This window comes from Streptomyces sp. NBC_00316, from assembly GCF_036158715.1.
Taxonomy (GTDB): Bacteria; Actinomycetota; Actinomycetes; order Streptomycetales; family Streptomycetaceae; genus Streptomyces.
Genome location: NZ_CP108024.1, coordinates 1 through 57,671, shown reverse-complemented (window position 1 = coordinate 57,671; position 57,671 = coordinate 1). Strand labels below are relative to the sequence as shown.

At 68.0% G+C, this 57,671-nt stretch carries 42 protein-coding genes and 9 pseudogenes (1 of these 51 running past the window's edge); 22 read left to right on the top strand and 29 right to left on the bottom strand.

Translation table 11 applies throughout. The features are described from left to right. Window positions 1-254, bottom strand: a pseudogene (locus OG878_RS39550) (LysR substrate-binding domain-containing protein) (its annotated part extends 156 nt beyond the left edge of the window); the annotation flags it as partial. On the opposite strand from OG878_RS39550, the gene OG878_RS39545 reads away from it, so the two are divergent. The 6 genes and pseudogenes from OG878_RS39545 to OG878_RS39520 all read left to right on the top strand — a co-directional run bounded on the left by OG878_RS39545 (window position 242) and on the right by OG878_RS39520 (window position 7,500). Continuing rightward, entirely contained in the window at window positions 242-2,857 is a 2,616-nt protein-coding gene (locus OG878_RS39545; RefSeq protein ID WP_328891580.1) for a family 20 glycosylhydrolase, read from the top strand. The pseudogene OG878_RS39550 and the gene OG878_RS39545 sit on opposite strands and share 13 nt — an antisense overlap. Window positions 2,858-2,928: 71 nt before the next feature. Then, entirely contained in the window at window positions 2,929-5,625 is a 2,697-nt protein-coding gene (locus OG878_RS39540) for a galactose-binding domain-containing protein (RefSeq protein WP_328891579.1), read from the top strand. Between the two features lie 186 nt (window positions 5,626-5,811). Then, window positions 5,812-6,171 (top strand): annotated as a pseudogene (locus OG878_RS39535) (SOS response-associated peptidase); the annotation flags it as partial. A 224-nt stretch (window positions 6,172-6,395) separates the two neighbouring features. Continuing rightward, complete coding sequence (locus tag OG878_RS39530; protein ID WP_328891578.1) at window positions 6,396-6,899, top strand: hypothetical protein; 504 nt, start codon at window positions 6,396-6,398, stop codon at window positions 6,897-6,899. Next, window positions 6,887-7,126, top strand: coding sequence for a hypothetical protein (locus tag OG878_RS39525; RefSeq protein ID WP_328891577.1), 240 nt, complete (start codon window positions 6,887-6,889; stop codon window positions 7,124-7,126). The genes OG878_RS39530 and OG878_RS39525 overlap by 13 nt, the downstream gene beginning before the upstream one ends. After that, window positions 7,126-7,500, top strand: coding sequence for a toxin Doc (locus OG878_RS39520; protein WP_328891576.1), 375 nt, complete (start codon window positions 7,126-7,128; stop codon window positions 7,498-7,500). Before OG878_RS39525 ends, OG878_RS39520 begins: the two co-directional genes overlap by 1 nt. Before the next feature lie 530 nt (window positions 7,501-8,030). Here OG878_RS39520 and OG878_RS39515 read toward each other — a convergent pair. Then, window positions 8,031-8,252: a hypothetical protein gene (locus OG878_RS39515; protein WP_328891575.1), complete on the bottom strand. Its 222-nt coding sequence runs from the start codon at window positions 8,250-8,252 to the stop codon at window positions 8,031-8,033. Window positions 8,253-8,522: 270 nt separating this feature from the next. Between OG878_RS39515 and OG878_RS39510 the strand changes: the two genes are divergently transcribed. The 3 genes and pseudogenes from OG878_RS39510 (at window position 8,523) to OG878_RS39500 (ending at window position 11,962) form a co-directional block, all read left to right on the top strand. Continuing rightward, window positions 8,523-9,331, top strand: a protein-coding gene (locus tag OG878_RS39510) for an IS5 family transposase (protein WP_328891574.1) whose coding sequence is annotated in 2 segments (ribosomal slippage) — window positions 8,523-8,871 and window positions 8,871-9,331 — 810 coding nt in all. Because the reading frame shifts where the segments join, the coding sequence is not laid out codon by codon here. 197 nt (window positions 9,332-9,528) lie between these two features. Next, window positions 9,529-9,768 (top strand): annotated as a pseudogene (locus OG878_RS39505) (DEAD/DEAH box helicase family protein); the annotation flags it as partial. Window positions 9,769-9,907: 139 nt separating this feature from the next. After that, a complete protein-coding gene (locus tag OG878_RS39500; protein WP_328891573.1) occupies window positions 9,908-11,962 on the top strand; it encodes a DEAD/DEAH box helicase in 2,055 nt (684 codons plus the stop codon). A gap of 338 nt (window positions 11,963-12,300) precedes the next feature. On the opposite strand, the gene OG878_RS39495 is transcribed toward OG878_RS39500, so the two are convergent. From OG878_RS39495 to OG878_RS39475, 5 genes are all read right to left on the bottom strand, one after another. Continuing rightward, entirely contained in the window at window positions 12,301-13,074 is a 774-nt protein-coding gene (locus tag OG878_RS39495) for an 8-oxoguanine DNA glycosylase OGG fold protein (protein ID WP_328891970.1), read from the bottom strand. A gap of 106 nt (window positions 13,075-13,180) precedes the next feature. Next, a complete protein-coding gene (locus tag OG878_RS39490; RefSeq protein ID WP_328891572.1) occupies window positions 13,181-13,312 on the bottom strand; it encodes a hypothetical protein in 132 nt (43 codons plus the stop codon). Between the two features lie 278 nt (window positions 13,313-13,590). Then, window positions 13,591-14,679: a hypothetical protein gene (locus tag OG878_RS39485; protein WP_328891571.1), complete on the bottom strand. Its 1,089-nt coding sequence runs from the start codon at window positions 14,677-14,679 to the stop codon at window positions 13,591-13,593. After that, entirely contained in the window at window positions 14,676-15,104 is a 429-nt protein-coding gene (locus OG878_RS39480; protein ID WP_328891570.1) for a protein kinase domain-containing protein, read from the bottom strand. The genes OG878_RS39485 and OG878_RS39480 overlap by 4 nt, the downstream gene beginning before the upstream one ends. Before the next feature lie 516 nt (window positions 15,105-15,620). Then, window positions 15,621-16,409 (bottom strand): SDR family oxidoreductase, encoded by a 789-nt coding sequence (locus OG878_RS39475; RefSeq protein ID WP_328891569.1) that lies wholly within the window; start codon window positions 16,407-16,409, stop codon window positions 15,621-15,623. A gap of 189 nt (window positions 16,410-16,598) precedes the next feature. On the opposite strand from OG878_RS39475, the gene OG878_RS39470 reads away from it, so the two are divergent. Beyond that, window positions 16,599-17,477: a helix-turn-helix transcriptional regulator gene (locus OG878_RS39470; RefSeq protein ID WP_328891568.1), complete on the top strand. Its 879-nt coding sequence runs from the start codon at window positions 16,599-16,601 to the stop codon at window positions 17,475-17,477. A 369-nt stretch (window positions 17,478-17,846) separates the two neighbouring features. Here OG878_RS39470 and OG878_RS39465 read toward each other — a convergent pair whose 3' ends face one another. After that, entirely contained in the window at window positions 17,847-18,431 is a 585-nt protein-coding gene (locus tag OG878_RS39465; RefSeq protein WP_328891567.1) for a TetR/AcrR family transcriptional regulator, read from the bottom strand. A gap of 173 nt (window positions 18,432-18,604) precedes the next feature. On the opposite strand from OG878_RS39465, the gene OG878_RS39460 reads away from it, so the two are divergent. Together OG878_RS39460 and OG878_RS39455 are read left to right on the top strand one after the other, a co-directional pair. After that, window positions 18,605-19,546: an SDR family NAD(P)-dependent oxidoreductase gene (locus OG878_RS39460; protein ID WP_328891566.1), complete on the top strand. Its 942-nt coding sequence runs from the start codon at window positions 18,605-18,607 to the stop codon at window positions 19,544-19,546. A gap of 363 nt (window positions 19,547-19,909) precedes the next feature. After that, window positions 19,910-21,078, top strand: a protein-coding gene (locus OG878_RS39455; protein WP_328891565.1) for an IS3 family transposase whose coding sequence is annotated in 2 segments (ribosomal slippage) — window positions 19,910-20,162 and window positions 20,162-21,078 — 1,170 coding nt in all. Because the reading frame shifts where the segments join, the coding sequence is not laid out codon by codon here. Between the two features lie 171 nt (window positions 21,079-21,249). On the opposite strand, the gene OG878_RS39450 is transcribed toward OG878_RS39455, so the two are convergent. After that, complete coding sequence (locus OG878_RS39450; protein ID WP_328891969.1) at window positions 21,250-22,140, bottom strand: aminoglycoside phosphotransferase family protein; 891 nt, start codon at window positions 22,138-22,140, stop codon at window positions 21,250-21,252. Between the two features lie 344 nt (window positions 22,141-22,484). Here OG878_RS39450 and OG878_RS39445 point away from each other — a divergent pair, with 344 nt between their 5' ends. Then, window positions 22,485-23,423 carry a MerR family transcriptional regulator gene (locus OG878_RS39445; RefSeq protein WP_328891564.1) on the top strand — a complete coding sequence of 313 codons (939 nt, stop codon included), beginning with the start codon at window positions 22,485-22,487 and terminating at the stop codon, window positions 23,421-23,423. A gap of 39 nt (window positions 23,424-23,462) precedes the next feature. Here the strand turns inward: OG878_RS39445 and OG878_RS39440 are convergent, their stop codons facing one another. The 3 genes and pseudogenes from OG878_RS39440 to OG878_RS39430 all read right to left on the bottom strand — a co-directional run. Further along, complete coding sequence (locus OG878_RS39440; protein WP_443049296.1) at window positions 23,463-24,713, bottom strand: IS256 family transposase; 1,251 nt, start codon at window positions 24,711-24,713, stop codon at window positions 23,463-23,465. 188 nt (window positions 24,714-24,901) lie between these two features. Continuing rightward, window positions 24,902-28,615: a S8 family serine peptidase gene (locus tag OG878_RS39435; protein WP_328891563.1), complete on the bottom strand. Its 3,714-nt coding sequence runs from the start codon at window positions 28,613-28,615 to the stop codon at window positions 24,902-24,904. A gap of 349 nt (window positions 28,616-28,964) precedes the next feature. Next, window positions 28,965-29,127 (bottom strand): annotated as a pseudogene (locus tag OG878_RS39430) (MarR family transcriptional regulator); the annotation flags it as partial. Window positions 29,128-29,339: 212 nt separating this feature from the next. Here OG878_RS39430 and OG878_RS39425 point away from each other — a divergent pair. The 3 genes and pseudogenes from OG878_RS39425 to OG878_RS39415 form a co-directional block, all read left to right on the top strand. Next, window positions 29,340-30,011 (top strand): DUF4097 family beta strand repeat-containing protein, encoded by a 672-nt coding sequence (locus OG878_RS39425; protein ID WP_328891562.1) that lies wholly within the window; start codon window positions 29,340-29,342, stop codon window positions 30,009-30,011. Window positions 30,012-30,376: 365 nt separating this feature from the next. After that, window positions 30,377-31,915: a pentapeptide repeat-containing protein gene (locus OG878_RS39420; protein WP_328891561.1), complete on the top strand. Its 1,539-nt coding sequence runs from the start codon at window positions 30,377-30,379 to the stop codon at window positions 31,913-31,915. Window positions 31,916-32,331: 416 nt separating this feature from the next. Continuing rightward, a pseudogene (locus tag OG878_RS39415) lies at window positions 32,332-32,763 on the top strand (NUDIX hydrolase); the annotation flags it as partial. A gap of 213 nt (window positions 32,764-32,976) precedes the next feature. Here the strand turns inward: OG878_RS39415 and OG878_RS39410 are convergent. Both OG878_RS39410 and OG878_RS39405 read right to left on the bottom strand, forming a co-directional pair. Next, complete coding sequence (locus OG878_RS39410; RefSeq protein WP_328891968.1) at window positions 32,977-33,282, bottom strand: barstar family protein; 306 nt, start codon at window positions 33,280-33,282, stop codon at window positions 32,977-32,979. A 552-nt stretch (window positions 33,283-33,834) separates the two neighbouring features. Then, a complete protein-coding gene (locus OG878_RS39405; protein ID WP_328891560.1) occupies window positions 33,835-34,314 on the bottom strand; it encodes a WapI family immunity protein in 480 nt (159 codons plus the stop codon). A gap of 85 nt (window positions 34,315-34,399) precedes the next feature. Between OG878_RS39405 and OG878_RS39400 the strand changes: the two genes are divergently transcribed. From OG878_RS39400 to OG878_RS39390, 3 genes and pseudogenes are all read left to right on the top strand, one after another. After that, complete coding sequence (locus OG878_RS39400; RefSeq protein ID WP_328891559.1) at window positions 34,400-34,825, top strand: hypothetical protein; 426 nt, start codon at window positions 34,400-34,402, stop codon at window positions 34,823-34,825. Window positions 34,826-35,104: 279 nt separating this feature from the next. Further along, window positions 35,105-36,222, top strand: a pseudogene (locus OG878_RS39395) (NADAR family protein). A 266-nt stretch (window positions 36,223-36,488) separates the two neighbouring features. Then, window positions 36,489-36,642: pseudogene (locus OG878_RS39390) on the top strand (IS110 family transposase); the annotation flags it as partial. 351 nt (window positions 36,643-36,993) lie between these two features. On the opposite strand, the gene OG878_RS39385 reads toward OG878_RS39390, so the two are convergent. Both OG878_RS39385 and OG878_RS39380 read right to left on the bottom strand, forming a co-directional pair. Further along, window positions 36,994-37,401 carry a DUF2267 domain-containing protein gene (locus OG878_RS39385; RefSeq protein WP_328891557.1) on the bottom strand — a complete coding sequence of 136 codons (408 nt, stop codon included), beginning with the start codon at window positions 37,399-37,401 and terminating at the stop codon, window positions 36,994-36,996. A 111-nt stretch (window positions 37,402-37,512) separates the two neighbouring features. Continuing rightward, window positions 37,513-37,947: an Hsp20/alpha crystallin family protein gene (locus tag OG878_RS39380; protein WP_328891556.1), complete on the bottom strand. Its 435-nt coding sequence runs from the start codon at window positions 37,945-37,947 to the stop codon at window positions 37,513-37,515. Between the two features lie 131 nt (window positions 37,948-38,078). Between OG878_RS39380 and OG878_RS39375 the strand changes: the two genes are divergently transcribed. Then, window positions 38,079-38,744 carry a type III effector protein gene (locus tag OG878_RS39375; RefSeq protein WP_328891555.1) on the top strand — a complete coding sequence of 222 codons (666 nt, stop codon included), beginning with the start codon at window positions 38,079-38,081 and terminating at the stop codon, window positions 38,742-38,744. Window positions 38,745-38,912: 168 nt separating this feature from the next. Here the strand turns inward: OG878_RS39375 and OG878_RS42500 are convergent, their stop codons facing one another. From OG878_RS42500 to OG878_RS39330, 10 genes are all read right to left on the bottom strand, one after another. Beyond that, a complete protein-coding gene (locus OG878_RS42500; protein WP_443049313.1) occupies window positions 38,913-39,389 on the bottom strand; it encodes an IS3 family transposase in 477 nt (158 codons plus the stop codon). A gap of 41 nt (window positions 39,390-39,430) precedes the next feature. Further along, window positions 39,431-39,730 carry a transposase gene (locus OG878_RS42495; RefSeq protein ID WP_443049295.1) on the bottom strand — a complete coding sequence of 100 codons (300 nt, stop codon included), beginning with the start codon at window positions 39,728-39,730 and terminating at the stop codon, window positions 39,431-39,433. Window positions 39,731-40,356: 626 nt separating this feature from the next. After that, window positions 40,357-40,701, bottom strand: coding sequence for a VOC family protein (locus OG878_RS39365; RefSeq protein WP_328891554.1), 345 nt, complete (start codon window positions 40,699-40,701; stop codon window positions 40,357-40,359). A gap of 373 nt (window positions 40,702-41,074) precedes the next feature. Continuing rightward, on the bottom strand, window positions 41,075-41,836 hold the full coding sequence (locus OG878_RS39360) for a pirin family protein (RefSeq protein WP_328891553.1): 762 nt from the start codon (window positions 41,834-41,836) through the stop codon (window positions 41,075-41,077). A gap of 476 nt (window positions 41,837-42,312) precedes the next feature. Then, window positions 42,313-43,284, bottom strand: a complete 972-nt coding sequence (locus OG878_RS39355; RefSeq protein ID WP_328891552.1) for a TDT family transporter — start codon at window positions 43,282-43,284, stop codon at window positions 42,313-42,315. Between the two features lie 451 nt (window positions 43,285-43,735). After that, window positions 43,736-45,181, bottom strand: a complete 1,446-nt coding sequence (locus OG878_RS39350; RefSeq protein WP_328891551.1) for an aldehyde dehydrogenase family protein — start codon at window positions 45,179-45,181, stop codon at window positions 43,736-43,738. A gap of 459 nt (window positions 45,182-45,640) precedes the next feature. Continuing rightward, the gene (locus OG878_RS39345) at window positions 45,641-47,131 is read right to left on the bottom strand and encodes an FAD-dependent monooxygenase (protein WP_328891550.1); all 1,491 of its coding nucleotides are present in this window, start codon (window positions 47,129-47,131) and stop codon (window positions 45,641-45,643) included. A 131-nt stretch (window positions 47,132-47,262) separates the two neighbouring features. Next, window positions 47,263-47,559: an isochorismatase family protein gene (locus OG878_RS39340; protein WP_328891549.1), complete on the bottom strand. Its 297-nt coding sequence runs from the start codon at window positions 47,557-47,559 to the stop codon at window positions 47,263-47,265. A 571-nt stretch (window positions 47,560-48,130) separates the two neighbouring features. Then, window positions 48,131-48,958 carry an alpha/beta fold hydrolase gene (locus tag OG878_RS39335; protein WP_328891548.1) on the bottom strand — a complete coding sequence of 276 codons (828 nt, stop codon included), beginning with the start codon at window positions 48,956-48,958 and terminating at the stop codon, window positions 48,131-48,133. Window positions 48,959-49,215: 257 nt separating this feature from the next. Next, the gene (locus OG878_RS39330) at window positions 49,216-49,968 is read right to left on the bottom strand and encodes an SDR family oxidoreductase (protein WP_328891547.1); all 753 of its coding nucleotides are present in this window, start codon (window positions 49,966-49,968) and stop codon (window positions 49,216-49,218) included. A gap of 90 nt (window positions 49,969-50,058) precedes the next feature. On the opposite strand from OG878_RS39330, the gene OG878_RS39325 reads away from it, so the two are divergent. Then, window positions 50,059-50,655 (top strand): TetR/AcrR family transcriptional regulator, encoded by a 597-nt coding sequence (locus OG878_RS39325; protein WP_328891546.1) that lies wholly within the window; start codon window positions 50,059-50,061, stop codon window positions 50,653-50,655. A gap of 294 nt (window positions 50,656-50,949) precedes the next feature. On the opposite strand, the pseudogene OG878_RS42490 reads toward OG878_RS39325, so the two are convergent. Next, window positions 50,950-52,020, bottom strand: a pseudogene (locus tag OG878_RS42490) (IS630 family transposase). Between the two features lie 289 nt (window positions 52,021-52,309). On the opposite strand from OG878_RS42490, the gene OG878_RS39310 reads away from it, so the two are divergent. Next, a complete protein-coding gene (locus OG878_RS39310; protein WP_443049033.1) occupies window positions 52,310-53,515 on the top strand; it encodes an IS110 family transposase in 1,206 nt (401 codons plus the stop codon). A 91-nt stretch (window positions 53,516-53,606) separates the two neighbouring features. On the opposite strand, the pseudogene OG878_RS39305 reads toward OG878_RS39310, so the two are convergent. Together OG878_RS39305 and OG878_RS39295 are read right to left on the bottom strand one after the other, a co-directional pair. Further along, window positions 53,607-56,269: pseudogene (locus OG878_RS39305) on the bottom strand (Helicase associated domain protein). Window positions 56,270-56,306: 37 nt separating this feature from the next. Further along, window positions 56,307-56,951, bottom strand: coding sequence for a hypothetical protein (locus tag OG878_RS39295; RefSeq protein ID WP_328884794.1), 645 nt, complete (start codon window positions 56,949-56,951; stop codon window positions 56,307-56,309). Between the last annotated feature and the right edge of the window lie 720 nt (window positions 56,952-57,671).

Sequence of the window (57,671 nt, the reverse complement as noted above, 5' to 3'; positions counted from 1 at the left end):
GCCCAGCGCTCCTGGAGTTCGCATACCTCCAGGCTCTGTCGGGGGTCGATGGCCCGGCGCGGGACGACTGCGAGTCCGGCGCCGGCTGCGGCCAGGGAGATGAGGACGCCGAGGTCGGTGACGGTGGTGCGGTGGCGCACCACGGGGGCGTGGGGTCCCAGGTGCTTTTCGATCCAGCGGCGCAGCGAGGAGTCGGCGTCGAGGCCGACGAGCGGGTGTTCGGCGGCCTCGCGGTAGGTGAGTGCGGTCCGCCCTCGGCGGTGAGACGCTGCCCGTCGTCCTGGGAAGCGCCCCCAAGCCCGGCGACATTTTCGTCACGGCGGACGGCGACGGCGCGGGCGAAGGCTTCCGGATCGACGTGACCGAGCAGTCGATCGCGCTCAGCGGCGACGGGCCGACCGGCACGTTCTATGCGGAGCAGTCGGTCGAACAGATCCTGAAGACCGCCCCGGACCACGCTTCCGTCCCGGTCGGCAACAGCGAGGACGCCCCGGCGCAGCGCGAACGCGGCCTGATGATCGACACCGCGCGCAAGTACTGGTCGATTGCGTCCATCAAGCAACTGATCCGCCAGCTGGCCTGGACGAAGCTCAACACCCTCCACTGGCACTTCACCGACGCGGAGTTCTTCCGGCTGGACCTCCCGGGCTACCCCGGACTCGCGGCAGACAAGTCCTACTCGCCTGACGATGTGCGCGCTGTTCAGGACTACGCGGCCCGCTACCACGTCACCATCCTTCCCGAGTTCGACATTCCTGCGCATGCCACGGCGATGACCGACTACCGGCCGAGCCTGCGCTGGGACTGCCCGTCGATGAACTCGATGATTAGCCCCGGACGGATCGATCCCGGCTTCACAGTCGACATCACCAAGCCGGCGAACGTCGCCTGGCTCGACGGCCTGGTCGAGAACATCACGAAGCTGTTCGACTCACCGGTCATCCATCTCGGCGGCGACGAGACGCCGCAGACCGCCCTCCAGGAGCAGTGCCCCGAGCTGGCCGACTACGCCGCGACCCGCGGCTTCCAGAAGACCGAGGACGTCTTCCTCGCCTACGCGAACCACCTCGACGACCTGCTTGCCCGGCACGGCAAGCGGATGCAGATCTGGGGCTGGTGGCCACAGGCCGGCGGCAGCGGTTCCGTAACGGTCAACAAGGACGTACGCATCCAAGCCTGGCTCGGCGATGAGGACTACTTCATCGACCAGGGCTACGACGTGGTCGTCAGCAACGAACACTCCCGGCTGTACGTCGTCCCCTCGTACGCCCCGGGCACGGCGAACGGCACCTACATCCCGGACGACAACGCCCTCTACTCCGCGTACACCCTCCCGGAATCCGATCGCGTGCGTGGCGTCGAAATGGCCCAGTGGGGCGACCGCGCTTACACCATGACCGACGCGTACATGCTCTCCTACCTCCGGCGACCACTTCAGGTCCTCGCCTCCACCGCGTGGGGCAGCCCCCGCATGGGCAACTACCTCGACTACGAGGTGTACGCCGACGCCGTCGGCACTGCGCCCGGCGTCCCCGAGACGGCCGATCCGGACGCTCGCCCGGTCAGCGGTGTCGCGTTCGGGCCCGACGGGGCGCAGGCCGCCTTCGATGGTGATCCCGCGACCGCGTTCGCCTCGGCCACTGCAGGCGTGAGCGCCGGCCTCGATCTCGGCGCCGACGGCGCTGTGCGGCCGGCCGCGGTGCGACTGCTACCGCGTAGCAACTCCTCGGCCGACCTGGCCTCACTGGTCGGCGGCACCGTGCAGGGCTGCACCGACGGACCGGACAGCGGCTGCCGCACCCTGACGACCGTGGAATGGACACCGACCCGCGACTGGATCACGCTGCCCATCGACGCCCCCGAGCACTACCGGTGGCTGCGGTTCACCGGCGCACCCTCGGCGAAGCCAGTGCTGGCGGAGCTGCAGTTCCTGGCCACGCCCACGAATGTACAACTCACCGTGCAGGCCCCCGAGACGCTCCGGCCCGGCCATGACAACACCGTCAGCGCCGTGATCACCAACAACTCCGGCCGTGCGCTGCCGCATGTCACGGTGTGGCTCTCGGCGCACCACCTCCTCAACAGCGCACCGCTGTCCGGCACGCCGCTCACCCTGTCCACCGCCGTCCCGCCCCGGCAGAGCCGCACGGTGCACTTCCGGGTCAGCCCGGACACAGACCTTACGCCGGGCAGCTACCGGTTCACGGCCGCGGCCGACTACGACGCGCACAACCGCATACACGCCACCGCGCTCAGCGAGGTGCCGCTGCGCTCGCTGTCCCAGGCTTACGACAACATCGCCGTCACCGATGACGGCAACCCCCAGCCCGGCAACATCGACGGAGCCCTGTCCAGCTACTCGGCCCAGGGACTCGCCGTGGCCGGCGTCAGGGCCGGCGGGCAGGTGCAGGCGGGCGGGTTCGCCTTCACCCTGCCCGAGAGGTTCGCCGGCACCGAGGACAACGCCATCGCCCACAGCCAGGTGATCCCGCTCTGCGGAAGCGCCTCGCGGGTCGGACTGCTCGTCACCGGGACGTACGCACCGGCCGACGGTTTGACCGGCACGGTCACCCTCTCGTACACGGACGGCACGACCAGTACAACCACGATCACCGTGCCCGACTGGGCGACGACCACCCCACCGGCCGGGACGGTCGTCGCCGCCGACGGCGGCAAGGCCAACGGCCAAGGACGAGCCCAGATCAGCCGCACCGCGAAGCTCTACGCAATCGGCGTCGACGCCGACCCGGACAAGCAGCTCGCCTCGGTCACCCTGCCCGCCGGGCCCCGGTATCTGCGCGCCAAGGCTCCGATGATCCACGTCTTCGCCATCGCCACAGCAAGGCAGGCCGGCTGAACGGCCTGCGGAACCACCATGTGTTCCCGGCAGCTACGGGCCTTGTGCCCGCGCACAAAGGAGAGTTCCCGATGCTCAGACCGATGCGTGCCGCCGCATTCACCGCCGCCCTGCTGGTGGTCGGCGCACCGGCAGCCATCGCGCACGACGCACCTCCCGCCAAGACCGTCTTCGTAGCGCCACAGGCAAGCGGCCCGGCCTGCTCCGCACACAAGCCCTGTTCCCTCGCCACCGCCCAGCAGCGGGTCCGCCGACTGCTGGCCGACCAGGAAGCGGACGGCGAGGCCAGGGACATCACCGTTCAGCTCGCCGACGGCACCTACCGGCTGACGCAGACGCTGAACTTCACCTCCCAGGACTCCGGCCGTGCCGACAGCCGGGTGACCTGGACCGCGGCTCCCGGGGCGCACCCGGTGCTCAGCGGCGCCACACGGGTGACCGGCTGGCAGCTGCACGACGCGGACGCAGGGATCTGGTCCGCTCCCGTACCCGACGGCCTCGACACGCGCCAGGTGTACGTCGACGGCAAGAGAGCCCCCATCGCCCAGACGACCCCGGCCGAGCAGAACCTCAAGTTCGCCGCCACACCCGGCGGCTACACCACCACACCCGCCACCTGGGGCCAGGTGCTGCAGGGCCGGATCGGCGCGGCCGCTCTGAAAGGGGTGGAGTTCGTCTACACGGGCGGCAACGGCCCCTGGACCCAGTCGCGGTGCCGAACCGACACGGCCGACGGCCCGGTCATCCTCATGCAGCAGCCCTGCTGGGGCAACGTCACCAAACGGCCCACCTTCACCCAGGCCTCCGGCTCGCTGCCGTCCATGTCGCCAGGCAAGGCTCCCACCCGCATCGAGAACGCCTACCCGTTCCTGCACACCGGGCAGTGGTACCTGGACCGCGACGATCATGTCCTCTACTACGTTCCACCCGAGAACCAGGACATGGAACAGCTCGACGTCGAACTCCCCCGCCTCTCCGCACTGGTGACGGGATCAGGCACCCTCGACCACCCCGTACGCAACATCACCTTCTCCGGTCTCGAGTTCTCGTACGCCACCTGGCTGGACCCCAGCAGCCGCGCAGGCTTCTCCGATGTACAGGACAACCTCCGCATCACCGGCGACGACCCGGCCCACCCGCAGGCCACCTGCACCTTCGGCACCTGCCCCTTCGGCTCCTTGAGCCGCGAGCCGGGCAATATCCAGTTCACCGCCGCGCACAACATCAACTTCGAAGACAACACCTTCAACCACCTCGGCGCCGCGGGGCTGGTCCTGGAGTACGGAAGTCGTCATAACACTGTCGAGGGCAACACCTTCGCCGACATCTCCGGCAACGGCATCATCCTCGGCAACACCACCGACCCTCACCCCTCGGAGGTGGGCGCCGACGATCGTGAGCTCTCCACGCACAACACCATTGCCAACAACCTGATCCACCACATCGGCGCCGACTACCCCAGCGCCGCCGGCATCACCCTCTTCTTCACCCAGAACACCACCGTCACGCACAACGAACTGCACGACCTGCCCTACACCGGTATCAGCGCCGGCGTGGTCCAGGGCCACGTGGACAATGCCGCCCACCCGGACAACTCCACCAACATCAACAGCGACAACACCATCAGCCACAATCTGATCCACGGCTTCATGCAGGTACTCAAGGACGGCGGCGCGGTGTACGTCGAGGGCCACCAGGGGCAGACCATCACCGCACCCGACGGCACCGTCGACCGCGCGGCGAGCATCGCCCATGGCCTCAACGTCGAGGGCAACGTGGCCTACGACCAAGGCAACTCCAACTTCACCTGGTACGACGACGCCCGCGCCCAGTGGATCGACTGGACCGGAAACGTCGAATGGGGCGGCTACCTGGGCCAAGGCGGCTGCCAGACGACCGGACACCTCGACTTCACCGGCAACTACTCGTCCGACCCCACCGGCGAGTACCACTGTTCGCCCCCAGTGCCCGTCGACACCCACGCCGACGGCAACCGCGTCATCCCGCCCCAGCCCGCGGCGGCCGATCTACCCCTGGACACGCTGACCACGGCCGGCCTCGTGGGCCGCTTTCAGCACCTCACCACCGACGAGCGCCCAGTGATCGGCTACCTGCAGAGTCCCTCCGGCAGTCCTGTGTCCCAGCCCGTCGATGTCCTGGTTGCCGGCTCGGGCTACGACGCCCACACCCGGGTGAGCTTCGGGGACATCCCGGCCGCCAAGGTCAGCACACTCTCCTCCGGCTTCCTCATCGCCACCGCGCCCGCCGGCGCCAACCCGGCGCGCGTGGCAGTGACCACTGCGAACGGGAGTGTCTCGGCGACCGCCCCGGCGCTCAACGTGGCCAGGAACAGACCTGCCGAGCAGTCTTCGACCTGGGAAGGCAGCAGCGGTACGACTTACCCGGCAGGTAACGCCGTTGACGGCAACGACGGGAACTTCTCCGACACCAAGAATGAGACACAGCCGTGGTGGCAGGTCGATCTCGGCCAGTCCCATCCACTGGACCAGATCGTGATCTACAACCGTACGGACTGCTGCCAGTCGCGCCTGAGCGACTACTACGTAATCGTCTCCGACGAGCCGTTCACCTCCAGCGGCCTCGCCGACACCCTGGCCCAACCGGGGGTGTGGTCGTCGCACCAGAGCGCGCAGGCCGACCGGCCGACGACGGTCGATGTCCAGGGCCACCAGGGCCGCTACGTCCGACTCCAGCTGGCCGGCACCAACGAGCTCGCCCTCGCCGAGGTCCAGGTACTGCCCCGCTGAGCTCCGCGACTCGGCTTGCAGGAAGGGGTGGGTGAAGGGGGTGCCGCGGTGATCGATGGCGGGCCATCTCGGACCGTGCCGACGTGAGCTACGACTAATCCGCCCCCGTCCCGAGTTGGGGGGCGGATTGCCGTCCGGCCGTGGCCATCCGGGGGCGCATGTCCCGTGGAGCGGGCAGCACCCTTACCCAAGCAGCCGTACTTCATCCACCCCACCGACGGCCAGGTGATGGCCCTGGCGGGCCTGTACGAGTACTGGCGCGACTCGGACATCGAGAACGACGACGACCCGGCCGCCTGGCTGATCACCTGCACGATCATCACGACCGAGGCCACCGACGCGGCTGGCCGGGTACACCCCCGCATGCCGCTCGCCCTCACCCCGGACCACTACGACACCTGGCTCGACCCGCATCACCAGGACACCGACGACCTTCGCGCCCTGCTCACCCAGCCCGCAGGCGGCCTGCTCAACGCCCGACCCGTTTCCACGGCCGTGAACAACGTCCGCAACAACAGGCCCCACCTGCTGGACGAGATCGCCTGATTACGCCGCCCGCCTAACGGAAGTGAGCATGTAGTTCGTCAGACCAGCCAACTACAGGGCTCCGTCACATCAGCCGCAGTCGTCCATCCGCCTGGTCCGGATTGGCCTACCACTGTGGCCCTGGTGGGTGCGCTGACCAGGGTGGGGGAGACCGACCGTGCCGAGGGCGTGCCCGGCCCATCATGCACAGAGCGACAGGGGACCGGGTGGCGGCCCTGTCCGCCGTGGCCAGTGAACGGGCGCGGCAAGGGGAGACGGAGCGCGCGGCGGACATCGCCCGGGAAGCCGTTGCCCTAGCCCGGACTATTGATTTCGCGCCACTGCTGCTCAAGGCGCTGGCGAAGGCGGCGGAGGCGGTGGCTGCAGCCGGAGACGCCCGCCTCGCGGACGAACTCGTCGAGGAGGCCGAGGACGCGGCCCGGAAGGACACCACCCCCTATTCACGATCGCTGAATCTGGCAGCGCTGTCCGAGGCCCTCGTCCCGACAGGCCGCACGGAGTACTCCAGACAGCTGGCCCGGGATGCCGTGACCGTGGCGCGGACGCTCTTTGACCAGGGCAAGCGGGGGCGGGCCCTGGCCGACGCGGCAAAGGCCATGGCCAAAGCCGGCGACACCGACCTCGCGAGGGACATGGCCCACGAAGCCACGGCCGTGACACGGCCCGGGATGCGACACTCCTGGCCCTTCAGGTACCTACTTGGTACCATCAGGGTATGCCGTCCTTGAACATCACTTTCACCGACGACGAACTCGAAGCGGTCCGCGCCGCCGCGGCCGCCGAGGGCAAGTCCCTCAAGCAGTTCGTCCACGACCTCCCGCTGCGCGAACAGCAGCGCCTCCAGTTCGTCCGCTACGCCATCTCCTGGGGCGAGCAGCACCGGGACGAGTTCGACGACGCCTTCCCCGACGAGATGCCGCCGGCCGACCATCACCAGGGAGCCGAAGCCGCCTGATGGTCCTCTACATCGACGTCCCCTGGCTCCTGGACGTCCAGGAGCAGGCCGTCCCCGAAGACGTCACTGTCGCCGACTACTCCGCTCTCGTCGCGGCCGTCGCCCGCCACAAGACCCGCATCCCCCGCCCCACCACCGCCGAACCCGACGCAGCCTGGCGCGCCGCCGCTCTCCTGCACACCCTGGTCCGGCTCCAGCCACTGCCGTACCGCAACTCCCTCTACGCCTGCCAGGTCGCTGCGGCCTACATGCACGCCTCCGGTGAGGGCATTGACCCCCCATACGGCGCGCTGGTGGAACTGGTCCGCGACATCCAGTCCGGCAAGGCAAGCGTCTACCAGGCAGGCGACCACATCCGCTCCTGGCGCATCTGACGGCGGCGCGAGGGTCGTCGCGCTGCCCGCCGGGAGCTCCCGTACCTGGAGTGCCAGGCTGCGCGGACAGCCGCGATGAGCCGCACCATGGCACGGGGCGAGAACCGCTGGTATGGGGTCGTAACCGGCCACCAGGCCGGAGGCAGCAGGTTGACGCCGCCAGCAGCAGTTCGTGGCCGGAGCGGCCAGGGCCGTTGGGCCCGAAGCCGGCTGAGGCCGCCCGCACGCGGATTGCCGGCCGCGCAACGATTTCGCCCGGTCCGCAGAGCGACTGATGGCCTACGCCGGTGCGCTGTGGAAGGTGCTGCACCCTGACGCCCGCTGGCGCTGGCCGAGGCTCAGCCCGTGTTCGCCCCCTTGGCCCGGGCCATGGACTTCACCGCTCAGCAGGCGTGCAGTAGTGATAAGACAGGTGTCGTCGGCGGGCGGAGCTGGCCAGCAGGCGTGTTCAAGCTCTTCAAGGGAGCGGTCACGATTCAAGGGGAGCGTCATCGAGCGATCGCCCCACGACCAGATCTCAAACGCGGTGCTCAGGGAATGTGGCCGCTGAAGGCCATGTGGAGGACGAGCAGTAGCACTGCCAGCAGCGCGATGCCCCACGCTCTCAGGTACTCCCGCCAGAACGGCGGCGCAGGGCTGGCTGCTTCGTCGTCTGCCGCGGCTCGGCAGCGGTCGGAGCGGGCCACGTTCCAGACGAGGAGCAATCCGAAGGCGGGCAGCAACCCGTAGAGAAGCAGAGCCCTGAAGTTCACTACGCCTCCCTTGAGCAGCCACGGCCCAGGACTGAACCATTCTTTCCCGCTTCTCGCCGTGCCAGACGGGGATGAGGGCGGTGCCGTTGTCTCTCGAGGCAAGGACTGACCCCCGGGGCGCAGCAGTCGCCCAGGGCGCGGGCTTTCCGGGGCGCAGCGCCCGCCCTCGATTTGGCGGATTCCAGCGGTCGTCGCAACACGTGATCTCTGACGTGTGGCACAGCAAGCTAAGAAGTCATCTCATTTGGCTTCGTCGGTAAGCTGTCGGCCATGGTGGGGATCGTTGAGCGGCTGGTGCCGGATGAGTTGTGGGAGTTGTTCCAGCGGGTGGTGCCGGAGGCGCCATCGCGGCCTCAGGGTGGTGGACGGCGCCGGCATGGCGATCGTGAGGTGCTGGCCGCGATCGTGTTCGTGGCCACGTCAGGCTGCACGTGGCAGCAGGTGCCCACGGCTTCGTTCGGACCGTCGGGAGCGACAGCTCATCGGCGTTTTTCCGAGTGGACGAAGGCCAGGGTGTGGGCGAAGCTCCACCGCCTGGTCCTCGACGAGCTCGGGGCCTGCGGCGAGTTGGACTGGTCGCGGTGCGCGATCGACTCGGTGAACATGCGGGCCCTGAAAAGGGGGATCTGACGGGTCCGAATCCTGTCGACCGGGGCACGTACGGGTCGAAGATCCACTTGATCACCGAGCGGACCGGTCTGCCCCTGTCCGTCGCGATCTCTGGGGCGAACCTGCACGACAGCCAGGCCCTGATCCCCCTCGTGCAAGGCATACCGCCGATCCGCTCCCGCCGCGGACCGAGACGCCGCAAGCCCGCAAAGCTCCACGCCGACAAAGGCTACGACTACCCCCACCTGCGACGATGGTTGCGCCAGCGCGGCATCCAGCACCGCATCGCGAGGAAAGGAATCGAGTCCTCACAGCGACTGGGCCGCCACCGCTGGACCGTCGAACGCACCATGTCCTGGCTCGCCGGCTGCCGCCGTCTCCACCGACGCTACGAGCGCAAAGCCGACCACTTCCTCGCGTTCACAAGCATCGCCTGCACCCTCATCTGCTACCGCAGGCTCACCAATTGAGATGACTTCTTAGGCATCAGCCGACCGGAGTCAAGAACCGGTCGCCCACCTGCTGAAGCCCCATGGAGCCCTCCGCCGAGAGGCGATCACCCTCCGTACTCACACCCCCAACGGGCCCCGGCTGGTCTTCCCGACCATCCGGGGCTTCCCCGTGTTTCGGTTGAGAGGCAAGGGTGCTGTCATCGCTCTGCGACAGAATGTCGGCCATGGTCACACCAGCCGATCTCTCTCCGCCCCGCCGCCCTCAACGGCCGTCCTTGCGTCCGGACCAGGTGCAGGGGTTGGGGGCGGTGGTGCGGCATCTGCGCCGGCCGCATACGCGTGCGCTGTATGTTGCGGCGACAGGCACGGGGAAGACTCTGGTGTCGATGCGGGCCGCGGACGAGCTTGCGGCGAGGCTGGTCCTGGTTGTCGTGCCGACCTTGGACCTTGCCGCGCAGACCGCCCTGGCATGGCGGGAGGACGGTCACCTGGAGCACATGGTGATCGTGTCCTCAATGGATACATCAGCGCATGACGCTCTGGCGGCACGCCCGAATCGGGTCAACGAGCAGTTCACACGGCTTGGCTGCATTGATGTCGGTGGTGGGAGAGAGGGAAGACCAGCTGCGGGCGCTGACCGTCATCTGTACGTACGACTCGCTCGACAAGATCGAGGGCACACAGCACACCGGCTACCAGGTACCGCCGTTCGACCTCGCGATCATGGACGAGGCACACCGCATCGCCGGCCGGTCGGACAAGAAATGGGCCGTGATCAACGACCCGCAGCGGATCCTTGCCGACCGGCGTCTCTACATGACCGCCACGCCCCGCAGCTTCGCCGCCCCAGATTTGGCCGGCTCCGCGGACATCTTCCGCCCGCGGCAGCGGGGGAGCAGCCCGCCGGGTCTTGATGCTGCGGCGAACTCCATGGATAACGAGGCCGTCTACGGAAAGAAGGTCTTCGAGTACCCGCTGGCGCAGGCGATCACCGACGGAGTGGCCGCGGACTACCGGATCGTGGTCCCCACCGTCACCGACACCGAACTGCGCGACCTCCTCAACCTCCCCGCCCCCGGCACCAGCACGAGCGACCAGGCCGGACCACAGGACGCTTTGCGTACGACCGCCCTGCACCTGGCCGTCCTCAACGCGATGGCCGAGCACTCCATGCGACGGGTCCTGCTCTTCTTCCACCTCGTCGAGGACGCCACCCGATTCGCCCGCGAACTCGGCCACACACTGCGCCGCCTACGCCGCGCTGCTCCTCAGAGCTTCCCGGGGCTGGACCCGGAGGTCTTCGTCGTCCACGGCAACCACACCTCCGACGAACGCGCCGAGATCTTCGCCCGCTTCGCCTCCTCCCCGTGTGCGATCCTCACCAACGCCAAGGTGATCGCCGAGGGCATCGACATCCCCAGCGTCGACGCGGTCGTTTTCGCTGACCCCACCAGCAGCATCGTTCGCTGCGTCCAGGGCCTCGGCCGCGGCCTGCGCCTGGACGTGTCCGGAAAGACCGCCAGCCTCATCGTCCCCGTCTACATCCCGCCCGGTGCCGACGACGAGGACATCCTCGGCACCGCCTACGAGCCGGTGTGGGCTATCACCACCGCCCTGGCCAGCCGCGACCACCGCATCCTGGAACGCCTCCCGAACAAGGCCAACCGACTTCCCACAGAGACCAGCCGCATCATTCAGCACCGGTGGCACTTCGACTTCACCGTCCGCCCCGAGCGCATCGCCCGTGCCATGGACCTGATTTCCTTCAACCCCCGCGGGCCCCTCTCACGCTCCCGCCGCGAGGGCCTTACCGCGGACCAGGCCTTCCACGACGCCCACGGCCACCTCGACGTTCCCACCGACCACACCGACACCGTCGGCTACGAGCTCGGCCGCTTCATCACTGCAATGCGCGACGCCCACAACGCCGACCGCCTCGATGCCGGCTTCGCCGCCGAACTCGACGCCCTCGGCATGATCTGGGACAAACACCAGGCCGCCTGGCGCGCCCGCCTCACCGCCGCCGCCGACTACCACCGCATCCACGGCCACCTCGCTGCCCCCTCAACCACCCCCCTCGGTGCCTTCCTCGCCGAACAACGTTCCCTGGCCACCCACCACCGCCGCGGCGAAGCCCGTGCCGCCGACCTGGCCGCCATCGACCCCCACTGGAAGCTGCCCTACGGAGCGGACTGGCACCGCAAGTACCACCTCCTGCGCGCCCACCTCACCGCCGGGAACGACCCCACTGCCCTGACCACGGACACCACCCTGGGCACGGTGAAGATCGGCAGCTGGCTCGCCCGCCAGCTCACGCAGTGGAACAAAATCGACCCCGGCCAACAGCAGCTGCTGACCGCCCTCGACCTAACCCCCGAAACGAACCCCCTCACGCCCCGACGGACCCGCCGCACCTTCGAACAGACCGTCCAACTCCTTGAGCTCTTCCTCCACAGCGAAGGCCGCGCCCCCACTGCCCGCGAAACCATCACCGTGGACGGGGAGACGGCCCAGATCGGCCCGTGGCTGGCCAAGGCCCGCACGAAGAGGCGAGCCGGCCAACTACCCGCCGAGCACGACACTCTGCTCGCGACGCTCTTCGAGGGGGACTGGACCAGCGAATCAGCCGAGCCTGTCGTTTTGATGTAGCGCTGATGGAAACGGCGACGGGCCCCGCTCTCCCGACCGTGAGACGTCACACCGGCCCTCCCGCGCTCCAGCATGGACAAGGACAGATTCTCGGCCTCCGGACGGACCTGGTGCATCGTGGCGGACAGCCTGCGGAGCGCCGCGATCTGCCCTCGCACCCTGACCGGCATGGCAAAGCACCCATAGGAGCCTCATCGCCCGCAGTAGAGGGGCTTGGCAGCCGGATCGGCCGGGCGGGAGTCGTTCGGCGGTGAGGCCAGACGCGGCGTGCGGCGACGGCCCAGTGACTTCCCACACATCTCTCGCCCTTCCCCCGGCCGCGCTCGCCCGCCATGCCGTCAGCTGGGGTCCTGCCACTCGGTGGTGAAAAGCGCGTACTCCAGAAGGTCGGGACCTGCGTGGGCGGGCCAGAGGCCCGTGCCGGCCAGCTGACGGGTGGCTGCCTGCATGTAGGAGAGGTAGATCCCGTACCGGTGAGGCGACCAGTCCCAGTCTGCCCATACCCAGGCCGCCACCGACCCGTCCAGGTCCAAGCCCGTCTCAAGACCGACCGCGGCCGCTCGCGACCGCAGACGCAGCGACAGAACTCGGTCCAGGATGAGCGGCTCTGGGCCCCGCCCTGGTCTCAGCGTCCTACCGGTGAAGTACAGGAACTTGGTGAAGAACGACGGCCCGAACCCTGGGATTCGCCGGTGGAGCGCGGCATAGGCCTCCCGCGCCCCGATCTCACCCAGCGCGGTCGTTGCGGCAGCCAGAGCCTCATCGAGGCCATCGGCGGCCAGGATCTTGCTCAGCGTGCTCGGTCCGCTCCCGCCAGGGCTGCCACGCTTGCCCTTCCCCCACACGTAGGTTGCGACCAAGGCTTCCCGGAAGGCGTCGCGGCGCAGCGCATCGGCGACCATCGAGGTCACCTCCGCCCGGCTGACAGCGGCGTCCCCCGTCTGGGAAACCGGCGCCATGCCTGGAGGCCACGGGTTGATCTGTGCCCACCGGCCCGGGCTGTAGCGGATCGAGTGCGCACCAGGCGTACCGTCCGCGCACCTCACTGCGTTCGCACTCCACCAGCGGCCCAAGGTCGTCACCGCGGCGTTGGGCAGAAGGCGAGTAACCATCTCTTGGTCTATCGCATCCGCGCGGTCCTGTAAGTTCACGATCCCCCCGATGATGTGCCATGCCCGAGCTGGCTGCACCTTGCTGGCGGCGAGGTGGTGTGCGGGCCTAATCCGGCTCGGTTTCCGTGCCGAGATAGCGCACCGCCGGGAAGTTCTTGGCGAGGCGCATGATGACAGTGGCGTGTCCGTGCTCGGCAAGCTCGCGTCTGACTTTCTCCATGTTCAGGACCTTGTCCATCGCGGGGACCGTCGCCGCGCTCCGTTGCTGCGTTGCCGTACGTTGTTCCAATCCGTCGCCGCCAGTCGGCCGCGCCGTCGCGTGGGCGGGGAGAGGACGTCGTCATGGTGCTGTCCGTCCTGACGCCGTACACGCTACCCAGCGAGCACCCGGGCACGGTCGTGGCCGGGGCCGCCCCCCGGGGCTGATCCGTCCTTGCCGCCGGGACACGGAGTGTCTGTTGCCCTGGCGCTCACCAGGGGGAAGCGGGAGTTCCGTCGGGGCGCAGACCATGTATGTCATACGCGACAGCTGTCGCTATGGGTGACGTCGCGGAAATCGGCGATGATGGGGCTGGCCATGGATTCGCGGTAGACGACGGCTGCGCGGCCGTAGGGCCAGGTGATGTCGTCATGAAAGTTCTGCTGCGCCTCGGTGCAGCTGCCGAACATCACCGAACGCACGTTGTCCGTCCAATCCAGGTCGTCGCGGTAATCCTGGCCTTCAGGGAAGATGCCGGGACCGAAGGTGACGAACATGGTCTGTGCCTCGGGGTTGAAGGTGACGATCACCTCGTCGCCCATGTACTCCTTTCCTTGCAGGACTTGAGCCGCGTTGCTGCGCAGGCGTTCGGCTGTGGCCTTTTCCACCGGGGTTGCCGGTACGCGTGCGTCGGCCCATTCGTCGATGCTGGGCTGCGTGGCGTCGTTGCGGGTATACGCAGGCGAGGGAGCGGTCTGGTGCCCAGGCTCAGTCTGAGGGGCTGCCGTGGAGGGAGTCGGCGATGCGTTGCTGGGCTCCGGGCTGCGGGACGGTTCCACCATGGCCGTAGCGCTGGCGGGTGCCGCCTTCGGACGGTGGCTTGGACCGGCGGCTTGCTCGTGTCCGGAGGTCGACGCTGCGGCGATGGCTCCGCCGATGCTGCCCACCACGAGAGCCGCCGCGGCGACTGCCAGATACAGCCTGAGGCGACTGCGGGACGGGGCAGCGTGCCAGGCAGTGTCGTCCTCGTGAGGCAGATCCCAGTGGACGCTCACCAGGTCGGATACCAGCGTCGGCTGTTCTCCAATAGGAGAGGTGACGGCCGTTGCTTGCGCGGCGAGTAGTGCCGTACAGGTGCGGCCGAGTTCGGCGGCGGTCGGCCGGTCGCCGGGCTCTTTGGACAACGCCTGCTCGACCAGCTGCAGGAGGTCGTCCGGGACACCTTCCAAGTCCGGCTCGGTGGACATGATTCGGAAGGCCACCGCGTCGGGTGCGCCGGTACCGAAGGGGAGGCGACCGGTCGCGGCGTAGGCAATGAGCGCGCCCCAGGCGAACACGTCCCCTTCGGGGCCGACCGCGCCGGTGCGGTAATGCTCGGGGCTGATCCAGCCGGGCGTGCCGGTCACATCCCCGTGCGCGTGACCGAGGTGCCGTCCAAGGCATGGGCGATACCGAAGTCCAGCACCCGCGGGCCGGACGGGGCAAGGATGACGTTCTGCGGTTTCACATCCCGGTGGACGATGCCCGCCTCATGCACCGCGGCGAGCGCGGCCGCAGTGCCGGTAGCCAGTGCAAACAGGCGGGCCCCGCTCGTGGCTAGATACCGGTCCAGGGTGGGCCCGGGCACGAAGGGTGTGGCGAGCCAGGGGAGGTTGCTGTCGGTGTCTGCATCGTGCACCGGTACCAGGCACGGCCCCGTCACCCGCCTCGACAGCTGCACTTCCCGGCGAAAACGGGCCCGGAATTCCGCATTTGCTGCCTGCGCCGGATGCACGACCTTGACGGCCATCTGCAGGCCGGCTGAATCAACTGCGGCATACACGGTGCCCATGCCGCCCGTCCCGAGCCGCCCAATGACTCGATAGGGGCCTATTCGGCGCGGATCGCCAGGTTGCACCGGCTGGACACGACTGGACACAAAGGTGCCTTCTGTGCAGTCGTACTGGCTCAGGGCCGCACCATGTGGCCGGACGTGCGGCTCGGCCAGGAAGCCTTGGGCCCTCACGACAAACTGCTTGAGGCATCGGTCAGCTCGAACAATCCACCTTCAGGCGGAAGCCCACTCCAGCCCGCGCGTACCGCCAGGGCTGCTGCTGGGCATCGACCGCTGTCCGCCGAGCTCCAGGCCGCCGGTATCCAACTCGAACTCCTCACCGGCCCCCTCACCGGGATCTACGACCCCCCGCCGCTGTATCCACTGTCGCAGGACATGGGGACGTGGCGTTCTCGGGGCGGACGTCGCCGGTGCCATGAGGGCTGCGCGCACCGGTGTTGCTCCATTTCGATGGTGCACGCGCCGCACAACCGGCCCGGCCCGGCGCTTTTGCCGGGCCGGGCCGGTCTGGTGTCAGCTGGGCTGTGCGGTCGGCATGATGAAGACCTGCGGGAGGTTGACCCGCAGCGGCAGGGAGGCGATGAAGCCGACCGTCTGCGCGATGTCCTCCGGCTGGAGCCAGTCGATGGTCTCCTTCGACCCCTCCAGCCACGCGCTGGCGCCCTCGTCGGTGACGTGGCCCTGCAGCTCGGTACCCACGATGCCGGGCTCGATCGCCGAGACGCGTACCTTCTTCGGGCCCAGCTCCACGCGCAGGTGCTTCGACAGATGCGAGACGAACGCCTTGGTGGCGGCATACACGGCGAAGGTCGGGTAGAGGCTCTGCGCGGCGCTCGACGAGGTGTTGATCAGGTCGGCGACACCGCGTTCGCCGGCGGCCCGCACCAGCTGCGGCGTGAACGCGCCGATGACGTTCATCAGGCCGGAGATGTTCAGGTCGATCTGGCGCTGCCACTGGTCGGCGCGCAGTTCCTCGATGGGTGCGGGCAGCATGACGCCGGCGTTGTTGAAGAGCAGGTCCGCGCCGCCCAGCTCGGCCTCCACGCGGTCGGCCGCGGCCTGTACGGCGGCGGCGTCGGTGACATCGACGGTGATCGCCACCGCGGTGCCGCCGTTCTTGGCGATGCGGGCGACGAGGTCGTCGAGGCGGTCCGCGCGCCGGGCCAGCACGGCGACCTTGGCGCCCAGCGACGCAAGGTGCTGGGCCGACGCCTCGCCGATGCCGCTGGACGCGCCGGTGACAACAGCCACCCGGCCGTGAAGGGACTTGGTGGAGGCCTGGGCAGAGGTCTCGGTGGTCATGGGATGACACCTTCCGGAAGATCATTGGTTTCGAAGCGGGGCGCCTCCGACGTTCGCGGCGGCTCCTTGGCTTCAAGCTGACCACCGGGGGAAGCGCCCGAACGGCCCGGAGATGGCCCTGGTCAGACAGGTATCGGCAGTACCACCCAGCGGGCGACGACCGGTGTGCGGTCGGTCCAGACTGGATGTATGGACCGCAGCAGCGAGATCGCCAACTTCCTGCGCACCCGCCGCGCGCGGATGAGCCCCGAGTCGGCCGGGCTGCCCGCCGACGGGCGCGCCCGCCGCGTCCCCGGCCTGCGCCGCGAGGAGGCCGCCCGCCTCGCGGGCGTAAGCACCGAGTACTACACCCGCCTCGAGCAGGGCAGGGCTGCACACCCCTCGCCCGAGGTAGTGGACGCTCTGGCCCGCGCCCTGCGCCTGGAGACCGCCGAGCGCGAGCACCTCACCGACCTCCTTGCCCGCCCGGGCGGGCGGCGGGCGCCGGTAAACCCGCAGCGGGTCCGCCAGGGTCTGCACCTCATGCTGCAGACCCTGGACCACGTGCCCGCCTTCGTCATCGGCCGGCGCACCGACGTCCTTGCCTCCAACCGCCTCGCCCGCGCCGTCCTCACCGACTTCGACGCACTGCCCGTCCCGCGCCGCAACCTCGCCCGCTACTACCTCCTCGACCCCGAGGCACGTGAACGCACCGGCAACTGGGAACAGGTGGCGTGCGAGACCGTCGCCATGCTGCGCCTGGAAGCCGGCCGCTGCCCGGGAGACCGCCGGCTCGCCGACCTCATCGGCGACCTGACCCTCAACTCGCCGGAGTTCAGCGCCTGGTGGAACGACCACCGCGTACTGCGCCACACCCACGGGGCTGTGCACTACCGGCACCCGCTCGTCGGCGACCTCGAGTTCTCGTACGAGTCCATGCAACTGCCCGGCGACGACAACCAGACGCTGTGCGTGTACCTGCCGGAGCCGGACTCCTCCACAGCCGAATCCCTGCGCATCCTCAGCAGCTGGAACGCCCCCGCCACTGGTACCGCACCGGACCCCCGTCCGACCGGTCCCGGGAGCTGAGCAGCCCCGGGCCCTCAGCCAGGCCGACTCCTGAGAACACCACGGCCTGTGTGATCCCCCGGCAGGCCCGTCCCCCCAAACAGTACGCCGGAGGCACCCACGGGCTACCCTCGCCGCCTCTCGCTCCGGCAGATACGACGACCCCGGGCAGCTGCAGTGCATCCGCCGCCCTCCCCCGGACCGCCCGCGCCGCGGTCGTACGCAGAGCGGGCACCCGTGGACGGGGTGCCTGTTCCACGCAGCTGGGGCAGCCGGAAGATCCTGGACGTCGTGGTGATGGAACTCGGCTGGTGGTGGAAATCGGCGTCGATGTCGCCCGCGACGCCCCGACGCGGGAGAGGGGTCGACAGCGGATATCAGGTCCGGTGGCTACGCGATGGCCGCCGGGTCGTTTCGGCGGTTGGGCGCGAGGCCGTCGAGGAGGAGGGTGATGAGCCGGGAGGCGAGATCGCGCTCGTGTTCGTGTCCGCTGATGAGCGTGATGCCGCCGAGCGCCATGAGGATGTCGTTCGGCGCCGTGTCCCGGCGTACCTGTCCGGCGGCGATCCCGGCCTCCAGGAGCGTCGTCACGGCTGTCCTGAGGGCGTCGCGGCTATGCAGGCGCAGTCCTTCGCGGGTGGCGAGGATCACGGGCAGCGCGTCCGCCATGCCCCGCTTGGTGAGCATGTAGTCGACGAAGGCCTCCATCCATGCGCGGAGCGCGGCCGACGGGGCCATTTCGTTCAGCAGCTGCCGTGCCGACGCGCACAGCCGGTCGGTCTCGTTGCGGTAGGTGGCCTCGATGAGGTCCTCGCGAGTCGGGAACCGGCGGTAGAGGGTCCCGATTCCGACTCCGGCCTCGGCTGCGATCGCCTTCATCGATGCTTCGGCGCCCTCCTGGGCGAAAACCTGGGCAGCGACCTCGAGCAGGCGCTCGTGGTTCGCCCGGGCGTCCGCGCGCATTGAGCGGGGCATCACATCTCCTTGCATGCGGAGCCGAGTCCGTTTACGGTGAGAGGCGAAGCGGACTCGGCTCCGCTTATGGCGACCAGGAAGCGGACTTGCATCCGCTTACGGCCAGTGTAGGTGGTCGCTTCGCTGGCACCCCGTCCCCGGCACGGTCCGGCGGGAGAAACAGGAACAGGAACATGACACAGCTCGTCACCACACCCTTCGGTCCGCAGTCGACCGCCTCCGAGGTACTCGCCGGCGTCGACCTCACCAGCCGCAGCGCCATCGTGACCGGCGGCGCAGGAGGCCTCGGCCGCGAGACCGCCCGCGCGCTCGCCTCGGCCGGCGCCGAGGTCACCATCGCCGCCCGGACCCTGGAGGCCGGCGCCGCCGTCGCGCGGGAGATCGCCGAAGAGACCGGCAACGCCCGCACCCGGGGCGCCCGGCTCGACCTGGCAGACCTGGCCTCCGTCGCGGCCTTCGTGTCCGACTGGGCCGGGCCGCTGCACATCCTGGTCAACAACGCCGGCATCATGGCCACCCCCGAACTGCGCACCCCGGACGGCCGGGAGCTGCAGTTCGCCACCAACCACCTGGGCCACTTCGCCCTGACCGTCGCTCTCCACGACGCCCTCGCCGCCGCCCGCGACGCCCGGGTGGCCGTGCTCAGCTCGGTCGGACACATCAACGGCCCGGTCCGCTTCGATGACCCCGACTTCACGGCGGAGTCCTACGACCCCTGGCTGGCATACGCCCAGTCCAAGACTGCGAACATCCTCTTCGCTGTGGAGGCCGCCAAGCGCTGGGCAGCCGACGGCATCGTGGTCAACGCGCTCAACCCCGGACGGATCTGGGGGACCGGGCTCGGCCGCCACATGGACGCCCCGCCTGCTTCGTTCGACCCGTCGGGCAAGACCGGCGTCACGGAGAAGACCATCGCCCAGGGCGCCGCGACATCCGTCCTCCTGGCGGCATCCCCTCTGGTCGAGGGCGTCACCGGTACCTACTTCGAGGACTGCCAGGAAGCCGGCCCCTTCACCCCCGGCGTCCGCCGCGGCGTCGCCGACTACGCCCTCGACCCCGACAACGCCCGCAGACTCTGGGACCTGTCCGTGCGGCTGACCACCGCCAGCTGGTGAACCGCGGCCGGATCTGAGACTGTCGCCCCGCCCGGGGCGACAGCACGCGTCACAGCTCCGTCGTACCCTTCCGCCTCACCGGTACGCGCCGCCGCGACGACGGCTGCCATGCGCGGGCGGCCCCGAGAGGTTGAGGCGCCCCGAAGTTCTCGGACAGCGGTCCCCATAAGGGCTGTCCCGTAACCCCTGGCGGGCGCACGACGACAGCTACGGCACCTCGCCGCGTTGTCGGAACGCCCGTATACGCCCAGTATGCGGACGTCCCTCCGCCTTGCGATGCACCGCATCTGACGCCGCGCGCTGATCCACCAGGGATTACGGGACAGCCCTTAGGATCGAAGTCCAGAACGGCGGAGAGAGCACGTGGCACAGAAGCGTAGGAAGTTCAGTCCTGAGTTTCGGGACGAGGCGGTCAAGATGGTGGTCGTGGAGTCCCGCCCGATTGCCGAGGTCGCCCGAGAGATACAAGTGAACGAGGGAACGCTGGGCACCTGGGTCAGCCGGTACCGGCAGGAGCACGCCGGGGAGGAGCCTCCGCTGAACATCAGCGAACGTGCCCGCCTGCGCGAACTGGAACGCGAGAACCGGGAACTCCGCATGAAGACCGAGTTCCTGGGAAAAGCGGCGGCCTTCTTCGCCCAGGAATACCGGTGACGGAGAAGTACGAGTTCATCGACGGCGAGTCCGGTAACTTTCCTGTGCAGCAGATGTGCACCTGGGCGGGAGTATCCACGTCAGGTTTCTACCACTGGAGATCGAGGCCATTGTCGGCCACCGCGAAGCGTCGTGCGGACCTGAGGGCTGTCATCCTCCAGGTCTTCTCCGACTCTCAGGAGACCTACGGCTACCGGCGTGTCCACGCCGCGCTCCAGCGGATGAACGTGCAGGCCGGAGCAGAACTGGTCCGCGCGCTGATGCGCGAGCTCGGCCTGGTGCCGTGTCAGCCGCGGCCCTGGCGGGCGACCACGATCGCCGATGATGCGGCGCCGGCCACGCCCGACCTGCTGGCCCGTGACTTCACCGCTGACGCTCCCGGGCGCAAACTGGTCAGCGATATCACCTACGTTCACACCTGGGCCGGGTTCCTTTATCTCGCGACCGTCATCGACTGCCACACCAAAGCGGTGGTCGGCTGGGCGATGGCCGACCACATGAAGACCTCTCTCATATCGGATGCACTCGATATGGCGGCCCGGAACATCGACCTCGCCGAAGGATGCATATTTCATTCCGATCGCGGCAGTCAATACACGTCTCGGGAACTTCGTTGCAAGCTCAGTTCGTTGGGCCTGCGAGCGTCGGTCGGCCGCACCGGTGTCTGCTGGGACAATGCGATGGCTGAATCATTTTTCGGCTCCCTCAAAAACGAACTCGTGCACCGAACTACGTTCCCAACACGCGCACATGCCCACCGGGCTATCGTCCGCTACATCGAGATGTTCTACAATCGAAAGCGCCTCCACTCCGGACTTGGCTACAAGACTCCCGCAGAAGTCCACCCCGAGTACGAAGAGTTGCAGGCAGCGGCATAGGCAGAACCTCAACACCGCTGTCCGAGAAGCGCAGGGCCCCTCAGTCACCATGGACCAGATCGTCAGATGCGGGATAATCCTGGCCCGTCTCAGCCGATCTGTTCCCGCTGGTGCTGTGTCGGTGGGGGCGGCAAGCGATCGTCACTATCACTGCCTACGATCGGCGCGACATCACTCCATCGACTCCAGGATGCGGTCGAGTGTCCTGCGCCCCATTCTGCTCATCGTCGGATTGCTCTCGACGTAGTACCAGACAACACCCATCGCCTGTTGGAACGCCCATGCCTTGCCGCGCTCCCACTCCAGATCGTCACAGACCAGTGTCCGCCGGAGAACTTTCCGCGGGCCTGGCTGCAACAGGTGCCAGGCACTGACCAGATCCAGCGCGGGGTCGGCGGGACCGAAGCCGCCGGTGTCGAGTACGCCGCTGAGCCGGTCTCCCGCGACCAGTACATTGCCGGGAATCAAGTCACCATGGCTCATCACGTCGGCACCCGTGCGTGGCAACTCCCGAAGGTGGCTCCACACCTGGCGCAGCCGGGGTACGTCGAGCAGCCCCTTGCTCTCCTCGAAGCACTTCGCCATCCAATCGTCGTGGTGAGCGAGAACGCCGCCACGACCCTCGCCGCTGAAAAGCCGCCCCCGCGTCTCGGCCTCCCGGAGGGCTGCGATGAAGGCCGCAAGGTCCTCGGCGAAAGTGTCCGACCCACTCGGGTCGGCATCAAAGGCGACCGTTCCCGGCAGCCATGTCTGGACCGACCACGGCATGGGATAACCCGCTCCAGGCTTTCCCAGGGCGACGGGTTCCGGAACGGGGAACCGAGACACCTGTGCCAGCTCCGCGCTCGCCTGGGCTTCCTGTTCCAGAACCGCCAGCGCCGCGGCAGCATCGGCCAGACGCAGTGGGAAACGCGCAGAGAGGTCGTTTCCGATGCGGAATATGGCGTGGACCGTCCCGGTCGACGACACGAGTTGGATCGCCTTGCCGCTCCACTGAGGGAACTGTTCTTGGATCAAGGTCGCAACGATTTCGCTGGTCACGTCCACTTGGTCATCGTGCATGGTCAATCTCGCAGGTCCTTCCACTAGTCCAATTCGAAACGCCGGAAGCAGACCAGATCAACTGAGACGCCAACCAGTATTCAGACGGCAGTTTCCAGATCAACTGAGATTTGCGGCCACCCAGGTGTCTCAACCGTTCTGGTCGCCCCAGGTCACAGCCGCGGCTTCGGACCAGATCACTTGAGACGGGACACCGGTGGCCGGCGGTGTGTCTCGACATGACAAGAAAATGGGAGACGCCGCTGCGGCAGGAGGAATTGTCAAGATTTGTGGTGCGGAGTGGTTTGGTGCTGGCAGACGGATGAGCTTGAGTCTCCCGTAGGGGGAGGCGCGAGGGTGGGGGCATGGACGGCGACACGCTCTACTCGATCGGTGATCTGGCCCGGCGGACCGGTCTGACGGTCAAGGCCATTCGGTTCTACTCCGACTGCGGGATCGTGCCGCCGACTGACCGTAGCCCGACCGGCTACCGCCTCTACGGCATCAACGCCGTCGCACGCCTCGACCTCGTGCGGACGCTGCGCGACCTGGGACTGGACCTGCCCACGATCCGAAAGGTCGTGGACCGGGAAATCTCGCTTCCCGAGGTCGCCGCGGCGCACGCCGAAGCACTGGCGGTGCAGATCCGAACGCTGCGTCTGCGGCGCGCGGTGCTGACGGCGGTGGCCAAGCGCGGGTCCACCCCTGAGGAGATGGATCTCATGCACAAGCTGGCCAAGCTCTCCGAAGACGAACGTCGGCGTCTGATCGGCGATTTCCTCGACACCGCCTTCGGCGGCCTGAACGCCAATCCCGAATTCGGGGGAATCATGCGGTCGATGACTCCCGAGCTGCCCGACAACCCCGAGGCCGAGCAGGTCGAGGCGTGGGTGGAGTTGGCCGAGCTGTCCCAGGATCCGGATTTTCGCGCCGACATGCGGCGCATGGCTGGGCACTATATGGCCGATCGCGCCCAGGGCGGCTCCACGGGCCTGCGCCGCGACCCTGCCGCAGCGGTCCGCGACGAGGTCGGCCCGGCCCTGGTAGCCGGCATCGACCCGGGCTCGCCTCAGGCCGATCCAGTCGTCGCGGCGGTCATGGCTCAGTATGGGCGTGTCTTGGGCCGCCCCGATGACGTCGACCTTCGGCGCCGGTTGTTGACCCGGCTGGAGACCGCGAACGACCCTCGCCGGGAGCGGTACCTTCAGCTGCTCGCAGTGATCAACGGTTGGTCGGCCCCGGAAAACCTGGCACCGGTGTTCGTCTGGTTCATCCAGGCCTTGCATGCCCGGATACCGGGGTAGCGGTCCGGTCGCGACGCGGCGTGACTGGACCGGTTCACGTCACGCCTTCGCCTGGTCGCGTTCGACCAGCAGGCCGTGCTGGAAGCGGGCTCCGGCGCGGACGAGCGCGACCAGGTGGGCGCCGTTGACCGCCCGCCAGCGAGCTTGGGCGGACTCGACGAGCTTGAACACCGCCAGCCCAGCGGCGCGGGATCCGGCGCCCTTGGTGACCTTGGTCCGGAGGCGCACGGTGGCAAAGCTCGACTCGATGGGGTTCGTCGTACGCAGGTGGATCCAGTGCTCGGCGGGGTAGTCGTAGAAGGCCAGTAGCTCGTCCTGGTCGTCGGTGACCTTCGCGACGGCCTTGGGGAACTTCGCCTGGTAGAGCTTCGCGAACGTCTTGATCGCCTGCTCGGCGCGGTCGCGGTCCTCCGCGTTGTAGATGTCCTGCAGGGCCTTCTTCGCCGCGGGCTGCGCGGACTTGGGCATGGAGTCGATCACGTTGGCGGTTTTGTGAACCCAGCACCTCTGTTCGCCGGTGGTGGGGAAGACCTCGCGTAGGGCCTTCCAGAACCCGAGCGCGCCGTCGCCCACGGCCAGGACTGGGGCGCGCATGCCCCGGCGCGCGCAGTCGCGTAGCAGGCTGGCCCACGCCTCGGACGATTCGCGGTAGCCGTCGGTCATCGCCACCAGCTCCTTGGTGCCATCCGCTCGGACGCCGAGCACGACCAGGACGGCGGCCTTGGCCTGGTCCAGCCGTATGCGTAGGTGAATGCCGTCGACCCAGATGTAGACGTAGTCGGTGCCGGACAGGTCTCGCTCCTGGAACGCGGCGTGGTCGTCCTGCCACTGGGCTGTCAACCGGGTGACCGTGGCCGGGGAGAGTCCGGCTGAGCTGCCCAGGAACTGTTCCATCGCGGGCACGAAGTCCCCCGACGACAGTCCGTGTAGGTAGAGCAGCGGCAGCACCTCGGCGATCTTCGGGGACTTGCGGCACCACGGGGGCAGGATCGCCGAGGAGAACCGCCGGCGCTCACCCGTCGTCTCGTCCATCCGTTTGTCATTGACGCGCGGCCCGCGGACCTCGACCGATCCGGCCGAGGTGGTGACCTTCCGGCCGGTGATCCCGGGCGGTACCCCACCGGCCGCCGTCCCGGTACTGGACCCGGTGCCGTCGCTGGCGACGTTCCTGCGCGCGATCCGCCGGGATCTCACGGCGGGGGGAACCCGGCCGTCCTGCGGCGCCCGCTTGTACGCAAGGGCGCGGCGACGGGCCCCGTCGCTCCCGGTGGCGGTTCGCTCGGCCTTCACGGCCGCCTCTCCGTCGGCGAATGCCTCCTCAGGTTCGCGGTGTCGACGCAGGTCGGCTTCTTGCCGGGCGGCGGGTTCTCGGGTCTCCTGGTCGGTCGACAATGCTACAACCGGGCGGTCGGCGAAGAGCCGACGGGCGGGGCCGCCGGCTGCGGCCCCGCCCGTGCGTGATGCTGTGTGAGGTGACGTCAGCGCAGGCCGAAGGCCCGGGTGATCGTCTGGGAGACGCTGTTGTCAGAGCTGTCTCGGGCGGTGACCCGGAGGGTGGCGAAGCCGGCCGACTTGGGCGCGTGCAGGCCCGTGCGCCATCCGGCACCGTTGCGGGTCAGGTCGGCCCGCTGCCAGGTGTTGCCGTCGTCGTAGGAGACCTCGAGGGAGGGCTTCGCGATGGCGGCTGTCGTGCCGGGCAGGTGGGAGGCGGTCACCGTCAGGGTGGCGCGCCGGTCAGCCCGGCCGGCCTTGTCGGTGTCGAGCCCGTAGTCGAGCTGGATCAGCGGCAGGGACTCGGCCGCCTCGGCTCCGGTGGCGGCGGAGGTGAAGTTCCACTCGGTCAGGGTGTGCGTCGAGTACGGGTTGGCCCAGGCCGCCCGGTCGTTGTCGACCACCAGCCGATAGGGCAGCCGCTCCGGGGCGAGCCCGGTGACCGGCAAGTACTCGGCGTTGCCCCAGTCGAGTTGCCGGTCACCTTGGTAGAGCGACATCCAGTCCTTGACGTCGAAGTTGCCGCGGGCATCGCCGACATGGCCGGTGCCGGAGTCACCCCAGCCAGGCGCGGGGATGTAGACCCCGTCGAGGTAGCGCACCGGCTGAGAGGTCACCGGGCCCATCCGGGGCCGCTGGATCGGCCCGAACCAGCTGACCTTGCTGGTCTTCCCGGCCGGGTAGCGAAGGACGCCGATCGAGTGCTGCATGGTCTCGGAAGCGATGATCGCATTCTCCACCCAGTCCACATCGTGAGTGACCCAGTCGGTGCGCTCGCCCTGGGCGGGGGCCGTCACCTGGTTGGAGACCGCCCAGCCTCGCCAGACGTCGGTGCGGAACTCCATCGCCTTGCCTGGCCGGTAGTTGCGGAACGAGACGTCCACCCGGCCGAGGTCGCGCTGCTCCACCTGCCAGGTCGGGTCCGCGGGGACGGCGCCGGACCAGTGGTGCACCACGTCGTAGAGGTAGTCGGTGGTGGGGTGCGAGGTGACCTTCAGCTTGTCCTCGCCCCGCTGGAGCGCGGCGATCAGGTCGGCGCCCTGGTCGGCGTTGAGGGTCGCCACCGTCAGCGGGGCCGGGCTCTCGGGGCTCCAGGTGTTTTCGTCCCAGGGCTGCAGTCGGCCGATGCCGTCGTTGACGACCAGGAGCACCTGCGCGCCCGCGGCCGCGGCGGCCTCCGCCTGCGCCTGGATCCCGCGCGGGTCGCTGCCCCGCACCACCACGGCCTTGCCGCGTACATCGCGCCGGGCCAGCTCCGTGGCGGAACCGTCACCGGCGTAGACCGCCGTCAGAGTCCGGGTGCCGGCCGGCAGAGGCGTGGCCGCGCGCTTGACGAGCGGGTCGGCGAAGTTCTCCGTCTTCGTGCCCACGGTCAGTGCCGGTTGCTCGAGGCGGAAGCGGGCGCCGAACTCGAACTCGCCGTCGGTGACCTTCTTGCCGGTCGGAAGCGCCCAGATGCTGTCGTAGGAGGGGTCGGGCAGCATGGAGGTCTCGAAGGAGCCGCCGCCGACCCACGTCCGGCGGACGTCCAGCCGCGGCGCGACAAGGGTGCCCTGCTTCGGCACGCGCGCCAGGATCTGACGGGCCTTCCGCCCGTCCAGAGTGACGGTCCGGTCCTGGTCCAGCGTCACGTTGCTGAAACCGAGCAGCGCCATACCCCGCGAGTGGGGCCCGTTGGCGCCCTGCACGTCGGCGATGAGCCAACCGCTGTAGTTTCCGGCGGGCAGCCGCGTGGTGCCGGTGCCGGACCCGTCGAGCTCGACCGCCGTAAGGGTGTGCTCCGCGATGAGGATGGCGTAGCCCGAGAGCGGCTGGCCCAGCCGGTCCTTCGCGACGATGGTCAGGGTCTGCCGCTGCCCCTCCTTGGCGACGCCGATCAGGGTGCGGGCACGGACCACGCCGCCGGCGTCCGTACCGGTGATCACGCCGCTGATCGCCTGGTCGGCCGGCAGCCGGTCCAGGTCCGCGGTCAAGGAGACCGTGGCGGTGTCGTGCGCGGGAACAGTCACCCGGTTGTCGGAGAGGGTGAACAGCCCCGCCGGGGCGGCGGAGTCGATCGCCAGGTCCAGACTGACCGGGGCGTCGCCGGTGTTGGTGTACGTCACCTTCTGGACGTCGGTCTCGCCCGGCTTCTGGGGCCACGCGTGGAAGCCGGAGTAGGCGCTCGCGGTCGCGAAGACCGAGGCGTGCACCGCCGCCAGGGCGTCGACCCGCCCACTGCCGGCCTCGTACGGGGTGTACGACGGGGTGGCCTTGACGCTGCTGACGAGCGCCTCCTTCAGCTGCTGGCCGGTCCAGTCGGGGTGGGCGGCGGCCAGCAGCGCGGCGGCGCCGGCGACGTGAGGTGTCGCCATGGACGTGCCGCTCATCGTCGTGTAGTACCCGGAGCCGTCCCCGTACTGGGAGCGGGCCGCCAGGATGTCGACGCCCGGTGCGGTGATCTCGGGCTTCAGCCCGGCGTCGCCGCCGCGGGGGCCGGTGCTGGAGAAGCTGGCGAGGTGATCTGAGGAGTCGACGGCGCCGACGGTCAGCGCGGAGTCCGCGGCACCGGGGCTGCCGATGGATTGCGGGCCTCCGTTGCCCGCCGCGATGACGAACAGCGCGCCGGTCTCGCGGCTGAGCTGGTCAACCGCCTGGCTCATCGGGTCGGTGGCGTCGCCGCCGCCGCCCAGGCTCATGCTGATGATCTTGGCCTGCTGGTCCCGGGCGGCCCATTCCATGCCCGCGATGATCCAGGACTCCTGGCCGCTGCCGCGGCCGTTGAGCACCTTGCCGATCTCCAGCCGGGCGCCGGGGGAGACGCCCCGCTCCCTTCCGTCGGAGGCGCTGCCGGTGCCGGCGATCGTCGAGGCCGTGTGGGTGCCGTGGCCGTGGTAGTCGGTGATCTCCGGCTCTTCCGGGATGAAGCTGGCGGTGGCGTCGACCTGCCCGGCGAGGTCGGGGTGTTCGGTGTCCACACCGGTGTCGAGCACCGCGACCTTGACGTCCTTGCCGGTGTCGCCTTCCGCCCAGACCTTCTGCGCGCCGATCTGGGCGGTCGAGTCGGCCAGGTCGGCCTTCACCTTGCCGTCGAGCCAGACCTTGGCGACACCGCCCGCGAAGGCGGGGTGCGCCGACCGGGCGGCCGAGCTGGATCCGCCGGTGAGCGCGGACCAGAACGCCGGAGCCTGCTTGCGGTTCTGCGCGACGGCCGCGCCCTGGATGCTGTCCAACCGGCGGACGACGGTCGAGCCGGCCACCTTCGGCTGGGTCCGGGACCTCGCGGCGGCGGCGGTGTAACGGACGATCAGCGGCAGCCGGGAGGTGTGCGCGTCGTCGTAGCCGTCGGCGATCAGCCGGGTCACGTTGAACAGTTGCTTGTCCAGCTTCCCGGTGGTGACGTACGGCAGGACGGCGTCGGGATAGACGTACGTCGAGCCGTCGATGACGGCGCGGTGGAAACCTGTGGTGGTTCCGTCGACGCCTTCGAAGGACCGCACGGCGGTGCCGTCGGCGGCGGTGCCGATCGTCACCTTGTCGCCGGTGATCAGGGTGACGGTGTGCGTGCTGCTGCCCCCGGGTGCCTGGTGGGCGGCGGTGGGCTGCACGGGACCGGCCGGGTCCGCGGATATCGCGGCGGTGGCCGGCATGACCCCGAGTGCCAGGGCGGCCACCGCGACGAGCGTGATGGGCCCGGACCGGGGGATGGGAACCTTGGGCAAGGCGAACTCCTCAAGCGCTGCCAACAAGACTGGAAGGTCCTGATCGTCTTGCCGGCCTTCTGCCTCGCTCAAGAGGCCGGTGCTGTCGTTCTTGTGACGTGGCGCACTTGTGTCATCGGAAACGGGAACCCTTCGGGAGCGATGCGAGAGCGCGCGCGCATCACGGAGTACGGAATCCGAACCGTCGTCCCTGCCAGCTCCGGCGTGGTTCGCTGTTGGCCGTCGTCGCTGCTTCGACCCACGGCAGCCACGGCAAGACGCACGCCCAGTCGTCCCCGCCGGCGCGGGGGCGTTCCGGCGTCCCGTAGTGATCGGCCATAGGCTGGCGCGGGCGAAGGGCTCCTGTATGGGGGTGCTTCCGCTCCCAGGGGCGTGGTCTGTCTGCGCCGGTGGGAGCGGCGTTCGGTGGCGTGGTGAGCCAGTTCGGCCCGGTAGGCGGTGGGGCCGCCGTTGCGCATCACCTCACGCGTGATCGTCGAGGTCGGGCGGTCCGGGGGCCTGGCGATCTCTGCGATATAGCGTTCACTCTCAATTCATTGCAACGCTTCCGTGTGAGGGTGTTGCATTTGGCGCCAGAGCATTGCAACAAGTTTCGAGCAACTACCTGCAATGATGGTGAAATTGCGCAACATTTCTATTGTCGGATCTGTGAATGCAACGTAGCGTTTCTGTCATCGGAAACAGCGTGCCGAAGGGGTACGTGATACCGGAGAAGGAGAGCACGATGCAGAAGTTCGACACCCCCGCCCCGGTCTCGGCCGTCCTCGACATCCCCGCGGGACGCATCCAGTTCATTGCCGCCGACCGGGCCGACACCACCGTCGAGGTCCTGCCCGCAAACGCCTCGAAGAGCCGCGACGTGAAGGCGGCGCAGCAGATCACGGTCGAATACGGCGACGGCGTCCTGCGCATCGGGGCCCCGGAGACGAAGAACCGGATTCTCGGCCCGTCCGGGTCCGTCGAGGTGACCGTCCAACTGCCTGCCGGCTCCCGCATCGAGGCGAAGGCGGCCGGCGCGGAACTCCGCGGCGTGGGACGCCTCGGTGACGTCGCTTTCGACGGCGCCTACGGCTCGGTCAAGCTCGACGAGGCCGACAGTGCCCGTCTCACAGGCCTCGATGCCGACATCACGGTCGGCCGTCTGAACGGTCCCGGCGAGATCAGCACCCAGAAGGGCGACCTGAACATCACCGAGGCCGTGCTCGGCACGCTCACGCTGAGCACCCAGATGGGCGACATCACCGTCGGTGCCGCCCGCGGAGTCTCCGCCTGTCTGGACGCCGGTACCACCTACGGCCGGATCGACAACGCGCTCAAGAACACCGACGGCGACGCCGCCGGCCTGAACATCCGCGCGACCACCGCACAGGGCGACATCACCGCCCGCAGCCTCTGAAAGGGAGTACCCCTCATGACCAACTCGGCCATCGCGGCACACGGGTTGTGCAAGTCCTACGGTGACGTGGTGTCGTCGTCGAACTGGTCGTCGCCCGAGGAGCCGCAGCCAGCGCAGCACCAAGCGCCCCATGGTGGTGTCTTCTCCGCGTGAGCGGAGGTGAGCTGGCGCGCAAGGACCGCAACCGGTTCCGCAACCTGTGCTCTTCGTGCGAGCGGAGGTGAGCCGTTCGCCGGTACGGTCCGGGCTCTGTGTCGCCTGGACTGTTCGGCGCCTGCTTCACGAGATCGGCAAAGGCGTTGTCGTCCCATTCGTCGGCGGTCCGCATGTGGCAACCGCGCGGCATGCCCGGTCGTCCTTCGAGCATGACGTCTTCGAGCCCGCCGAGCTGGCCTCCCTGCGGCCACGGCGCCGCCCCTGCGACCGAGCCGGTTGGCTGCCGTGGCAGGCATGTCCCCGGACACACCGCCTGCCTGGCTCACCTGGATGAGGCCGACCGCAACGCGTACCTTTCCACCCTGTCTCCAGGCGCGGACATCGATCACAGCGGTACTCCCTTCACCGGAGAGCTGTTGAGCAGCCTGCTTGCCGCGCTCACGGACTCCGCAGGCCGGCCCTGTCTCGGCGTCGCCCAGTTCAACGAGGTGGAGTTCAGCGGAGACGCCTGGTTCGGCGGGGTCAAGTTCAGCGGCGACGCCTGGTTCAACGGGGCGCTGTTCAGCGGAGACGCCCAGTTCAGCGGGGCGCTGTTCGGCGGGGGCGCCCACTTTGGCGGGGCGCTGTTCAGGGGCGACGCTGAGTTCTTCGGAGCGGTGTTCGAGCGCACTGCAGCAGTGGGGCCACTGGTGTGCACGGGGACGCTGGATCTGTCGGAGGCGGTGTTCGGGACCGCTGTGACCATCGAGGCGGCAGCGTCCTCCTTACGCTGCCGACGGACGCGGTGGTCCTCCACTGCAGCGCTGCGGCTGCGTCACGCCACCGTGGACCTGAGCGACGCGGTCCTGCAGCACCCGGTGACGATGGCGGCCCGTTCCCGACCCTTCACCGTGCACGCCCGCGAATTGGACGAACCCGGCCTGAGAAGCCCCCGTGTGCGGGCCGTATCGCTGCGGGGGGTGGACGCGGCGCACCTGGTGCTCGCCGACATCGACCTCGCCGACTGCCGGTTTGCCGGGACCATCCATCTCGACCAGCTGCGGCTGGAGGGGCTCTACCTGCTGGCCGCAGCCCCCTCGGGGCTGCGTCGGCGTGGGATGTGGCCTGTGCGTTGGACGGCACGCCGGACGCTGGTCGAGGAGCACCACTGGCGTGCCGCCCGGCACGATGGCGCAAACGGCTGGAATCCAGCGCCGGTCGGTGAAGAGATACTGTCGCCGGCCGCGCTGGCGCCGGTGTACCGACAGATGCGCAAGGCCTTCGAGGACGGCAAACACGAACCCGGTGCAGCCGACTTCTACTACGGCGAGATGGAAATGCGCCGCCATGCCAGCGACATCCCCTGGAGCGAGCGGAGCCTGCTCGCCGCCTACTGGGTGGTGTCCGGCTACGGACTGCGCGCCTCCCGGGCTCTGGGTTGGCTGCTGCTGGCCATGACTGCCACTGTGCTGTCGATGATGCTGTGGGGTCTACCCCAGGACGATCCGACGCCGACCGGCACCGGCCGCAGCAGCACGATGACCACCAACGCGCCCGATGCGGTGAACTCCTACGCGTCGAATGGGGAGCGTCTGTCGACCGAACGATTCGACCGGTCCCTTCGAGTCGTGATCAACTCGGTGGTCTTTCGGTCCTCCGGGCAGGGCCTGACCACCGTCGGTACCTATACCGAGATGGCCTCACGCCTTACCGAACCTGTCCTGCTGGGCCTGGCCGTCCTGGCCATCCGCAGCCGCGTCAAACGTTGACATCGCCCCATAGCCCAGGCAGCGCCAGACAGGCACGTCCCCGTTGCCATGGGCTGGCTGGGCTACAGAAGTAGACCGGGGTCTCGGTGGCGAGGGTGAACGTGCGATGGCGTCGTCGCAGAACAGCGGATCGGATCGTCCGGCGATCGTCAGATGGTGCTTGATTTAGCTGGCGGTCTCCTCCTTCGTCAAGTGCGAATGGATCAAGAACAGCCTGCTGCTCTGGCTCATCGGCGACTCCGGCACTGGCAAGTCCACCTGCTGATCGCGTCTGCGGGGGTGGTCCCATCGAGGGCGAGGCGACCGGGCGAGTCAGACGCCGGCGCGCCGTTCCGTGTTCAACGCAGGGGGGTCAGTAGGTCCACCGCTAGCGTTCAGGTGAGTCCGAATCTCATGCCGCAGGACAAAGGACCGTGATGGCATACGCGCCGCCGCTCTGGCCTGTCTCCGTGAAGGGCGTCGCGCTGGACGCACATGATTGCGTACTGCTGCTGAGGAACGAGCGCGACGAGTGGGAGCTTCCCGGCGGGCGCCTGGAGATTGGCACCCCGGATGGCGCTGTTCCGGCCGACGCCAGTCCCGAGGCCGCGCTGGAACGGGAGATTGCGGAAGAGACGGGCTGGGAGGTCAGAGCGGGTCCGCTGATCGACGGCGGCGCGTGGGTATATCAGCCCGTCCCGGGACGGCGCGTGTTGATCGTCACCTATGGCTGTGCCGTGCTGACACCGGAGCGGTCACCCGTCGTCAGCCATGAGCACAGGCAGCTCGGTCTGTTCACGGCCGACGAGGTGCCCGGACTGAACATGCCCGACGGCTACAAGCAGGCCATCGCCGCCTGGTACGGCCGTGGCCTGCGAACCTGCCGAGCGGGCGTGTGCTGGGCTTGTCGAGACGCGCTTGGTCTCGTGACATCAACGGATGACACCGACAAGCGCGAACAGGAGCAATGTTCGCCGAACGCCAGCAGACGGCGGATCGAGGCTCAGCACGCGCTATGTGGCCGATGCGGCCTCTCGTGATCGAACGGATAGGGATGAGGTCACAGGTTCAAGCCCCCGCGATCAGGACGGCTCGTGCACGACCAGTCGCGACTGCCGGCCCGCAAACGTGCTTCGCAGCGCCTGGGCCTCAGGGTTTCGCGTAGCGAAGACTCCCTGCTCGTCCACGTGGACCACCAAGACGTCGTGCCTGTCGATGATTGCGGAGATGCCTCGGGTTTGGATGGTGTCCCTCCAGGCATCGATGTTCCGGCCGAACCACTCCGGCAGTTCGCAGGGCTCGGTGATGGCGTCCCAGAAGGCGTCGAGGGTCTCGATTGACCACCCCCGCAAGTCAACCACCAGCTCTGATTCTGTCTTCTTGGCCATTGCAGCAGAGTAATCAAGCGAGTGCTCAGACGCTTTCCCACCCGTGCTGGAACTCTGCCTGGTCGTCGTAGGTGGTTCGCTTCCGGGCGGCGTACAAGACTTTCCACGCGGTCGTCTCGGCGTCACGGAGCCAGAGCTCACCGAGAAGCGCCGGTTTGTAGCTGCTGAGGCTCGGGCTTCGAGTGTTTCACCGATCAGAACGGCTGCCGCAATCCTTTCTCCCGCGTCCATCTCCGAGACCGCGGTGAGGAACTGGTTCGCGAGGCCGACGCTGTCACCGCCCAGCGCCCGCAGGACCTGGTGACTGATGTTGGCGGGAAGGAAGATCGCGATGACCGCCGCGCGCCACAGCCGATGCCAGAAGTCCCCGGCCCCGTCGAAGGGGGAGGGGAGCCCGCCCCACAGCGACACGAGATGCGCGGTGGCCGCGTATCCCTCGGAGTGCGCCATCGCGAGCATCGCGACATCGGCGATCTGCTCCATGCTCAGGCGGCCGCACGGAAGCCGCCCAGCGTCTGGCTATCGCGGCCCAGGACCTGCCGTCCGGGCTCATTACAGGTTGGCGTCACCCGCAGGCGGATAGGGCGTGATCTCGGCCGCCCACTCCGTTGCCGCCGCCAACACCGATTCGGCCGTCAGCCAGGACGTGACCACGAACGGCTCGCCCGAGCGGGCCTGGCGTCGCCAGGGAGGCGAGAGCTCCAAGTCCAGGCTGACGCGCAGTTCGATTAGACCCGGATCGGTCGAGGTGAAGGCGAAGGCCAAGTTGGGCTCGGTGAAGTCCAGTCGGCCGCTGTCGTCGTGTTCGCAGCCGGAGGGGTGGGCCGCCGCCCGACCGAGCCATCGTGCCAACTCGACGGCGTCGTCTGCGGTCAATGCCTGCCAGCGGAAGGACCAAGTCCCCTGCGGGCAGTGGGCGGACCCTTCGATGATCAGCCAGCTCTGCCGCTGGCGCGGGTCAACCGCATCGGGGAACTGGTAGCCCACAATGCCCAGCTCGACACCATGCCCGTCGCTACCGATCAGCCTCATCAGCCCAGCATTCCATGCTGGGAACCCATCAGGCGCCGGGGACGATCAGCTCACCCTTCCCAGAGTCTGCTGGAAGACTCGTTCCATGGCCGAGCAGCTGACGAAGTGGTCCGTGACCGACGGAACCGTGATCCGCCACATGCACTACGGGCTCAGGGTCCAGATCTTGTCTGGAGAGATCGGCGTGGTCGACCGCGTCGATATCGCCGACGGCTACCTCAACCCAGCAGACTGGCTGGCGATCGGCTCAGTGATCACAGTCGTCGGGGCGGGCTATGCAGGCAGTCAACTCCGGTTGAGCACCCGCCCGAGCCACCTCGACGAGGCAAGCCCGGATGGCGAGCGGCCGCGAAGCAACGGCCCAAGCCGAAACCGACGACTCTGGACCCAACCCCGGGGCTCACTCAAACTGCCCCAGTCCCCAGAAATTGCCATGTCCAGCGAGAATCGACCCTTCAGCGTCTCGGTCAAGCTGACGAACCCCAGCTCAGCCCCCCGGCTTCAACCATGATCGATGAGACTGTCGACACCGCCCAGGCAGCGGTCCGCGTCCCGGCACGTCACCCACGAAACGAATCTCAGTCAGACCTGTCAGCGCCCAGTTCACAGGGCGCCTTCATGACGTGATCAATGAGACGGGGCATCAGTACCTGACGCTGTCGGGGGTCTTGAAGTGCCGGGCGCCGAGCGGGATAGCCGTGGGGACCGTTCCGGTCAGCGCGGACCATTCCGGGGGCCGGCCCGCGGAAAATGAAGGTCTCCTCGGCGGCCACTGCGACACAATCACCAGATGATCGGCAAACGGATCACCCATCGCACCGTGGACGGCGTCCGCATACCCGGAACCTGGCGGCACGCCGTCATCCGTAACGGCCGTACTTCCTGACCGACCTCTTCATCTATGCCGACGGGCTCGTCGACTGCTGGGGCCTGGTCACCGTCGAGGAGTTCGAGGAGAAGCTCCGGACCGGTTGGGTGGCCACCACCCTCCCGGACGGCGCTGAGGCATCCGCGCACGGTCTGGCGCGCTGGAAGTTCAGCGAGCCCCGGAGTTTGCTCACCCCTGACGTGCTGGTCGCCGAAGTCCGCGACACCATCGACCAGCTGAACGGGCGGCCTGACTCGACTGGCCGTTGCCTGGCCGCCATCGACGCCTTCCTCGCCGATCGGACAGAGGGGAACCGCACCGCGGCCCGCACCGCGTTCCTGGCCATCCCGGTCTCGCGGCGCCGCTACGCGCTGGGCGACATGGACAGCAAGGACTGGCCGCTGCGGGTGCTGGTGGCAGGGCCCGGAGGCCAGACCTACCTGCCGATTGACCCGCCGGTCACTCAGGACGCCTACAACAGGGCCCTCGCGTACTTCGAGGACCGGGCCCGCCGGATCGCCGAACGGAACACTCGCATCTCAGCAGACGGACCGGTGGCTCCGCACGCTCCGGCGGTGCATCTGTACCACTCGTATCCGAACAAGCCGGTGGCCGACCCCGGCCAGCTCGGTCTGCGCAACGACTATCCCGCCCCGATCACCGTCGGGAAGGTCAGCTACCCCTCGGTCGCCCACGCCTACTGGGCCCTGTCGGTCGCTGAGCCAGAGGGCGCCGCCGCGATCGCTGCGGCGGACACCTCTTCCGCAGCACGCGAGCTCGCGGCCGGGACACCACGCCGCGAGGGCTGGGAACACGCCCGCGCCGCCGTCATGACCAGCCTGCTGCGCGCCAAGTACGACCAGCATCCCGAGCTAGCCGAGATCCTGCTGGCGACAGACGACGCCACCGTGATCTACGACGACATGGACTCGGCCTTCTGGGGTGACAACGCTGGACGAGGCCGCAACTGGACGGGCCGTCTCCTCGAACTTGTCCGCTCCGAACTGTATATGCGGCGGGCCGGGATCTCCGGGCTGTGACCGACCAGAGGTGTGACCCCCATAGGGCGGTCAAACTTCCCTACGTTGTCTGCGGGATCGGGCGAGCCCTTCGTATGGTTGGCCCACCCAGGGGCGTCAGGTGTGGCTTTCAAACTTCTGCCGTTTGTGGCTTCCAATGATTGGCCGCCCGACGCCCCACGACGACTCGGCTGCCCATTGGGAATAGCGAATGATCGCTCCGTAGTGAATCGACAGCGAGGTCGTCCGTCGGGAGGCATCAACAGCACGCCTCACGGAGGCACCACATGGCCGCGATCTGGGCCAGCATCGACGCAGGCAAGACCCATCACCACTGCGTCGCGATTGACGAGAGCGGCCACCGGATGCTCTCGCGACGCGTCGCCAACGACGAGCTCGAACTGCTCGAACTCCTCGCCGACGTCCTGGCCCTGCGCGACGACGTGACTGTAGGTTCTCACTTTCGGTGTCATGCGCCGACGCTGGCAACAAGAGTGCCGGGTGACCACCGCCAGCACGCTCGCCCCTCCGGGTCCTGGCGGGCGCCCCCTGATGGACACGTCGACGAGCTGATTGGCATGCGTCGTGGCGCCCGGAGCTCGCCGGCGCAGGCTGCGTGCTTCGGCCAGCAACACGCGCGAAAGCCCCTGCGACCACGGTGGCATGCGGGCCGGGCGGCGGCCGGTTCACCCATCAGAAGCATCGGGGAGTGGTCGCCTTTCCGACCACCAAGGCCCGACGGGAGGGTTGGCCGGGGGAGCGTTGGTCTGCCCTGTTGTTTGTGTGAGCGGGTCACGCTCTTCTGGGCTCAGGTGTGTGTTGGGGGCGGCCGAAGAGGAGGTCGTAGCCCGGGGGGAGCTGGAGCAGGATGCGGCGGGTGAGTTCCTCGCCCGCCGCATCGGCGGTCACGCTCAGCACGGCGCTGACGTCCCAGGCTGCGGTCTGTTCGGTGGCGCCCTCGATCCACGCCGCAGTGGCCCGCAGGAACCGCTCCGGTGGGAGCGGTTCGGCGGCTTGCAGCGGGTTGAGCAGGATTAGGGCGAAGGTCTCGGGGAGCCGGGCGGCCAGTGCGGCCCGGTCCTCGCCCACCAGATGCGCGCCCAGCAGCGCGAGAACGGTACGCGCAGCCCGCTCGGCCTCCTGCGGTGTGGCGTACTCGCCGCGTTCCTGCACGTGGTCGAGGAATGCTTCCCATCGCATGGCCACCACTACCCATTTACGTCGTTGTGTGAAGACGTAGTCGGAGGACGGGACCAGAGGGGAGATCGATGCCCGTCCTCCGCCGTCGGTGCGGTCGAGGAAGCGGGATTCTCAGCCGCTGATCTGCTTGTGCTCGGACTCCCCGCCGATCGCGATCTTGCGGGGCTTGGCGCGCTCGGCGATCGGGATCCGCAGGGTCAGCACCCCCGCTTCGTAGTCGGCCGAGATGCGCTCGGTGTCCAGGGTGTCGGCCAGCACCAGCTGGCGGGAGAAGACACCCAAGGGCCGCTCGGAGAGCTCCATCTGCACATCGTCGCTCTTGACGACCGGGCGGCGCTCGGCCTTGACGGTGAGCATGTTCCGCTCGACGTCGATGTCGATCGCGTCCTTTGCGACACCGGGTAGGTCGAGGGCGATCACGTACTCCTCGCCCTCCCGGTAGGCATCCATCGGCATGGCCGAGGGCCTGGACCAGGTACCGGTCACACCCGTCAGCTGCTGGGCGAGCCGGTCGAGTTCGCGGAACGGGTCAGTGCGCATCAACATCGCGAAAACACCTCCACAGGTCTGGCAGGAACTGCCAATGCGCTTCTTCTCCCTTCCGTTGTAACATGTCATCCAAACGATGACAACTGAGGTGTCGTCCAAAGGGTGACACAAAGACCGAGAGGATCTCCATGAAAGCCCCCGCCTCACCCCAGCCCCGCGATCCCACCTCGTTCTTCGCCGCTGCGGCAGCGCTGCACACGATCAGCGAAGCCGTCCGCACCGCCCAGATCCCGCTGACCGGAACGCACCCGCAGGAGGGGCAGGCCAGTGCGGACCAGGCCCTGGCCGCACTCCTGCTGCTGCGTGAACTGCGCGACCAACTCGCCGGATGGGAACCAGGACTGATCGAGGCAGCCCGGGCAGCAGGCTCCAGCTGGGCGGACCTGGCCCACCCCCTGGGCGTCGCCAGCCGCCAAGCCGCCGAGCGGCGCTACCTGCGCGTACGCCCCGGAACACCCGGCACCACCGGCGAGCAGCGCGTACAAGCCACCCGCAGCCGCCGCGCCGCCGACCGCACCATCACCGCCTGGGCCCGGACCAACTCCGCCGACCTGCGGCAACTCGCCGGCCAGATCACAGCCCTCACCGACCTCCCCATCCAGGCCCACACACCCCTGGCCCGTCTCGCCGAAGCCCTCGCCGACAACGACGCCGCCAACCTCATCGAACCCCTCGCCGACACCCACACCCACCTCCAGGCCAACCACCCCGACCTTGCAGCCCGCATCGACACCATCACCCACAACGCCGACCGACTCCGCCGAACCGGCAGCGACGACCGCACGACCACCTGACGTCCCGAGCGTGAGTCGACGCACCCCGTGTTCTGGGCCGACGTCTTCCCGTACGGATGTGGCCCTGTTTGTCGCCCGTACCTATCCACTGGACACCGCCTATGTGGCCACCTGGAGAGTCCCCGCCGAACCGGCCGTGGTCCCGTGTGCCCGCCGACGGGCGGTCGCTCAGGTCAAGCACTGGGGCCTGGACGAGCGAATCAAAAGCTGGACGCAGCTGGGGCCAGCGTCAGACCCACCCCTGGGCCACGCCGCCCTGCTGACGGGATCCGTAGCTCGCCCGCCCGGAGTGCTGCCCGGCTGCATCCTCTTCGCGCGTCTGCTCCCGGCGCGCACTGGGCATGAGGGAGTGCCAGCGTGGTCAGGAGAAGCATCTGCGCCTCGGCGCAACCGGACCCCTTCGATCCCGGACGCCCGCATGATCCTGGCGACCCGCTTGTGGTTGACCGCCTCACCGTTCGTCTCGCGGAGCTCGGCGGTGATTCTTGGGGCTCCGTAGGTGCCGTCCGATTCCTGGTGCACCGCCCGTATCCGGGCGGCAAGCTGTGCGTCGACCGCCTGCCGGGCGGCCCGGTCCGAGGCTGTCCGGCGCCAGTAGTAGAAACTCGAGCGGCTGACGCCGAGGATGCTGCAGAGCCGCTTCACGCCGTAGCGGCGCTGATGGTCAGCGACGCACTGGAAGCGGTTCACCAGCACGTCTCCCCGGCGAAATACTTGGCAGCCTTCCGCAGGATCTCGCGTTCCTCCTCGAGCTCGCGGACCTTCTTCCGCAGAGCCGCGTTCTCTGCCTCCAGCGGTGCCGGCGGCTGGGCCGGTTCCCGCGTCCGGCGTTCCCGTGGACGGCTTGCTCCGGCAGCCCGGACCCAGTTCCGCAGGGTCTCCGGATTGACCCCCAGATCGGCGGCGACCGACCTGATCGTCGCATCGGGCCGCGACTCGTACAGCGCGACCGCGTCCGCCTTGAACTCCGGCGGGTAGTTCTTCATGACCACGAGATGTCCGTTCTCAGATCCTCAGGATCCAGTGTCTCGTGTGTCCAACATCAGGGGGCAAGGCCCTCCATCTGCTTGCGCCTTTCGTCCACCGTCCCCAGCGGAGCGGTGCGAATCCTTAGCGAAGCTAAAAAACTACTGATTCCATGAAATGAACCCAATCCGAACCATTCATGCTGATCACCGGAACATCGTGGGCCTGATGACCCGTAAGTTCTTGTCGGTGGCCGTTCGGCACTGTGATGTCAGTGCTGTAGGTATCGGGTCTCTGCGTCTCTACTGTTCGGTCTGTTGCGGTCGGGGTTTCGAGTGGCTGCGGGTGACGGACCGGGCTGAGGTGCGCACGGGAGTGAACGGCAGCCCCCGCACCGCGCCCCATCCGCCTCGTCACCCCGGGTGAGCGTGCGCCGGTGTGGAGGCTGCGGCTGCTCGCGCTGTCGCCCCTCCTCCACGGTCATTGGCGCGGCATCCCCGCCCTTCAGAAGGAGAGCTCATTTGGTCTACACCCCTGATGTCCGGGCTCGGGACGGCTGCCGTTGGAAGTCCGATGACGGTCACGGCCGGTGCTCTGAGGCCGGCCCCGGCCTCAGAGCACCGCAGTGGTGCCGGGTGCGGAGGGGTCAGGCGCGAAGCTGCATGTACTCGAAGACGGAGCCGTCCGGGTGCCGGGCGACGATCCTGGTGCCGTTGGGAACTTCGTTGGGCGCTTCGAGGATCTCGGCGCCCGCCTTGCCGAGGGCTTCGAGAACGGGGGCCAGGGAGCCGACGATGACGGTCCCGTTCTGTGAGACGTATTTCTCGAGCGGCCCGGAGTAGAGCAGGAAGGGCCCTACGAGTGCCAGCTCCAGATCACGGTACGGAAATCGGCGGACTTCCGTCTCTCCGGTCAATTCCTGGTACAGAGGGATCGCGTCCTCAAGGTTATCCACCTCGACGTTCGCGACCATTGCGTGGATGTTGCTCATAGTGGTACTCCCTTTTTTGGTTACGGTTCTGGATGGTGTTACCGCCGGTGCACTTTTGGCGTGCGGCGGCATATCTGATCACCTGACGGTGAAAACCTTGAGTCCCTGAGTGACGCTCACGTGGTCGCTGTCGGGGTCTGAGCGAGGCCCGCCTCGCAGGCATCGTGGGTAGCAGGAGGAACTAGGCGGGGAGGTCCGACACCGGGCATTCCTCATCGCGGTTGCATTTCCTACTCCCCAGGCCGCACTGGTAGGCGTTCGAAATGTCAGGGGCGGAACTTCTGCCATCGCTCGATGCTGAGCAAATCCGGTGCGATTTCGCGTGCCGGGAGATGGGGGCCGGCTACAAGCAATCAGGGTGATGGAGATGAGGTCACCGGAAACTGAGAGTGGTGTCCATTTCCCACATCAACAGCTCCGCGCCGTCGGCGCCCGCACTGATCCGCTGCCCTTCGGAGCCGGTGATTCGCGCCGCGTCACCTTGGGCGAGGGCGCCGGAGCCTTCGAGGGAGATGCTGCCGCGAGCCACGAAGAGGTGTACGAACGGTGCTGCGGCTGCCTGCACCGTCTCGGCCGGGCGGAGCCGGGCGACGTGCAGGGCCGCGTGTTTCTGCCGGATGGAGATGGCGCGGGCTCCGGAGTGCTTCGACATGCCCGAGGCCAGGGTGACCCATCCGCCTTGATCAAGCGGCGCGTTGATGTCCAGCTGCTCGTAGCCCGGAGTCACACCGGCCGTGTCCGGGAGGACCCACATCTGGATGAAGTGCACTGGATCCGCGTGCTCCTGATCACCGGTCAGGGTCCACGAGTCGTTCTTTTCGCTGTGCAGAATGCCGGCGCCGGCCGTCATCCGTTGGGCCAGCCCGGGATAGATGATCCCGTTGTGGCCGGTCGAGTCCTGGTGGACAAGGGCTCCCTCCAGGACCCAGGTCACGATCTCCATGTCCCGGTGAGGATGGGTGTCGAAACCGGTGCCCGGCTTGACGGTGTCCTCGTTCGACACGAGCAGCAGCCCGAAGTGGGAGTTGTCGCTCTCGGAGCGAGCGCCGAAGGAGAAGGAGTTGAGCGATCGCAGCCAGTTGGTGCGCGCGAGATGGCGGGAGCGGGAGCGGCGAATGTCGGTGGCGGCGCGCAAGGTGGCTTCCTTGGAGGGTGGGGGCAGGGGCTGCTCGTGGGTGCGGAGCGGAGCGGAGGCGCCAGGCGGCAACTGCGCGATTTCCGTGGGCTGTGAGTCGGTCCTGGTAGGGCTCTGGCGCGTCGGCGACGACCGCACGTGTGGTCATGAACACGAGGTCATTCGCGTGGGACTGCCTACAGCCCGGCCGGCGCTTGCCGGATCCAGCGATGCGGGGATCACATACCGGGGCATATGTGCCTCGGTCTCACGATCAGCAAAACACATATGGACGATCGGGTCAAGAATGGGCTGGTGCTGTTGCACAGGTCACCTTCAGGGCCCCCGGCACAGCGCACGCGATGATGCCTGGCACAGGAGGCATGAGACTCTGCCTGACTCGGCTCCTTCAGGGGCGGCGCCCGGGGGGCTACGAGGTGCGCCGTCGCCCCGCGAGGGGCGGACCTGCCTCCTGCCGGTCGCCAGGCAGGCCGTACCTACGCCGAGGCACGAGGTGGCGTCGCCGGGGGGAGGAACTGGTGACGTGCCATGGCCACCAGCGTCCGTACCGCGATGGCTCCCACGAGTGCGGTCGCGGCGGCCAGGAGGAGGTAGGAGAGAACAAGTTCGCCGGGAGGGTGGCCGGTGCTGGTCCAGTGCAGTCCGGTGGTCGCCACCGTCGTCCAGGAGAAGGTGAAGGCCCAGAAGCCAGGTGTGAACCGCAGGCGGAGAAACAAGGGGAGCAGCCGTACCTGGGCGAGGATCATCAGCAGGCAGTAGCCGGCGAGCACAGCCGAGAGCCGGTCGATACGGTCGTGGTTGAGGGCGAAGCAGGCGACGCTTGCCATGGAGGCGGGTACTACCTCGATGGCGAGCGTCGGCGTGAGGCCCGGCGGCATCGGAGGCCGGAAGAAGAGCCGGGCCAGAATCATGGAGCCCAGGACGACCCACGAGATGATACCCAGACCGAACATGACCTCGGCCACGCGCTCCTGCCCGACCTGCACGGCGCTGAAGGCGGCTACGAGACCACCGCCGGTAGCGGGCAGAAAGTAGCCCGGGTGAAGCTGATCCAGCTCGAGCGGGCCGTATATCCATTGCCCGGTGTACCAGCCGCCCACGAGCAGGGTCAGGACGATGAAGACGTCCACCACGATGCGGCCGGCGTCGGGGGCGTACGGTGCTATGCCCTGCGCTGCGAGGAGCATCGGCGTAATGACCGCCAATGATCCGAACGGACTCCCGACGCTGTCCAGCATGTCGGCCACGAAGGCTCCCCGGACAGACACTGCGTACCGCAGGTACAGCAGAAGCGTCACGCACCAGACGACCGCAGCGAGCGCGACCAGAGCGCGGCCCACGTCGATCGGCACGTGGCCTTCATGGGCTGCCGTGAGCCAGGTGCCGGCCAGGCCCGCGAGGCCCAGAGATATTCCGAAGAAGGCGAGAGGTATGCGCGGCACGGCCATATCCCAAACCCCTCTGGTTCCCGGGATCATGTCGGGCTTCGCACGCGTCCCGCCCTGCGGGACCCGGCCAGAGGAGGACGGCCCCCACGACGCACGCGCCGCCGCGGAATCTCGTCCCCGAATCCGTCCCTTCTATCGAGTCTGCATCGATACGAGCCGCACCGCCCGCGCGGTGCCGTGCGGCTCGCGCCATGTGCAAGACCAACAAGAGCCAGAGACCAACGCTCTGCGGGATGCAGGTGGGAGGCTGGTCAGACACACTTGACTCTGAGAGGCGTCCAGCCCGGGTCGGGAGAGCGGGTGACACCGAACGGCACGGCGAGGACACGCCGAAGCGTGGGGGAGGCCGTGCCGCCGGTGAACGAGTGTGGCCGCAGGGCGTTCGGCGAAGACCGGTCGGTGGCGTTCCTGGCGCCTGCACCCTGCTCCCCTCCCGTCACGCGGCGACTCGTCAGAGTTCGAGGTCGGTCAGAACCAGGACTCGCTCGTAGGTGTAGTCCTCCATCGCGAACTTCACGCCTTCGCGGCCTACGCCCGACTGCTTGGCGCCGCCGTACGGCATCTGGTCGGCCCGGTAGGACGGAACATCACCGATGATCACGCCGCCGACCTCGAGCGCGCGGTGCGCACGGAAAGCGACCTGCACGTCGTGGGTGAACACGCCCGCGTGGAGGCCATATTTGGAGTCGTTGACCGCGGCGAACGCCTCTGCGTCGCCGTTCACCTTCGTCACGGTCAGGACCGGGCCGAACACTTCCTCGCAGGCGAGGGTGGTCTCCGCCGGGACACTGGTGAGCACGGTGGGTGCGTAGGAGGCGCCGTCGCGCGTGCCACCGGTGTGGAGTTCGGCGCCTGACGTCACCGCCTCGTCGACCCAGGTCTCGACGCGCTTGGCCGCGTCTTCGCTGACCAGCGGCCCGACGTCGGTCTTGTCGTCCGACGGGTCGCCGGTCACCTGGGCCTCGACGGCGGCGACGATGCGCGGCAGCAGCCGGTCGTACACGGAGGCGTCCGCGATCACCCGCTGCACGGAGATGCAGGACTGGCCGCCCTGGTAGTTCGAGAAGGTGGCGATCCGGGTGGCGGCCCGGTCCAGGTCCTCGTCGCTCGCCCAGTCGGCGAGCACGACCGCCGCGCCGTTGCCGCCCAGTTCCAGGGTGCAGTGCTTGCGGGGCACCGAGTCCATGATCGCGTAGCCGACCTTCTCGGAACCGGTGAAGGAGATCACGGGCAGGCGCTCGTCCTGGACGAGGGCGGGCATACGGTCGTTGGAGACCGGCAGGATCGACCATGAGCCCACCGGCAGGTCCGTCTCGGCCAGCACCTCGCCGAGGAGCAGCCCGGAAAGAGGAGTGTTCGGAGCGGGCTTGAGGATGATCGGCACACCGGCGGCGATGGCGGGAGCCACCTTGTGCGCGCCCTGGTTCAGCGGGAAGTTGAACGGGGTGATGCCGAGGACGACGCCCTTGGGAAAGCGGCGGATCAGGGCGAGGCGCCCCCGGCCGCCTGCGTCGGTGTCCAGACGCTGGGCCTCGCCGCTGTTGAAGCGGCGGGCCTCTTCAGAGGCGAAGCGGAAGACGGAGACGGCGCGGCCGACCTCGCCGCGCGCCCACTTGATGGGCTTGCCGTTCTCGGCGGAGATCAGCTGTGCTATCTCCTCAGTCCGTTCGGCAAGGCGTTTGGCGACCTGGTCCAGGGCGGCGGCCCGCAGGTGGGCCGGAGTGGCGGCAAACTCCTCCCGCACCGCGTAGGCGGCGGCGACAGCCTCTTCAATCTGTGCGTCGGTCGGCACAGAAACTGTTCCGACGAGCCTGCTGTCCCACGGGGAAGTCACGTCGAGGGTGTTGTCGCCTTCGGCCGGGCGTCCTGCGACCCAGAAGGAATGGACAGAAGTCATGGGTGGGCTCCGGCTCTATCGTGATAAGGGATTTCGGATGGTGTGTCCTTCACGGTAGGGGTGTGCCCAGGTGCAATGGCTTGTTCGACTTGTCTGAGTGGGCGGACGGCGCACTCCTGTTTGGCATGAAGAGTTTCCCGGTTGCGTCTGCTGGCCCGACCTATTGATCGGGCACCGTGGACGTGCCATCCGTGGCTGGTGCGGTCGGGCACTGGTGCTGCCGTCGTCGGAGCGCACGAGCACGTCCTCGAGGCAGGCCCCCCTCGGCAGGCACTGCATCAGATGCCTCGGCCGTAGCCGGCACGAGATGTCGTCCAGCCGGTGTGCGCAGGTGTCCGCACCAGCTCACACCTGGGACCACGCTTGGGCCCGTTGGGGCGTGGCGTGGCGGCGAAAGGCTGTTCCGTCGCAGCCGCGGGCACCGGACGGCGGCCGCGTCGCGCGGTGTCAGGGGCCGGCTTATCTGGAGGTAGGGGTGCCTTGATGGGCGGTAGCGCCTGCACCACACCAGTCCGTCAGGGCCTGTCGGGCGGCCTCGGCCCGGCGTTGCGGATGTTCCTCCGAGGTGGTCCACGCGATGTACGCGTCTGGCCTGACCAGCAGGGCCCTTCTTGTCAGGCCTGGCACGGACACGAACTCGACCTCGTCGGCCCAGCCTTCAGTCACCGCGGTGGGGAGCGGCGCATCCGCGGCGGTGACGAGCACGAAGCGCCGGGTGCGCAGAGCCTCGTACAGCCGCTTTCCGTCGGTCAGTGACAGGTCGGGAACGCGCTTGCCGACAAGCGGGGGTGCGCCACTCGGAGTGGCGTAGGCGATGTCGAGTTCGGAAATCGCCCGGGCGGCCCGCTGGGCTACGGGCCGGATGCGCAGCACCGTTCGGGCGAAGAGGTCGCGGAATCCGCACATCGCCTTTGGCGTCGTCAGTACCCCACGCAGAAGTGCGCCGCTCATCCGAAGTACCCGACGGCCCACCGGATGCCGCTCGGCCTCGTACGTGTCGAGCAGAGCGTCCGGAGCCCGGCCGTGCAGGACAGCCGCCAGTTTCCAGCTGAGGTTGACCGAATCCTGGATGCTGGTGTTGAGGCCCATCCCGCCGGCGGGTGAGTGCACGTGCGCGGCGTCGCCGACGAGGAAGACCCTGCCGACGCGGTAACGGGGGCACTGGCGTTCATCGCTGTGGAACCGGGAGAGCCAGCGTGCGTCCCGCATGCCGAAGTCGTTCCCGAGCGCCCGCTGGGCGACTGCGCGGATCTCGTCGAGATCGACGGCCGTGGTGTCAGGCATGTCGTGGCGACGGTTCCAGGCCATGACGCGGAACCAGCCGTCGCCGAAGGGCACGACGATGGCGAAGGCGTCCCCCACCGCCCCGACGGTGGGAGGTTTTCTCGGCGGCTCGGCCAGGCGTACGTCGGCAAGCATCATCGAACGAACCGCGGACCGGCCGGGAAAGGGGAGGCCGAGGGACTCACGCACCTTGCTGTTGCGGCCGTCAGCGCCCACCACGTAGGCGGCACGCAGGGTCTGCACCGTACCGTCCGGGGCGCGTACCTCGACGTTGACGCCCGTGGAGTCCTGCCGCAGACCGGTCGCCTCGTAGCCGCTCTTGATGTCCACTCCGTGGGTGAGAGCGCGGGAGCGGAGCAGCCGCTCGGTGTTGTACTGCGGTGTCACCAGGACGTGCGGGTAGCGGGTCGGCAGCCGTGAGAGGTCGATCTGCAAGAACTGCAGGACCGGATTGCGTAGTCCGGTCTTGAGCAAGTCGTCGGCGATCCCGCGGGCGTCGAGTTGCTCCATCGTCCGGGCGTGCACGGCGAACGCCCGGGTGAGCTGGGACTCCCCTTCGCGGCGCTCCACCATGGTGCAGGCGATCCCTGCCTCGGCCAGATCGCCCGCGAGCATCAGTCCCGCGGGGCCGGCCCCCACGATCAGCACGCCTTCCTCAGGGCTCATGTGCGTCCTCCGCATCGATCGACATGGAATTCAGGTGTAGGGCCGCCTCGGCGGTCTTGACGGATGAGGCGAGGTCGGTCGGTCGAGCGCGCGATTCGACGCTCCTCACCGCGTGCTACCGGTAAGGGCCCTCAGGCCGCCGGTGCGCGCGTGGCGGTGAGGAATTCGTCGACCGTGAGCGTCGCATGTGAGATGAACGGATACCGCAGAATCATCGCGTCGTAGGCGTCCCGGCCCCCGACTGCCGCGGTCGCATCGGTGAACGTGGTCACGTGGAAGCCGTGTTCCATGCATCTGCGGGCGGGCGACTCCACGCACATCGCCCCCACCATGCCGGCGATGGCGATGTACTCCGTGTTGTGCTGGCGGAGCTGGACCTCCAGGTCCGTGTTGGCCAGGACGTCGATGTTCTTGTGCGGAGTGATCACGATTTCGCCGTCTTGAGGCGACAGCCCGGGGTGGAAATCGGCCCCCCCAACTCCCCTCCACGAAGAGGCGGTTGTCAAACATCTCGCGGTGGACACCGGAGATGTGCTTCCACGAGGTGTAGTCCGCTTCGGTGTAGGACATGGGTGCGAAGAAGACGGGAAATCCCTGCTCGCGCGCGCCCGCCAGCAGGCGCTTGAGGTTCTCGAAGGTTCCGATCCGCTCGAATTCCTCCTTGAAGGTGGGGTAGGCCTTGCCGTCCTCGGAGAAGACATCGTTCATGGTGTCGATGAGGAGCAGGCCTACCCGCCCCGGCTCGTAGCGGTGAGCAGACATTCACCCTCCTCGGGATTTTCGGGTCCTGCGCGAGCGTGTGTCGGTCTCCGTCGTCCTGCGTGGCACTGGGCGGTTTCGCTTGGAACGGCCGGCTGCTGGTCCGGTTGTTGCGTCTCTGGTCCGCCGGCTGACGAGAACCCCGGCGATACGCAGGGGCACAGATTCCCGCTCGGGTCTTTGCGCGATTCCTTTCCTGGGCCGGACGGCACTGCGGAACGGCACACACAATCGTGGCGTTCACCCGCGGGCGAACTCCAGCAGGTCGGCGTTGAAACGGTCGGCGAAGACGGGAACCATCGCCAGACCGTGCGGGGCGCCCGGGTACACCTTGAACGTGGCGTCCTTGACCAGCTTCGAGGACTTCTCGCCCGCGGCCACGATGGGCACGATCTGGTCGTCGTCGCCGTGCACGATCAGCGTCGGGACGTCGAACCGCTTGAGGTCCTCGGTCAGGTCCGTCTCCGAGAACGCCCTGACGCAGTCGTACGCGCTCTTGATACCCACCTGCATCGACCACAGCCAGAACGCGTCACGCGTGCCCTGCGAGACCGTCGAACCCTCCCGGTTGGCACCGTAGAACGTCTCACTGAGGTCCCGGTAGAACTGGGAGCGGTCCGTCGCGACGCCCGCCCGGATCTCGTCGAACACTTCGAGGGGCAGTCCCTCCGGGTTCGCATCCGTCTTGAGCATCAGCGGCGGGATCGCGCTCAGCAGGACGGCCTTCGCGACCCGACCGGTCCCGTGGCGCCCGATGTACCGCGCCACCTCACCACCACCGGTCGAATGCCCGACCAGGATGACGTCACGCAGGTTCAGCGCCTCGATCAGCGACGCCAGGTCGTCCGCGTACGTGTCGAGGTCGTTGCCCACCCACGGCTGCCCCGAACGTCCGCCCCCACGCCGGTCATGGGCAACGGCACGGAACCCGTTGTCCGCCACGAAATTCAACTGAGGGTCCCACGCATCGGCGGTCAGCGGCCACCCGTGACTGAACACGATCGGCTGCCCCGACCCCCAGTCCTTGTAGAAGATCTCGGTTCCGTCTGCGGTCGTGATGAAAGCCACGGCGCGGATCCTTCCCTCGGTCACCGGGAAATCCGTCGTCACCGGGAAATCCGGCTGAACCCGCGGCGGACGGATTCCCTCGGCGGCTGATTCCCTCGGGGAATACGACCGGATGGTGCACGTCGACTCATTCACGCTACCCAAGAAGCACCGAATCGGCGCGCCGTGAACCCCCTGGTGACGGCCCCGGCTGCACCACAGACACAGCTGGGCACCTCTGCGACTCCACCGAGCACCGCTCCAGGAGGGAGAACCACTCAGACCTGATTCAGTCCACCGTCGACGTAGAGCTCGGACCCTGTGACAAAACTGCTCTGGTCGGACGCGAGGAAGAGCGCTGCCGCAGCCGCCTCGGCGGGCTCGCCCATCCGGCCGAGGGGAACCTGCTGCGCGAAGAACGCGCGGAGCGACTTGGCCTCTTCCTCGTTGGGGGCCAGGCCGGTGATTCCCGGGGTCTTGATCGGTCCGGGCACCAGGGTGTTGACACGGATGCCACGGCCGCGGAGCTCGTTGGCCCAGGTACGCGAGAAGGAGCGGACGGCGGCCTTCGACGCGGCATAGACGCCGAACGCCTCTCCGCCGGTGGTCGCGGCGGTGGAACCGGTCAGGATCACCGAGGCGCCGTCATTGAGGAGCGGCAACGCCTTCTGCACGGTGAAGAGCGTCCCCCGGACGTTGATGTTGAACGTGTCGTCGAAGTGCTGCTCCGTCACCTCCTCCAGAGTCGCGAATTCCCCGCCGCCCGCATTCGCGAAAAGCACGTCAATGCGCAGGCCCCGCTCGGCCACGACCGCGAAGAGCCGGTCAAGGTCGGCCGGATTCGCTATGTCTCCGCGGACAGCGGTGACGCTGTGGCCGATCTCGGCGGCGGCCGCGTCCAGCGCGTCCTGACGCCGACCGGTGATGATCACGTGGGCGCCCTCGGCAGCGAAACGCCGCGCTGCGGCCAGTCCGATGCCGCTGTTCGCCCCGGTGACCACTGCCACTTTGCCTGCGAGTACTTCCGTCATGACGTTCCAGTCCTCGATAGTTATTGACTGGCTCGTCCATAACGTTAACTGTTGTGGACGAACGAGTCAAGAAAGCGTTATGCTCACCCCATGGCACGACCTCGGAAATTCGACGAGCAGCAGGTACTGGACACCGCCCGGGAGCAGTTCTGGGCGGGCGGGTACGCCGCCACTCGCATGGACGACATCGCCGCGGCCACAGGCCTCGGCAAGGGCAGCCTGTACGGCGCGTTCGGCGGTAAGCAGGACCTCTTCCACCGCGTGTTCGACGACTACTGCAGCGCAATCGTCGATGCCACCGCCCAGCAGCTGCGCGGCGACGACAAGAACGCATACGCGCGGCTGTCGGCCCACATCCACGCGGTGGCCGCAGCCACCGCCGCAGACACCGCCCAGCGCGGATGCCTGCTGGCCAAGGGCACCGCCGAGCTGGCCGAACACGACAAGACCGTGGCCGAGCGAGCGCACACGGCCGTCGAAGCACTGCGCACCCTGCTGGAGCACGACATCACTGCCTGCCAGCGCAACGGCGACCTCGACGCGGACGCGGATCCCGGACAGCTGGCCGCGCTGGTCCTGGCCGTACTGCGCGGCATCGAAGCACTGGGCAAGGCCGGAGCCGACGAAGAGACGCTGACCGACATCGCCCGCACCGCCCTCGCCGTACTGCCCCGCCCCGCGAACTGACGGCCTCCGGCGACCGCCCGGTCCGGTCACGGTGACGCGGTCGCAGCAGAAGAACCACTCGCCGACCGTCACCTTGCGGCCCGCCGCGCCCCTCGCCGGAATCCGCGACACGGCGATGAGGACCTCGGCGCGGGAGCCGGACCGGTCGGGGCGGACGACATCGAACCGTGGCGGCCCGCAGAGCCCGTGAGCCTCGGAGCCGGGCGGATCGGAATGGCGGGTGCGGCTTCGCACTTCGATGTCACCATGAGTTCTCATTCAACTGTCTTCAGTTTTCACTGGTTACTGAGGTTTTCAAGGTGGGGTCGGCGGGTTGATGGCCAGTCTTGTGGCGGTGAGACAGCCGTCGATGAGACGGGGCCGGAGTTGGATCCTGCGTAACTCGCTGCGGAGCTTGCGGTCGAGGTCGTCGGGTGTGGTGAAAGCGGTGTTGGCCATTGCTCTGCGCACGAGTGACCAGACAGCCTCGACGGGATTCAGGTCGGGTGCATACGGCGGAAGCCGGACGGTGGTGAGCCAGTCGTGTTCGGCCTCGTACTGCTTCAGCCCCGCGGCCAGATGGGTGTTGAGATTGTCCCAGACCACCACGATCGGTCCGTCGAGCTGGATGTGTGCCCGCACCAGGAGGTCGCGATAGTCCTGCCACGAGGCTCTTGCGGGCGCCCTTGAGCAGGAGGCGCGTGCGGGGCCGGTGGATGAGACGGCTCTTCTCGCCGGCCTTGTAGCAACACAGCGCGGCAACCGAGGTCCGGCGGCGGGACCTGCCACGCACGCGGATGACGGGGGTGTGCCCGCGCCGGCCCCAGGTGCGGGCACGGGGCGGCGTCATCGAGAAACCGGCCTCGTCCTCGAAGACGATCCAGGCCCCAAAGGCCGCCGCGAGCCTTTTACCCGGGGCCAAACCTCCTTCTTCCACAGCTCCACCGCGTGCTCGTCACGCTCCAGTGCTCTGCGGGCGGGAGCCTGCCAGGACCAGCCGTGCCGTTTCAGCAGCCGCCACACCGTCGCCACCGACAGGCTCACTCGCAGCCGACGGCGGATCACCGCCTGGACCCGGACCAGGGTCCAGCGTTCGTCTTCGAAGCCGTGCGTCGCCGGGCCTTTGCCGAGTTCCTCCTCCAGCACGGCGAACTGGGTATCGGTGATGGTCGGTGAGTTCGCCGGACCCGCGGAACGCAGGCCCTCCATGCCGCCCTCGCGCCAGGCACGGCGCCAGCGCTCCACCGACCGCACGCTCACTCGCAAGTCCTTCGCGATCACCGAGGTCTTCTCACCCGCCGCGAACCGATGCCCGGCCTGAAGCCGGATCTCCTCACGAAACGCCCGACGCTCAGCGGTCAGGCCCCCACCCTCCGAATACCTCACCCCACCGGCATACCGCAGGGATCATGAACCGTCACCACCCGACGACAACACGAAAACCTCCTTACGTTGTTGGTGGGTTGATTCCGGTCACTCGTAGGATCGGGAGGCCCAGGGGCACTGGGTGTGGCTGTCAACCTCATGCCGCAGGAGTGGCTTCTACTGATTGGCCGCCCGGTGCCCCGCGACGACTCGGCCACTGATTGGGATGCGCGCGACAAGATCGCTTGGTAAGGACACGCTGGCGAGGTCGTCTGCTGGGACAAGTACTGGGACGACTTCGGAGGTGGCCATGCCCGAACTGTGGGCCGGTACGGATGCTGGCAAAGCCGAGCATCACTGCGTGGTGATCGACTCCGACGGTCAGCGGAAGCTGTCGCGGCGGGTGGCCAACGACGAGACCGCACTGCTGAATCTGATTGGCGATGTCCTCGCTCTGAGCGAAGACGAGCCGGTGACCTGGGCGATTGATCTCAACGCTGGTGGTGCCGCGCTGATGATCGCGCTGCTGACCGGCAACGGGCAACAGGTCCTCTATATCCCCGGTCGCACCGTCCATCACGCCTCCGGCTCCTACCGGGGCGATGGGAAGACCGACGCGAAAGACGCCTTCGTCATCGCCGACCAGGCCCGCATGCGCCGCGACCTCCAACCGATGCGCCACGGCGACGACATCGCCCTCGACCTGCGGATCCTCACTTCACGGCGGCTGGACCTGGCTGCGGACCGGACCCGGGGCATCAACCGGCTGCGGGCCCAGATGCTGGAGTACCTCCCCGCTCTGGAGCGGGCCTTCGACTACAGCACTTCAAAGGCTTCCCTGGTGCTGCTGACCGGCTACCAGAGCCCAGCCGCCCTCCGGCGGATCGGCAAGAACCGCCTCGCCGAGTGGCTGAAGAACCGCAAGGCCCGCAACTACAAGCTCGTCGCGGCCACCGCCGTCGAAGCCGCTGAGGCCCAGCACACTGCCGTCGCCGGGGAGAAACTGGCCGCCACCATGGTTGCCAAGCTCGCGAGGGAAGTGATGGCCCTCGATGAAGAGATCGCCGAAACCGACGTCCTGATCGAGGGCCGGTTTCGTGAACACCCGCATGCCGAGGTCATCCTGAGCATGCCCGGCATAGGGCCCGTTCTAGCCGCGGAGTTCATCGCCCACACCGGCGGAGACATGAGTGTCTTTGGCAGCCCTGACCGCCTCGCCGGCGTCGCCGGCCTGGCCCCGGTTCCCAGGGACTCTGGACGGATCAGCGGCAATATGCGCCGCCCACGACGCTACTGCCGGCGCCTGCTGCGGGTCTTCTACATGTCCGCGCAGGTCGCTGCCCGCTGTTGCTCTACCTCGAAGGCGTTCTACGAACGCAAGAGAGCCGAAGGCAAGAACCACAGGCAAGCAGTCATCGCCCTCGCGCGGCGTCGATTGAACGTTCTCTGGGCCCTCATACGCGACGGCCGAGTCTTCGAGATCACCGCTCCGCCCAAACCTGCCGTCCTCGGATGAATCGCTCACAGCGCGTCACCGGATGAGATTGACAACTTCATTGGGAATCAGTAGCCGACCGTGAGCGCGACGGCCGCGATGACGACGCCCCTCATGTCCAGCGCATGCCGATGGCGGTGAGCTGTTCCGCCCGCTCGGGCGCCAGTGTCGCGGCCCTGCTTCGCTGGTTGCTGATCCAGGCGCCGAGTTTCAGCTGCACGTCCCGCTGTTCCTGGCCGTCGCGGTCGTCGCCGTCGCTTGGGCCGCCCATGCTGATGGTTTCTACGTGCTTGCGGGGGACCTGCAGGTGTCCCTCGCGCTTGTAGTACTGCTGGGCGGCGGCCAGGTGCGTGGCCCATTTGTCGGCCTGGCTGACCCGTGGCTTTGGTTTCTCGTTCTCGCTGGCGGGTGTGATGCCGAGGATGTGTTCGCACATCCATTGCTGCACCGCGGTGAGGCTGCCCCATCCGAGCCGCTGCGCCCGTACCCACCGTCCGAGGTCTTCGCCTTGGCGTACGACGTCGCCCGGCGTGGTGGGTGGCGTCCCGCCGGCGTCAAGGTGCTGGCGGGTGAGGTGGAAGCACCGCTGCCATGTGACGGGCCATGCCGGGCACCAGGCGGGGTCGATGTCTTCCAGTTGCTCGCGCCGCTCCTGCGACATTGCCCCGGGCGACGATTGGGCCGAGAGGCCTTCGGCACTCCGCTGTTCGTTCTCCTGTGTCTTTCGGGCGGCGGCCCGCTGGTTCTTCAGCCAGATGCCCACCGTCGCGTCCTGGAACGTGGCGTCCAGGGGCGCGAGCAGGTGTCCGTGTTCGGTGGCCCATGCGCGGGCGGCGGCCAGGCCTTGTTCCCAGGCGAGGTCGTAGTGGGACCAGATCATGCCGAGCTTTTCGAGCTGTGCGGCGCGGTCTTGGTTCATGCGACCTTGGGCGTGGAAGCGGCGTGCGTCGGCGATCCACTGGCCAAGTGGAAAGCTGTGCAGCGGGGTCGGCCATACGATCTGCCCTGCCCCTGCCCCTGCCCCTGCCCCTGCCCCTGCCCCTGCCCCTGCCTCGGCCCTTGCCCTTGCCTCGGCCCTTGCCTCGGCCCCTGCCTCTGCTGCGCTGCCTAGGGTCCCGTTTTCAGTGTCTGTTTGTCCTTGGGTGGGGATTCGGTAGGTGAATGGGACGCGTAGGTCGCCATGCAGTCGGTGGTAGATGACAGCGGCTTCCACACCGCGGCGCCAGTGCTCGTGTTCGGGGTTGAGGACGCGGAGGTTGATGAACGCGGCCAGCTGGGCGGGGTTGCGGGGTGTGGAGAATTTCAGCAGGGCCTTGGCCGGGCTGCTGACGCCCTCCCACGCCGCCTGCTGCTCCTGGTCTTCGCCTTCTTCGCCCAGCTCGCGGCCCTTGGGGGAGCGGCTGGGGGCCTGCTGTTCGGCGAGGGCTTCCACGATCCGGGTGTCGTGTGCGCGGAGGGCTTCCAACAGCTTGGCCAGTCCGCCGTACGCCCGGGACGTGAGCATGTTGTCCGCCGTCTCCCCGGGCCCCAGCAGTACGGGCACCACGAGGGAGGCGGTTTTGCCTTCGCCGGGCTGCATCCGCAGGGCACGCCCGACGGCTTGGACGAGGTCGGGCATGGAGCCGCGTACGTCGGCGAAGTACACGGAATCGCATCGGGCTGTGTCGACGCCTTCTCCGAGGACTTTCACGGACCCCAGATAGCTCTTCTCGACCACGGTGCCGTCGCCCGTGATCCCGGTAGCGAACTCGTCCAGCACCCGCCTGCGATGAAGCGGCTTGTGCTCCCCGCACAGCCAGTTGGCCCAGACCGTCTTCGGGTACAGCTCCGGATCCGCCACGTGCAGCCGCTGAGCGACGTCCGGCAGGCCGGCCGCGAAAGCCTCGGCCTCCTTCACCACGTGGTGGAACACCAGCGTCCTGCGGAAGCCCTCCTCGGCCGACGCCTTCACCAGGGCGGTCTGCAGAGCGGCGAGCCGCGCCCCGCGTACGGCCTCGGACCGGGCCTCACCACCGAGGAGCTGCGCGGCCTGGAGCTGTGTGTCGGTGACGTCGACGCATACGACTTGGTAGGGGGAGCAGATGCCCCGGTCGATCGCTGCCGAGAGCGTCAGCGTGTAGCAGCGGCTGCCGAACGGGCCGTTTGGATCGTCGTCCATCGAGGCCACCAGCTCACCCGGCGCGCCTGTTCCTGGTTCTCGTCTCCGAGTTGCCACAGCCGGGGTGTGGCCGTCATGTAGAGGCGCCGCAGGGCCGGGATTTTCTGGTTGTCGTGGACGACCGCCCACGGCTTGCCGATCCGCCCGGAGGTGCGGTGCGCCTCGTCGACGACGATCAGGTCCCAGCCCGAAAGGCCCGCGGTGTGCGCGCGCTCCAGCGTGCCCAGACCGAGGGAGGCGTAGGTGGCGAACACGGTGACCTTGTCGAAGGGCCGGGTCCACTCCACCAGCTCGTCCACGTCCGTGGTGTTCGGGAAGGACACCTCCTCACCCCGCAGCGATGACACCCCGATCATCGGGCCCGTGCGGCCGCCTTCACGCCACGCGGCCTCGGTCTGCGCCAGCAGGTCCAGCGAGGGGACGAGGACGAGCACACGCCCCGCGTGGAGCTCCTGCGCGCTGCGCACGGCGACGAGAGTTTTCCCGGATCCGGTTGCCATGATGACCTGGGTCCGGAGCCCTCGCTCGGGCACAAGTGATCTTGCAGGGAATTCGAGAGCACGGATAACCGCGTCGACGGCCTCTCTCTGATGCGGCCGGAGTGTTTTCTTTTCCATCGAGGCGTCTCTTTCCCAGAAATCCTGCTGCCCGTCTCTACCGCCCGTGTGCCGCCTTCAGCGCGGCGTGCTGCGCGTCGACGGCCGCGGTGAGGGAAGCGTGTAGCTGCCCAAGGAAGCTCCCGAGGTCTTCTGCAGCGATGCTGCAGCCGCTCTCCTCGAGCTCGAAGGTGCTGCCCGTGAGGGCGCCGGCGGTGAGGTGGTAGACGTATCCGCTGGTGTGGCCGAGGGCGTACATGGCTCCACCGCCGTCTGTGGCGAACACCGACACGGTGTCATCAACAACACCAGTGAGCCGGTTGGGATAGTTGCCTGCAGCGACCTGGGCAATGAGGGACGAGGCGTCATCGATCCAGATCCCGTTGCCGAGGTGAGGCAGCTCTGCCCCACCGAGATGCCCGTAGTACTCCAGGAGCGGGCCCGCCACGCCCTGCCGGGCCAAGACTTCCACCAACACGGGACCCTCTCCGGCGGGGACGCGGCACACAGTGTGCTCCCCGGGCAGGTACCCATGGACCGCCTCGAAGTCGGACACGAACTCGACCCCGAGCAGCTCCATGTCCTCATACCATTTCCTCAGACCTGCGAGGTGCACTCCATCACTCCTCGGATCAGGGAGGGCCACAAGTTCCAGACTATATCTGCAATTAATTTTGAAGCAAACCTTGTGCACTCTCACCATCACAAACACCCGACAGGTGCTGCTGCCGTGAAGAACACACCGCTCAATCGCAGCACACCGAGACCCCTGCAGTTCTCACCCCCCACGCCCCCACTGACACCCACTCAGCCCCCACACCCGGACAGCGACCACCGCCCCTCGGGCGGATGGTTTCCGACCACCCGTCACCACATGATGAGCGAAGCCCGTAATCGCACAGACAGGGGAACCGCAGGGGAGTCACGCCATCCGACGACAAGACAGACGCCCTGCACGTGGTGGAGCAGACGATGAGGACTCGCATGGTGTGAGAGGAGGTCTGCACGTCCCACTGGCCCCGCCCTTTTGACGAAGTATTGGAAGCACTGACGGCAGCTGCTCACCGGTGAGATGTGCCGATCGACCCCTCCTCCGCCAAGAGGGCCGCCCCGGAGATTCATGCAGGCTCCCGAGAGCGACCACCCCTGCTGCTGCTCGGGCCGCAAGGCCCGCAAGTGTGCCGCGCGAAGCGTGGCACACCCAGTGACGCGGAGCGTCACCAGGTGGCTGGAGCGCAGCGCAGGCCACCAGCCGGCCGAAGGCCGGCCCCGCACCCGCAACACGGTGCACCCGCACTGCAGTTGCCCCCGAAGCGAAGCGAAAGGGGGCAACGCGGTGAGCAAAGCGAACCGCTCCGTTCCCGCGAAGCGGGAACAACTGGGCTGCGAAGCAGCCCAGTTCGCTTGCACATCGCGCAGCGAT

Coding starts and splice junctions, on each gene's coding strand:
- OG878_RS39400 (WP_328891559.1), top strand. CDS start 34,400: ATGGCCGAGCAGCTGACGAAGTGGTCCGTGACCGACGGAACCGTGATC.
- OG878_RS39475 (WP_328891569.1), bottom strand. CDS start 16,409: ATGACCACCGAGACCTCTGCCCAGGCCTCCACCAAGTCCCTTCACGGC.
- OG878_RS39365 (WP_328891554.1), bottom strand. CDS start 40,701: ATGAGCAACATCCACGCAATGGTCGCGAACGTCGAGGTGGATAACCTT.
- OG878_RS39490 (WP_328891572.1), bottom strand. CDS start 13,312: ATGGACAAGGTCCTGAACATGGAGAAAGTCAGACGCGAGCTTGCCGAG.
- OG878_RS42495 (WP_443049295.1), bottom strand. CDS start 39,730: ATGAAGAACTACCCGCCGGAGTTCAAGGCGGACGCGGTCGCGCTGTAC.
- OG878_RS39330 (WP_328891547.1), bottom strand. CDS start 49,968: ATGACGGAAGTACTCGCAGGCAAAGTGGCAGTGGTCACCGGGGCGAAC.
- OG878_RS39350 (WP_328891551.1), bottom strand. CDS start 45,181: ATGACTTCTGTCCATTCCTTCTGGGTCGCAGGACGCCCGGCCGAAGGC.
- OG878_RS39325 (WP_328891546.1), top strand. CDS start 50,059: ATGGCACGACCTCGGAAATTCGACGAGCAGCAGGTACTGGACACCGCC.
- OG878_RS39495 (WP_328891970.1), bottom strand. CDS start 13,074: ATGGTTACTCGCCTTCTGCCCAACGCCGCGGTGACGACCTTGGGCCGC.
- OG878_RS39310 (WP_443049033.1), top strand. CDS start 52,310: ATGCCCGAACTGTGGGCCGGTACGGATGCTGGCAAAGCCGAGCATCAC.
- OG878_RS39445 (WP_328891564.1), top strand. CDS start 22,485: ATGGACGGCGACACGCTCTACTCGATCGGTGATCTGGCCCGGCGGACC.
- OG878_RS39380 (WP_328891556.1), bottom strand. CDS start 37,947: ATGTTGATGCGCACTGACCCGTTCCGCGAACTCGACCGGCTCGCCCAG.
- OG878_RS39540 (WP_328891579.1), top strand. CDS start 2,929: ATGCTCAGACCGATGCGTGCCGCCGCATTCACCGCCGCCCTGCTGGTG.
- OG878_RS39470 (WP_328891568.1), top strand. CDS start 16,599: ATGGACCGCAGCAGCGAGATCGCCAACTTCCTGCGCACCCGCCGCGCG.
- OG878_RS39460 (WP_328891566.1), top strand. CDS start 18,605: ATGACACAGCTCGTCACCACACCCTTCGGTCCGCAGTCGACCGCCTCC.
- OG878_RS39385 (WP_328891557.1), bottom strand. CDS start 37,401: ATGCGATGGGAAGCATTCCTCGACCACGTGCAGGAACGCGGCGAGTAC.
- OG878_RS39465 (WP_328891567.1), bottom strand. CDS start 18,431: ATGCCCCGCTCAATGCGCGCGGACGCCCGGGCGAACCACGAGCGCCTG.
- OG878_RS39295 (WP_328884794.1), bottom strand. CDS start 56,951: ATGGTGAGAGTGCACAAGGTTTGCTTCAAAATTAATTGCAGATATAGT.
- OG878_RS39425 (WP_328891562.1), top strand. CDS start 29,340: ATGCAGAAGTTCGACACCCCCGCCCCGGTCTCGGCCGTCCTCGACATC.
- OG878_RS39405 (WP_328891560.1), bottom strand. CDS start 34,314: ATGAGGCTGATCGGTAGCGACGGGCATGGTGTCGAGCTGGGCATTGTG.
- OG878_RS39375 (WP_328891555.1), top strand. CDS start 38,079: ATGAAAGCCCCCGCCTCACCCCAGCCCCGCGATCCCACCTCGTTCTTC.
- OG878_RS39480 (WP_328891570.1), bottom strand. CDS start 15,104: ATGGGCACCGTGTATGCCGCAGTTGATTCAGCCGGCCTGCAGATGGCC.
- OG878_RS39525 (WP_328891577.1), top strand. CDS start 6,887: ATGCCGTCCTTGAACATCACTTTCACCGACGACGAACTCGAAGCGGTC.
- OG878_RS39520 (WP_328891576.1), top strand. CDS start 7,126: ATGGTCCTCTACATCGACGTCCCCTGGCTCCTGGACGTCCAGGAGCAG.
- OG878_RS39345 (WP_328891550.1), bottom strand. CDS start 47,131: ATGAGCCCTGAGGAAGGCGTGCTGATCGTGGGGGCCGGCCCCGCGGGA.
- OG878_RS39500 (WP_328891573.1), top strand. CDS start 9,908: ATGTCGGTGGTGGGAGAGAGGGAAGACCAGCTGCGGGCGCTGACCGTC.
- OG878_RS39450 (WP_328891969.1), bottom strand. CDS start 22,140: ATGCACGATGACCAAGTGGACGTGACCAGCGAAATCGTTGCGACCTTG.
- OG878_RS39355 (WP_328891552.1), bottom strand. CDS start 43,284: ATGGCCGTGCCGCGCATACCTCTCGCCTTCTTCGGAATATCTCTGGGC.
- OG878_RS39410 (WP_328891968.1), bottom strand. CDS start 33,282: ATGGCCAAGAAGACAGAATCAGAGCTGGTGGTTGACTTGCGGGGGTGG.
- OG878_RS39420 (WP_328891561.1), top strand. CDS start 30,377: ATGACGTCTTCGAGCCCGCCGAGCTGGCCTCCCTGCGGCCACGGCGCC.